This window comes from Arthrobacter sp. Leaf337 (assembly GCF_001423745.1).
In the GTDB taxonomy this organism is placed as follows: Bacteria; Actinomycetota; Actinomycetes; order Actinomycetales; family Micrococcaceae; genus Arthrobacter.
Genome location: NZ_LMPC01000002.1, coordinates 115,344 through 171,619 on the forward strand (window position 1 = coordinate 115,344; position 56,276 = coordinate 171,619).

58 protein-coding genes and 3 riboswitches (2 of these 61 cut by a window edge) are annotated in these 56,276 nt (G+C 65.5%); of the genes, 37 read left to right on the plus strand and 21 right to left on the minus strand.

Annotation, left to right across the window (positions count from 1 at the left end):
* From ASF98_RS03540 to ASF98_RS03560, 5 genes are all read right to left on the minus strand, one after another.
* Positions 1-279: the beginning of a LacI family DNA-binding transcriptional regulator gene (locus ASF98_RS03540; protein WP_055797528.1), read on the minus strand. It extends 762 nt beyond the left edge of the window; the window shows 279 of its 1,041 coding nt (coding positions 1-279); its start codon is at positions 277-279; its stop codon lies off the left edge, out of view.
* Positions 280-385: 106 nt separating this feature from the next.
* Complete coding sequence (locus ASF98_RS03545; RefSeq protein WP_055797531.1) at positions 386-1,753, minus strand: NosD domain-containing protein; 1,368 nt, start codon at positions 1,751-1,753, stop codon at positions 386-388.
* Between the two features lie 27 nt (positions 1,754-1,780).
* Complete coding sequence (locus ASF98_RS03550; RefSeq protein WP_442854025.1) at positions 1,781-2,785, minus strand: carbohydrate ABC transporter permease; 1,005 nt, start codon at positions 2,783-2,785, stop codon at positions 1,781-1,783.
* Positions 2,785-3,672 carry a carbohydrate ABC transporter permease gene (locus tag ASF98_RS03555; RefSeq protein ID WP_055797534.1) on the minus strand — a complete coding sequence of 296 codons (888 nt, stop codon included), beginning with the start codon at positions 3,670-3,672 and terminating at the stop codon, positions 2,785-2,787. Before ASF98_RS03555 ends, ASF98_RS03550 begins: the two co-directional genes overlap by 1 nt.
* Before the next feature lie 66 nt (positions 3,673-3,738).
* The gene (locus ASF98_RS03560) at positions 3,739-5,016 is read right to left on the minus strand and encodes an ABC transporter substrate-binding protein (protein WP_055797535.1); all 1,278 of its coding nucleotides are present in this window, start codon (positions 5,014-5,016) and stop codon (positions 3,739-3,741) included.
* 482 nt (positions 5,017-5,498) lie between these two features.
* Between ASF98_RS03560 and ASF98_RS03565 the strand changes: the two genes are divergently transcribed.
* On the plus strand, positions 5,499-6,314 hold the full coding sequence (locus tag ASF98_RS03565) for a hypothetical protein (protein WP_156372271.1): 816 nt from the start codon (positions 5,499-5,501) through the stop codon (positions 6,312-6,314).
* On the opposite strand, the gene ASF98_RS03570 is transcribed toward ASF98_RS03565, so the two are convergent.
* Complete coding sequence (locus tag ASF98_RS03570; RefSeq protein ID WP_326949178.1) at positions 6,283-6,954, minus strand: thymidylate kinase; 672 nt, start codon at positions 6,952-6,954, stop codon at positions 6,283-6,285. The genes ASF98_RS03565 and ASF98_RS03570 overlap by 32 nt on opposite strands.
* Before the next feature lie 145 nt (positions 6,955-7,099).
* On the opposite strand from ASF98_RS03570, the gene ASF98_RS24645 reads away from it, so the two are divergent.
* The gene (locus ASF98_RS24645) at positions 7,100-7,579 is read left to right on the plus strand and encodes a hypothetical protein (RefSeq protein ID WP_235505596.1); all 480 of its coding nucleotides are present in this window, start codon (positions 7,100-7,102) and stop codon (positions 7,577-7,579) included.
* 32 nt (positions 7,580-7,611) lie between these two features.
* On the opposite strand, the gene ASF98_RS03580 is transcribed toward ASF98_RS24645, so the two are convergent.
* Positions 7,612-8,016, minus strand: coding sequence for a DUF5997 family protein (locus ASF98_RS03580; protein WP_028272288.1), 405 nt, complete (start codon positions 8,014-8,016; stop codon positions 7,612-7,614).
* Positions 8,017-8,094: 78 nt separating this feature from the next.
* Between ASF98_RS03580 and ASF98_RS03585 the strand changes: the two genes are divergently transcribed.
* Both ASF98_RS03585 and ASF98_RS03590 read left to right on the plus strand, forming a co-directional pair.
* The gene (locus tag ASF98_RS03585) at positions 8,095-8,883 is read left to right on the plus strand and encodes a LysR family transcriptional regulator substrate-binding protein (RefSeq protein WP_235505597.1); all 789 of its coding nucleotides are present in this window, start codon (positions 8,095-8,097) and stop codon (positions 8,881-8,883) included.
* Positions 8,884-8,911: 28 nt separating this feature from the next.
* Positions 8,912-9,235 carry a hypothetical protein gene (locus ASF98_RS03590; RefSeq protein WP_235505598.1) on the plus strand — a complete coding sequence of 108 codons (324 nt, stop codon included), beginning with the start codon at positions 8,912-8,914 and terminating at the stop codon, positions 9,233-9,235.
* Positions 9,236-9,254: 19 nt separating this feature from the next.
* Here the strand turns inward: ASF98_RS03590 and ASF98_RS03595 are convergent, their stop codons facing one another.
* Both ASF98_RS03595 and ASF98_RS03600 read right to left on the minus strand, forming a co-directional pair.
* Complete coding sequence (locus ASF98_RS03595; protein WP_055797544.1) at positions 9,255-9,590, minus strand: hypothetical protein; 336 nt, start codon at positions 9,588-9,590, stop codon at positions 9,255-9,257.
* Between the two features lie 49 nt (positions 9,591-9,639).
* Positions 9,640-10,653 (minus strand): LacI family DNA-binding transcriptional regulator, encoded by a 1,014-nt coding sequence (locus ASF98_RS03600; protein ID WP_055797548.1) that lies wholly within the window; start codon positions 10,651-10,653, stop codon positions 9,640-9,642.
* Positions 10,654-10,806: 153 nt separating this feature from the next.
* Between ASF98_RS03600 and ASF98_RS03605 the strand changes: the two genes are divergently transcribed.
* From ASF98_RS03605 to ASF98_RS03645, 10 genes are all read left to right on the plus strand, one after another.
* The gene (locus ASF98_RS03605) at positions 10,807-11,985 is read left to right on the plus strand and encodes a Gfo/Idh/MocA family protein (RefSeq protein WP_156372272.1); all 1,179 of its coding nucleotides are present in this window, start codon (positions 10,807-10,809) and stop codon (positions 11,983-11,985) included.
* Positions 11,982-13,001 carry a sugar phosphate isomerase/epimerase family protein gene (locus tag ASF98_RS03610; protein ID WP_055797551.1) on the plus strand — a complete coding sequence of 340 codons (1,020 nt, stop codon included), beginning with the start codon at positions 11,982-11,984 and terminating at the stop codon, positions 12,999-13,001. Before ASF98_RS03605 ends, ASF98_RS03610 begins: the two co-directional genes overlap by 4 nt.
* A gap of 115 nt (positions 13,002-13,116) precedes the next feature.
* Complete coding sequence (locus ASF98_RS03615; protein ID WP_055797552.1) at positions 13,117-13,548, plus strand: DUF3592 domain-containing protein; 432 nt, start codon at positions 13,117-13,119, stop codon at positions 13,546-13,548.
* Positions 13,549-13,550: 2 nt separating this feature from the next.
* Entirely contained in the window at positions 13,551-13,982 is a 432-nt protein-coding gene (locus tag ASF98_RS03620; RefSeq protein ID WP_055797555.1) for a DUF3592 domain-containing protein, read from the plus strand.
* Between the two features lie 246 nt (positions 13,983-14,228).
* Positions 14,229-14,966 carry a DUF5058 family protein gene (locus ASF98_RS03625; protein WP_055797558.1) on the plus strand — a complete coding sequence of 246 codons (738 nt, stop codon included), beginning with the start codon at positions 14,229-14,231 and terminating at the stop codon, positions 14,964-14,966.
* Positions 14,967-14,988: 22 nt separating this feature from the next.
* A complete protein-coding gene (locus tag ASF98_RS03630; RefSeq protein ID WP_055797561.1) occupies positions 14,989-15,753 on the plus strand; it encodes a hypothetical protein in 765 nt (254 codons plus the stop codon).
* Between the two features lie 14 nt (positions 15,754-15,767).
* On the plus strand, positions 15,768-17,015 hold the full coding sequence (locus tag ASF98_RS03635) for an amidohydrolase (protein ID WP_055797564.1): 1,248 nt from the start codon (positions 15,768-15,770) through the stop codon (positions 17,013-17,015).
* Positions 17,016-17,115: 100 nt separating this feature from the next.
* Positions 17,116-18,114 (plus strand): Lrp/AsnC family transcriptional regulator, encoded by a 999-nt coding sequence (locus tag ASF98_RS03640; protein WP_162242322.1) that lies wholly within the window; start codon positions 17,116-17,118, stop codon positions 18,112-18,114.
* A gap of 82 nt (positions 18,115-18,196) precedes the next feature.
* Positions 18,197-18,294, plus strand: a riboswitch (glycine riboswitch).
* A 251-nt stretch (positions 18,295-18,545) separates the two neighbouring features.
* The coding region (locus ASF98_RS25120) for a serine dehydratase beta chain (RefSeq protein ID WP_331324925.1) at positions 18,546-18,634 on the plus strand (89 nt) is incomplete at its 3' end.
* 10 nt (positions 18,635-18,644) lie between these two features.
* A complete protein-coding gene (locus tag ASF98_RS03645; RefSeq protein ID WP_055797857.1) occupies positions 18,645-20,057 on the plus strand; it encodes an L-serine ammonia-lyase in 1,413 nt (470 codons plus the stop codon).
* 20 nt (positions 20,058-20,077) lie between these two features.
* On the opposite strand, the gene ASF98_RS03650 is transcribed toward ASF98_RS03645, so the two are convergent.
* Positions 20,078-20,635 carry a TspO/MBR family protein gene (locus ASF98_RS03650; RefSeq protein ID WP_055797568.1) on the minus strand — a complete coding sequence of 186 codons (558 nt, stop codon included), beginning with the start codon at positions 20,633-20,635 and terminating at the stop codon, positions 20,078-20,080.
* Between the two features lie 77 nt (positions 20,636-20,712).
* On the opposite strand from ASF98_RS03650, the gene ASF98_RS03655 reads away from it, so the two are divergent.
* From ASF98_RS03655 to ASF98_RS03665, 3 genes are all read left to right on the plus strand, one after another.
* The gene (locus tag ASF98_RS03655) at positions 20,713-21,534 is read left to right on the plus strand and encodes a DNA/RNA non-specific endonuclease (protein ID WP_055797571.1); all 822 of its coding nucleotides are present in this window, start codon (positions 20,713-20,715) and stop codon (positions 21,532-21,534) included.
* A 119-nt stretch (positions 21,535-21,653) separates the two neighbouring features.
* Positions 21,654-22,727 carry a lipid II:glycine glycyltransferase FemX gene (locus tag ASF98_RS03660; protein WP_055797574.1) on the plus strand — a complete coding sequence of 358 codons (1,074 nt, stop codon included), beginning with the start codon at positions 21,654-21,656 and terminating at the stop codon, positions 22,725-22,727.
* A 28-nt stretch (positions 22,728-22,755) separates the two neighbouring features.
* Positions 22,756-24,252, plus strand: a complete 1,497-nt coding sequence (locus ASF98_RS03665) for a threonine/serine ThrE exporter family protein (RefSeq protein WP_055797576.1) — start codon at positions 22,756-22,758, stop codon at positions 24,250-24,252.
* Positions 24,253-24,267: 15 nt separating this feature from the next.
* Here ASF98_RS03665 and ASF98_RS03670 read toward each other — a convergent pair whose 3' ends face one another.
* Both ASF98_RS03670 and ASF98_RS03675 read right to left on the minus strand, forming a co-directional pair.
* Complete coding sequence (locus ASF98_RS03670) at positions 24,268-25,107, minus strand: siderophore-interacting protein (RefSeq protein WP_055797580.1); 840 nt, start codon at positions 25,105-25,107, stop codon at positions 24,268-24,270.
* Between the two features lie 15 nt (positions 25,108-25,122).
* Entirely contained in the window at positions 25,123-25,890 is a 768-nt protein-coding gene (locus tag ASF98_RS03675) for a uracil-DNA glycosylase (RefSeq protein WP_055797859.1), read from the minus strand.
* A gap of 325 nt (positions 25,891-26,215) precedes the next feature.
* Between ASF98_RS03675 and ASF98_RS03680 the strand changes: the two genes are divergently transcribed.
* The 6 genes from ASF98_RS03680 (at position 26,216) to ASF98_RS03705 (ending at position 31,902) form a co-directional block, all read left to right on the plus strand.
* A complete protein-coding gene (locus ASF98_RS03680; RefSeq protein WP_055797862.1) occupies positions 26,216-26,488 on the plus strand; it encodes a DUF3263 domain-containing protein in 273 nt (90 codons plus the stop codon).
* 48 nt (positions 26,489-26,536) lie between these two features.
* Positions 26,537-27,187, plus strand: a complete 651-nt coding sequence (locus ASF98_RS03685; protein WP_055797581.1) for a LytR C-terminal domain-containing protein — start codon at positions 26,537-26,539, stop codon at positions 27,185-27,187.
* A 165-nt stretch (positions 27,188-27,352) separates the two neighbouring features.
* Positions 27,353-27,556, plus strand: coding sequence for a cold-shock protein (locus ASF98_RS03690; RefSeq protein ID WP_156037126.1), 204 nt, complete (start codon positions 27,353-27,355; stop codon positions 27,554-27,556).
* 62 nt (positions 27,557-27,618) lie between these two features.
* The gene (locus tag ASF98_RS03695; protein ID WP_442854026.1) at positions 27,619-28,851 is read left to right on the plus strand and encodes an ABC transporter substrate-binding protein; all 1,233 of its coding nucleotides are present in this window, start codon (positions 27,619-27,621) and stop codon (positions 28,849-28,851) included.
* A gap of 293 nt (positions 28,852-29,144) precedes the next feature.
* Positions 29,145-30,773, plus strand: a complete 1,629-nt coding sequence (gene groL, locus ASF98_RS03700) for a chaperonin GroEL (protein WP_028271321.1) — start codon at positions 29,145-29,147, stop codon at positions 30,771-30,773.
* A 154-nt stretch (positions 30,774-30,927) separates the two neighbouring features.
* Positions 30,928-31,902, plus strand: coding sequence for a ribonuclease HI family protein (locus ASF98_RS03705; RefSeq protein WP_055797587.1), 975 nt, complete (start codon positions 30,928-30,930; stop codon positions 31,900-31,902).
* A gap of 40 nt (positions 31,903-31,942) precedes the next feature.
* Here ASF98_RS03705 and ASF98_RS03710 read toward each other — a convergent pair whose 3' ends face one another.
* The 3 genes from ASF98_RS03710 to ASF98_RS03720 all read right to left on the minus strand — a co-directional run bounded on the left by ASF98_RS03710 (position 31,943) and on the right by ASF98_RS03720 (position 34,550).
* On the minus strand, positions 31,943-32,230 hold the full coding sequence (locus ASF98_RS03710; protein WP_028271319.1) for a WXG100 family type VII secretion target: 288 nt from the start codon (positions 32,228-32,230) through the stop codon (positions 31,943-31,945).
* Positions 32,231-32,346: 116 nt separating this feature from the next.
* Positions 32,347-33,837, minus strand: a complete 1,491-nt coding sequence (locus ASF98_RS03715; RefSeq protein ID WP_055797590.1) for a sensor histidine kinase — start codon at positions 33,835-33,837, stop codon at positions 32,347-32,349.
* Positions 33,838-33,839: 2 nt separating this feature from the next.
* Positions 33,840-34,550: a response regulator transcription factor gene (locus ASF98_RS03720; RefSeq protein WP_028271318.1), complete on the minus strand. Its 711-nt coding sequence runs from the start codon at positions 34,548-34,550 to the stop codon at positions 33,840-33,842.
* Between the two features lie 320 nt (positions 34,551-34,870).
* Between ASF98_RS03720 and ASF98_RS03725 the strand changes: the two genes are divergently transcribed.
* The gene (locus ASF98_RS03725) at positions 34,871-35,128 is read left to right on the plus strand and encodes a hypothetical protein (RefSeq protein ID WP_055797594.1); all 258 of its coding nucleotides are present in this window, start codon (positions 34,871-34,873) and stop codon (positions 35,126-35,128) included.
* A gap of 7 nt (positions 35,129-35,135) precedes the next feature.
* On the plus strand, positions 35,136-36,002 hold the full coding sequence (locus ASF98_RS03730; protein ID WP_082506692.1) for an FHA domain-containing protein: 867 nt from the start codon (positions 35,136-35,138) through the stop codon (positions 36,000-36,002).
* Between the two features lie 71 nt (positions 36,003-36,073).
* Here ASF98_RS03730 and ASF98_RS03735 read toward each other — a convergent pair whose 3' ends face one another.
* Genes ASF98_RS03735 through ASF98_RS03745 form a run of 3 tightly spaced genes read right to left on the minus strand, consistent with a single transcriptional unit; the run spans position 36,074 to position 40,518 of the window.
* Positions 36,074-37,729 carry a DNA repair helicase XPB gene (locus ASF98_RS03735; protein ID WP_055797867.1) on the minus strand — a complete coding sequence of 552 codons (1,656 nt, stop codon included), beginning with the start codon at positions 37,727-37,729 and terminating at the stop codon, positions 36,074-36,076.
* A gap of 40 nt (positions 37,730-37,769) precedes the next feature.
* Complete coding sequence (locus ASF98_RS03740; protein WP_055797597.1) at positions 37,770-40,274, minus strand: helicase-associated domain-containing protein; 2,505 nt, start codon at positions 40,272-40,274, stop codon at positions 37,770-37,772.
* Positions 40,275-40,284: 10 nt separating this feature from the next.
* On the minus strand, positions 40,285-40,518 hold the full coding sequence (locus tag ASF98_RS03745; protein WP_055797600.1) for a hypothetical protein: 234 nt from the start codon (positions 40,516-40,518) through the stop codon (positions 40,285-40,287).
* 184 nt (positions 40,519-40,702) lie between these two features.
* Here ASF98_RS03745 and ASF98_RS03750 point away from each other — a divergent pair, with 184 nt between their 5' ends.
* Positions 40,703-41,086 carry a cold-shock protein gene (locus ASF98_RS03750; RefSeq protein ID WP_055797603.1) on the plus strand — a complete coding sequence of 128 codons (384 nt, stop codon included), beginning with the start codon at positions 40,703-40,705 and terminating at the stop codon, positions 41,084-41,086.
* Positions 41,087-41,094: 8 nt separating this feature from the next.
* On the plus strand, positions 41,095-41,658 hold the full coding sequence (locus tag ASF98_RS03755) for a DUF3027 domain-containing protein (RefSeq protein WP_055797605.1): 564 nt from the start codon (positions 41,095-41,097) through the stop codon (positions 41,656-41,658).
* 209 nt (positions 41,659-41,867) lie between these two features.
* On the opposite strand, the gene serC is transcribed toward ASF98_RS03755, so the two are convergent.
* On the minus strand, positions 41,868-42,998 hold the full coding sequence (gene serC, locus ASF98_RS03760; RefSeq protein WP_055797607.1) for a phosphoserine transaminase: 1,131 nt from the start codon (positions 42,996-42,998) through the stop codon (positions 41,868-41,870).
* Positions 42,999-43,376: 378 nt separating this feature from the next.
* On the opposite strand from serC, the gene ASF98_RS03765 reads away from it, so the two are divergent.
* The 10 genes from ASF98_RS03765 (at position 43,377) to ASF98_RS03810 (ending at position 54,677) form a co-directional block, all read left to right on the plus strand.
* Entirely contained in the window at positions 43,377-44,072 is a 696-nt protein-coding gene (locus ASF98_RS03765) for a metal-dependent transcriptional regulator (RefSeq protein ID WP_055797870.1), read from the plus strand.
* 139 nt (positions 44,073-44,211) lie between these two features.
* A riboswitch (cyclic di-AMP (ydaO/yuaA leader) is annotated at positions 44,212-44,423 on the plus strand.
* 3 nt (positions 44,424-44,426) lie between these two features.
* Entirely contained in the window at positions 44,427-45,251 is an 825-nt protein-coding gene (locus ASF98_RS03770) for a M23 family metallopeptidase (protein ID WP_055797610.1), read from the plus strand.
* 148 nt (positions 45,252-45,399) lie between these two features.
* Positions 45,400-45,559: riboswitch (cyclic di-AMP (ydaO/yuaA leader) on the plus strand.
* Positions 45,560-45,629: 70 nt separating this feature from the next.
* Positions 45,630-46,304: a C40 family peptidase gene (locus tag ASF98_RS03775; RefSeq protein ID WP_055797613.1), complete on the plus strand. Its 675-nt coding sequence runs from the start codon at positions 45,630-45,632 to the stop codon at positions 46,302-46,304.
* Positions 46,305-46,464: 160 nt separating this feature from the next.
* Positions 46,465-47,226: an NlpC/P60 family protein gene (locus ASF98_RS03780; RefSeq protein ID WP_055797615.1), complete on the plus strand. Its 762-nt coding sequence runs from the start codon at positions 46,465-46,467 to the stop codon at positions 47,224-47,226.
* Between the two features lie 222 nt (positions 47,227-47,448).
* On the plus strand, positions 47,449-47,949 hold the full coding sequence (locus tag ASF98_RS03785; protein WP_028271305.1) for an HNH endonuclease: 501 nt from the start codon (positions 47,449-47,451) through the stop codon (positions 47,947-47,949).
* 80 nt (positions 47,950-48,029) lie between these two features.
* Positions 48,030-48,647: a molybdenum cofactor guanylyltransferase gene (gene mobA, locus ASF98_RS24650; RefSeq protein WP_055797618.1), complete on the plus strand. Its 618-nt coding sequence runs from the start codon at positions 48,030-48,032 to the stop codon at positions 48,645-48,647.
* A gap of 59 nt (positions 48,648-48,706) precedes the next feature.
* The gene (locus ASF98_RS24655) at positions 48,707-49,045 is read left to right on the plus strand and encodes a DUF6457 domain-containing protein (RefSeq protein ID WP_055797873.1); all 339 of its coding nucleotides are present in this window, start codon (positions 48,707-48,709) and stop codon (positions 49,043-49,045) included.
* Positions 49,042-50,532 (plus strand): molybdopterin molybdotransferase MoeA, encoded by a 1,491-nt coding sequence (locus ASF98_RS03800; RefSeq protein WP_082506694.1) that lies wholly within the window; start codon positions 49,042-49,044, stop codon positions 50,530-50,532. Before ASF98_RS24655 ends, ASF98_RS03800 begins: the two co-directional genes overlap by 4 nt.
* Before the next feature lie 71 nt (positions 50,533-50,603).
* Positions 50,604-51,476 (plus strand): formate dehydrogenase accessory sulfurtransferase FdhD, encoded by an 873-nt coding sequence (gene fdhD, locus ASF98_RS03805; RefSeq protein ID WP_055797621.1) that lies wholly within the window; start codon positions 50,604-50,606, stop codon positions 51,474-51,476.
* Between the two features lie 174 nt (positions 51,477-51,650).
* Positions 51,651-54,677: an alpha-mannosidase gene (locus ASF98_RS03810; RefSeq protein WP_055797632.1), complete on the plus strand. Its 3,027-nt coding sequence runs from the start codon at positions 51,651-51,653 to the stop codon at positions 54,675-54,677.
* Between the two features lie 217 nt (positions 54,678-54,894).
* Here the strand turns inward: ASF98_RS03810 and ASF98_RS03815 are convergent, their stop codons facing one another.
* Positions 54,895-55,629 (minus strand): hypothetical protein, encoded by a 735-nt coding sequence (locus ASF98_RS03815; protein WP_055797635.1) that lies wholly within the window; start codon positions 55,627-55,629, stop codon positions 54,895-54,897.
* A protein-coding gene (locus tag ASF98_RS03820; RefSeq protein ID WP_055797638.1) for a hypothetical protein crosses the window boundary here: on the minus strand, positions 55,626-56,276 show its 3' portion. The gene runs 96 nt beyond the window's last position; only the last 651 of its 747 coding nucleotides appear in the window; the start codon falls outside the window, past its right edge; the stop codon is at positions 55,626-55,628. Before ASF98_RS03820 ends, ASF98_RS03815 begins: the two co-directional genes overlap by 4 nt.

Sequence of the window (56,276 nt, forward strand, 5' to 3'; positions counted from 1 at the left end):
GGCCCGCGCTGTTTCCTCGGCACCGAGGATGATCCGGCCGGCGTGCGGAGTGGTGGCGATTTCCTCGCTGATGAACCCGATCATCCCGGAGCGCTGGGTGCGCAGCGCCTGGGCCAGCCGGTTAGGGCCGTACCCGAGCCGGTGGGCGGCTTCCTGGACACGCTCTCGGGTTTCAGCCCCCACCCGCGCGTAGGCAACGTCGTTGAGGACGTGGGAGACGGTGGTCACGGATACGCCTGCCGCGGCTGCTACGTCCTTGATTCCCACTGACTTGTTCATTGGTCTCCCACGTCCTTATGTTGTTGCTGATTCTACGTGCGGCTCACTCGTCCTGGAGTCCGTGTTCGGGCCCGCGATGCCCGGGGGTCTCGCGGGCCTGAGCGGGTTACCGGGCCACAAGTGCATGTGCCGCCTGGAAGCCGACCGCGGGTGTGGCCCTAAAGGCGTTGACAGCCCTATCGGCGATAACTTGGGCGTCACTTCCGGAATCAAGGATCGTATTCCGAGCTGATTCGGAATCGACCATGACGGCCGTAACGGCGAGTCCGTCCGAAGCCTCGGTCGTCAACAGTGCGTCCACCTGAGCCGAGAAGCAGGAGTCACTTGACTTGGTGTGAACGTCCATCGCCACCACGTGGTTGTTGGAGACGAAGTTGCCGACCCCCGCCATCAGCCGGATGATGACAGGCGTCGCACCCGTCGGCCGGATGCTCTCTGCGTCGATGACCTCGGAGAAGTGGTTGCCGATGACAGAGTTGTTGCTGCCGCTGACACAGAGCAGTCCGTTGAGGTCGTTCAGTCCGTTGTCGACTCCCAGGAAGGGAGTCCAGGGCTCATGGTCACGCAGGAAGTGATTCGTGGCCACGAGGTTCTCCGAACTATTCGCTGCGAGAACCACCATTCCGGGGTAGAACGAATGCAAACGGTTGTTGGTGACGCTTGAACGCGTGACGCCGTCGAGATGGACGCTGCTCGCACCACGGGGGAAGACGTTGTTCGCGGTTATCAGGAGCCCGCCATGGTTCTCGGCGTAGATCGAGTGGCCCTTGAAGCCTGCTCCAACCAGGTTGTCGGTGATCTTTGATGCCTGTCCCCAGCCGCGCAGTTCGATGCAGCTTCCGCATTCAGCGATGAAGTTGTCGTGAATGGACAGCGCGTCCGCGTTGTAGATGGTGAGCGCGTTCTCAAGGTAGACAAAGCCCATGCCGGTTACGCGGAATGAGTCATTTTCGTTCGCGACGTAGATACCGGTCTTGCCGTTGACGTAGGTGTTCTCCGGATGCATTCCCGAGCCATCCGGGTTGAAGTGCAACCCGTCGATGCAGAAGTTGGAGAACTCGACCGAGCTGATCCGCGGGCTCCCGCTTCGCTCAACGTAGAAGGCGGCTCCCTTGGATTCCTCTCCGTCTCCGCCGAGGGGAATGTCGACGAGAATGCGGCTCCCTCCGGGCCACAGCTCATGCAGGTCGGGCCATTCGTCTTCGGGAACGTTGAACCGGATGCTCGAGGACGTAAAGCCGTGTCCCGAGCCCTGGATCCTGAGGAAGCTGACGTCGATCACCACCTGCGTACGAAGGTGGTAGTCCCCGGGCGGAATGTAGATCACCGCGCCTGGCTTTCCTCCATCGTTCGCATCAGTGACCGTCTGCCGGTCCTTGATGTCAGCGATGATGCTGTTGATTACTTCACCGACGTCCTCGGACGGATTGCCGACGGGCCACGTAGTCACGTCGTAGTAGTTGTTGCTTGACATAGGTTCTTCCCTTTGTGTTGTGGTTGCTCAGCCCTTGACGGCGCCGAGCGTCATGCCGGCGACGATCTTGCGCTGCAAGAGAAGTGTGAGGAGGATGACCGGGATCGAGTAGACGGCGGCCAGTGCCGTCATGGATCCCCAGTCGAGGCCGAACTGGGTCTGGAAATTCGCGATGACCACGGGGGTTGTCTGGGAGCGGATCGCCGTCATCAGCAGTGCGAACAGGAACTCGTTCCAGGAGGCCAGGAAGGCGAAGATCGCGGTGACCGCGATGCCGCCGGAGACCACCGGGATGACCACCCGCCACAATGCACCCAGCCTGCTGCAGCCGTCCACCGTTGCCGCCTCCTCCAGGTCCTGAGGTACAGCTTCGAAGAAGCTGGACATCAGCCAGATGGACAGCGGCAGGGAGATGGTGGTGTGCGCGATCGACAGTGCGATCGGTGTGTCAGCAAGTCCCGCCGTCGCCATCATGGAGGCGAGCGGGATGCCGATGGCCACCGGCGGCACCATCCGGGTGACCAGGGCCGCCATGATGAAGACCCTGCCACTCGGTGTCTTGTACCGGGTGATGCCGTAGGCCGCCGGGACGGCAAGCACCAGCGACAGGAGTGTGCTGATGATGGCGGTCTGTGCGCTGTTGATGAACGACGCCAGCACCCCGCTCCGACCGAGGGCATTGGTGTAGTTCTCCAGCGTCCATTCCCGGGGCAGGATCGTTGGCGGGACCGCGATGGTGTCGATCGGGGTCTTGAAGGAGGTGAACAGCAGGTAGAGGAAAGGGAAGGCGTAGAGCACCATGGCTGCTGCCAGCAGGATCCAGAGCAGGGTCCGGGTGCTGCGCTTTCCGGCCTCGAGGCCTTCGGCGTGGTGCCGGCGGCGGCGGTTGTTGCCCGCCGTCGTCGGGGCCTCCTGGCCGTTGTTCGGGCCGGCAGGCACGACGCCGGTGTGCCGGGGACGATGGGGCAACTCACCGGCGGAGTTTCCGCCGGTGGTTCCTCCCCCGGTGGGGCGCGTTTCGGCGATGCTCATCAGTTGTCCTTTCCTGGCCGCCAGATGGTGGCCACCGCGAAGAACGCGACGCCGAGCATTGCCAGCAGGTAGATGGTGCCCATGGCGCTGGCCAGGCCGGGATCGCCGAAGCGGATCATGGTGCGGTAGATCAGCAGGCTCATGGTTTCGGAGGCGGACTGGGGGCCGCCGTTGGTCTGGATCAGGATGGTGTCGAAGGCCCTGGCGGCATCGATCCCGCGGACTACCAGCGCCACGGCGATGACCGGCCGCAGCAGGGGCAGGATGATCCGGAACAGCAGCGTGGGGGCCTTGGCGCCGTCCAGGCGGGCGGCCTCTATCAGGTCTCCCGGAATGTTCTGGAGACCGGCGAACAGCACCAGGCACATAAAGGACGTGGTGAGCCAGATGTCGGGAACGGCCACGGAGAACAGCACGATGTCCGGGTTGGAGAGCCAGCCGATCTGGTTGGGGTTCTGCAGGATGCCGGCCTGGTGCAGGAGCGTGCCGATCAGGCCGAAGTTGTCGATCATTAGGAATTTCCACAGGAGCCCTGCCACGATCGGGGCGATCATCAGCGGGTAGAGGAACACGGTCCGCCAGACCTCGGATTTGCGACCCAGGGTGGTGAACAGCAGGGCCATTCCCAGGCCGAGGGCGAATTCGAGGGTGACCACCACCAAGGTGTAGGCCAGCGTGCGCCAGCCTGCTCCCATGAATGCCTCGGAGGTGAATGCCCGGACGTAGTTGTCCAGGCCCACGAAGTCGCGGGGGCCGCCGGCCATGGGTGAGATCTTGAAGAAGCTGTCCGCGACGAGCCGGAACAGCGGGTAGGCCACGAATACTGCGAGGAACAGGCCCGCCGGAGCCATGAGGTACAGGGCGAAGCGGCGATCGGAGATACGCACGGTTTTCTCTTCTGTTGGTTGGGGCCGCGGCCGGCACCAATGGCATCAGGTGCCGGCCGCGGAGTCTTACTTGAGGAGTGCCTGGATCTGCTTCTTGGCATCAGCCAGGAGGGTTGCGGAGTCCCCGCCGGCCACTGCCTTTTGCAGCATGGGAACGAGGACGGTGTCCACGATCTGCTGCCACTTCTCGGTGGCGGGGCGGGTGGCCGTTGCGTTCCCGTTGAGGGTCTGGATGAGCGGCTTGAAGCTCTCGTAGCCAGCCTGGTCCTGGTACTTTTCGAAGGCCGAGATCCGGGAGGCGAGGCCCAGGCTGGACTCGATTCCCATGCTGTTGTGCTCGTACGCGCACTTCACGAACTTCTTGGCGTTGTCCGTGTTCTTGGTGGCCTTCGGGACGCTCAGGTACCAGGGGCCGGGGACGCCCGCCACGCCGGCGGAGCCGCTGATCATGGCCGCCGTGCCCACCTTGCCTGCAACGGGGGCATCCTTGGGGATCTGCCGGTAGGCGTGGGCCCAGAACCGGGTCATGGCGGTCTTGCCCTGGTTGAACAGGTTCTGGGCAGCGGCCCAGTCCACCTGTGCCGCGCCCGGGGGAGCCGACTTGGTCATGCTGACGTAGAAGTCGAGGGCTTCTTTGTGGGCGGCGTTGTCGATGATCACGTTGTTGTTTTCGTCCAGGACCGCGGCGGATCCCGCCTGCAGCACGTGGGCGAGCCATTCGGTTTCCACCGCGCCCTTGACGTCGGTGCCGTACATGCCGTCCTTGGTGAAGAACTCGGAAATGTCCTGGTACTGCTTCCACGTGGTGGGCGCGGCAAGGGCGTAGCCGTACTTGGCCTGGAAGTCCGACTTGTTCTTGGTGTCCTCGAAGAGGTCCTTGCGGTAGAGGATGATTTCGGCGTTGGTCCACGCCGGCATGCCGATGAAGTGTCCGTCCACCTCGGCTTCTTTCACCAGGGCGGGGAAGATGTCCTTCTTGGCTTCGTCGGTGAACATTTCGTCGATGGGCTGGACGGCATCCTTGAAACTGGGCAGCCAGACTGAGTCCAGGGCGGCGACATCGAACGACACGGTGCCGGAGGAGAATTCGCTGGAGAGCCTGTTGAACAGGCCGTCATACGGGAGCTCGACGAAGTTGACGTCGAGTCCGGTGTCCTTCTTGCATTGTTCGGCAACGCCGGCCAGCTCTGCGTGACCGCCGGCTTCAACCAGGACGTTGATGGAGCTGGCAGCGCTACCGGACGTGGCCGGTCCCCCGGCGCCGCAAGCGGTGGATGCCAGAAGCACCGCGATGGACAATCCGCCGACGGCGGCGAGCCTGGAGATCTTGATTCGAGAGGACATCGCTGTCGACTCCCTTTCTATTGGTCTGAAAGTGCGGTTGGGGTGGGACGGAACACTAAGTCTCTTGTGAAAAACCGTTTTGCCAAATCGACTTGGCATGACTTTAGAGGAGTTGTTTTGAAGGTGTCAAGGGTCACATTTTCCTGCTGTGCGGGTATTGACCCGGCTTGGCCCCGAGGCCTAGCATCAGGGGCAGCTGTGTGAGGAATCGATTTGGCGCCTCATTGCTGCACCACCGGTTGAGGGAGGTGGAAGCGGACCCGGGTTTTAGGGAAGCGGCTAGTAGTAATGGGCTGTGTCCATCCGTTCTCCATGGGAGCACAATGAATCCACCCTTATCTTGGTGGTGATGACCCGTGGCGCTGGCAATCGTGGTTGTTTGTACGTTCCTGCTGTTGGTTGCCTTGGCAATTGTCATCGTCTGGGGAGGACGCTCCATAAGTGGACCGCCGGCGCCGGCGGCTTTAACGGCGGATCTTCCGGTGCCTTCGTCAGCGCCCGTACGGGATGCTGTGGTGGACGCCCAGGTCTCGGCGCTGCGCAAGTACTGGTGGTGGGCCAACGTGGCCACGGTGGCCGGGGTCGCATCGGGGCTGCTGGTCGGGTGGGCCGGCGGAAGGCTGGTCATGCGGGTGCTGGCCGTCACTTCGCCCGCGTCAGCCCAGGGCCGCCTGACCGAGGCCCAGGCCAATGTGGGCTTTCCCACCATTGAGGGCAGTATTGCCCTGCTGTTTTTCGCGGGACTTCCGGCAGGCTTCGCCGCCGCCATCATTTACGTGCTCATACACCGGTGGCTCCCTGCCGGCCGGTGGGCAGGGCCGGTGCTGGGCGTTTTGATTCTTCTCGTTTTCGGCGCCTCGGTGGAACCGTTCCGCGCAGACAACATCGACTTTTCCATTGTGGGTCCGGGCTGGCTGTCCGCGGTGCTCTTCTCCGTAATGGCCATCCTGCACGGTGCCGTGGTGGCGGCTGTGGCGGGGGCATTCAGTCAAGGCCTTCCGCTTCCTTCCGGACAGAACTGGAAGTACTACCTGCCGCTGCTGGCGGCCGTGCTGTTCGTGCCTGCGGGCGTGTTGCTGGGCGCCGGTGCACTGGGGGTGATGGTGTGGGCGCAGGCGGCTGCAGTTATCCGGGCCCGGCGGCTGCGTGCGGGCCGCGAGGCGCGTGTGGCCAGGAAGCCAGGGACCGGCCGTCGCGGAGGGGCCGTTGACTGGGCGGGGCGCGCGGTCCTCGGCCTGGCAGCGGTGGCGGCCCTGCCTCCCTTCGTCAGCGCAGTGACGTCGATTGTTTCACGCTGATCCGTCCGGCTCCACCGGCCGGATTGCCCGCTGTGCCGCTGGCTGCGCCGTGGATGGCGTCGGTGAGCTCGGCAAGGACCTCGTCCTGGGTGGCGCCGGCGTCGATCAGGACAAACCGCGGAAAGTCCGGAAGGGCGCGGTAGCCCTCACTGAGCGCGGTCAGTTCCTCCAGTGTTTCGATGTCCGTACCCCGCCGGAGGATGCGCTCCAGTGCCCGCTGCGGAGCGACGTCGAAGTGGATCACCAGGTCCGGCGCAGGGAGGCGCCGCAGCAGCCAGGGGATGAACCGGCCGGGCCGGATCCCCCGGACGCTGCGCAGGGCAAGCTGGCAGTAGAGGTGGCGGTCCATGACCACCAGGCCGGAAAACCTGCGTGCCCGGGCGTGCGACACCAGCACGTTGGCCGTCCGGATCACTGTCTCCAGTGCGTCAGCCAGACGGGGGCTAAGCGGAACGCCGGAGCGTTCGGACCACTGGGTCATGTTGCGGCGGCCGGCGTGATTGCGCAGCAGCAGGGCGCGGCCGCCTGCCAGGCGGGCGGCGTCAACGGCTGCGCGTGCAGCGGTGGTCTTTCCGGCACCGTCAATTCCGGTGAGGACAATCAGCAGGGGTGGCTCGTTTCGTTGGGGCGGACTGTACAGCGCGTGGCGTCAATAGTTCAACGAGGCGGCGGACCGGATTGTCCCCGTAGAACTTGTTCGTTGTTCGCCGTCCGGATTTCATGCGCCGTTAATGGCGGGGTTCTAGCGTGGTCCTTCAGGCACCATTCGCTAGAAGGGATCCACCATGGCCGACATTGCTGCTGTGCTGGGACGGCTCACTCCGGAAGAGCTCGACGAGCTCCGGGAGATTGGTCCGCAGGGGCACCTCACCAGGCGCCTTGTTGACGCACTGGACAGGGCGGCCGGCGGGGTGGGTGCGGGCCGGGGCTACTATGTGCCCACGGGAAGCGTGAGTGCAACGGGCGGTCCCCACCTTGTGCTGCGAAGTGACGTGTCCGCCTGGCTGTTCGGCGCGGAACCGCAGGTTCCGCACGGACATCAGGCCGACAACGTGCCAGCCGGATCCGCACGGCCGGAAACCGACTGGTCGGAGCTGCGCCCCGGAGACAAGGTGGCGGTTGTGCGGGGCAACCGGGTCACGGCGTCGGGCATTGTTGACTCCATGACCGACGACGCCTCCACCGTGTGGGTGCTGTTCGAAGGCGTCGCGCCGCGGCGCATGTTCCACCGCGAGGACCCGGACGACCTTCGCCCCGTCCGCTAAACAAGCTTAGGAATTCAGGCGGGGCCAGGGGCCTACTCCGCCTTGGCGCGGGCTTTCTTGGCGTCCTTCTTGGCGGCCTCGTCCTTGACGCGCTGTGCTTCGGCGCGGACTGCGGCGTGCGTGGAGCGCTCGGTGACCAGCCAGGCCGGGGGAGCCTGGAGCAGCGCGGTGATTTCCGCCGTCGTGAGTGCTTCCTCGACGCCGCCGCGGGCCAGGCCGCTGATGGAAACGTTCAGCTTCTGTGCCACCACCGGGCGGGGGTGCGGGCCGTTGCGGCGGAGTTCAGCCAGCCACTCCGGCGGGTTGGCCTGGAGCTCGGCGAAATCGGCGCGGGTGATAACCGAATCCTGGAACTCCTGGGGTGTTGCGGGCAGGTAGATGCCAAGCTTCTTGGCAACGGTGGCCGGCTTCATGGACTGGGAGTTTGCAGAGGTCATGCTTCAAGGGTATCCGGCCGGAGCCTGAGTGGGCACCGGTACTGAACTCAGCACCGGCCCGGGCGGTACTGTGAACATGTGTCCGCAGCAGAAGAAGCACCCCAGACCCCCGACGAAACCGCCGCCATCCCGGCCGAAGATGCAGCGCGGGAGCTGCGCTTCGCCTACGTTGCCGGCGTGACGCCGGGGAAGTGGATCCGGCGGTGGGAAGAACGGATGCCGGACGTTCCGCTGCACTCCTTCATGTCCGACGACGGCACACAGCTTTCGGTCCTGCGTGACGGTTCCGCGGACCTCAGCTTCGTCCGGCTCCCGGTGGAGCGCGAAGGCTTGAACGTGATCCCCCTCTATGAGGAGCAGCCAGTGGTGGTTGCTCCCAAGGGGCACGAGATTTCGGTCTTTGAAGAAGTGGCCTTGGCGGACCTTGACGCGGAAACATTCCTGGACGTGGCGGAACTCGGCGGCCCGGAAGCGGCCCTGCAGGTGGTGGCATCCGGTGCGGGGCTTGCCATCCTTCCGATGTCCGTTGCCCGCCATTTCAACGTGAAGGACACGGTGGCGCGGAAACTCACCGGCGCACCCACCACCCAGATTGCGCTGGCCTGGCTCAACGAGGCGACCCGCGAGGCAGCGGCGGACGCTGCGGACCAGGCGACGGGTGAAGTGATCGAGGAGTTCATCGGCATTGTCCGGGGCCGGACCGCCCAGAGCTCCCGCCAGCCGTCGGCGAAGGTGGAGCCACCCAAGAAGGAGCCGAAGCCTGACCGTCGGGGGACCGTCGTCAAGAAGCCCAAAGTGGCCCAGCGCTACGCTCCTAATCCGGACAAGGGCCGGGGCAAAGGTTCACGGAAAAAAGGCAAGCGCTGAACGGCATTCCGGGCCTATGGTTGGGCGTGTGGAACCTTCGACGGGAGCAGCCTTCATGATCACCCTGCAGATTGAACACCAGGTCCGGGACTTCGCCATGTGGCGGAAGGCCTTCGACAGTGACCCGCTGGACCGCTTGGCGTCGGGGGTGCGGTCCTACCGGATTTCGCGTCCGCTCGACCAGGAGGACTACGTGATGCTGGAGTTGGACTTCGACACGCAGGAGGCGGCCGTGGACTTTCTGGCCCGGTTGCAGACCGACACCTGGAAGACCGGAGTGACTGCTCCTGTGCTGGTCGGTGAACCGTCCACGCGGATCATTGAGACGGTCGAGGTCCAGGCGGTGCAGTGATACGCACCTGCCGCTAAGGCTAGGCGGTGCAGGCATCCTTGAGGGCAGTGACGGATTCCGCCGGAACCTGATCGCCCGATGCCGCGATCTGGCGCAGCGGAGTGGTGATCTCGGAAGGCACGCCCGCCGTCTCAGCGCCAGCCACGAGGCCGCCCAGGAGTTCCTTGTCCTTGACGCTGACCAGACCGTCTTCCACGAGGGCGCACACCTGGCCCTTGACTTGGTCCGCGGCAGCGGTGGCTACCTGGGAGGCGCCGTCGCTCACGGCCTTTTCGGCTGCCTCCTGGACCTGGCCGCAACCGGTCAGTGCAACGATGAGGGCGGCAACGGACAGGGCGGCGAGGCGGGATTTCATGGTCCCAGCGTAGCAAGGGGTGCCGGGCGCAGGTCCGGCCCGGTGGTTGTCAGCCGGAAATGCGGGCCGTGGTGCCACGGACCACCAGGACGGGTTCGATCAGCTTGCGTTCGGGTTCCAGTGCGGGATCCTGGATCCTTGCCAGCAGCGTGCGGGCGGAGTCAGCCCCGACCACGTCGCTGCGGTTGTCCACGGTGGTGATGTCCAGATACCGCGATTTCGCCAGCGGCGAGTTGTCGTAGCCGATCACCGACAGGTCTTCCGGCACGGAAAGGCCCCTCGTTTTCGCTGCTGCCAGCGCGCCCAGTGCCATGGTGTCGTTGGCCGTGAAAATGGCCGTGGTGTCGGGGTGGTGGTCCAGCAGCCAGCAGGCCGCCGCGTAGCCGTCCTCTTCCGACGTTCCCCCGGATTCCCCGGCAATCCGAACCCCAAGGCCGGCCTCAACCATCCGGCTCCGGTAGCCCTCCCGCCGGTGTGCCGCCGCCCCGTCCGAGCCAGTGAGGTGGCCGATCCGGGTATGGCCGAGCTCCAACAGATGGCTGGCTGCCAGGCGGCCCCCGCCGTCGTCGTCGTTCGTGATGAGGTCGGCGCCGGCCGGGACACCTTTCCGCCAGCCCGCGACGACCGTGGGAACCCAGGTGCCGGAGAGCATTGACTCGCTGGGTTCCGCGGCGATCACGAGGCCTGCAACGTGCAGGGCCAGCAAGCCGTCGGTCGCCTCCTTGATCCGGTTCTGCCCGGGCTGTGAGTCCGCCACCGTGACCTGGTAGCCGTGCACCGAGAGCGCGGATTCCATGCCGCGCAACAGATCGACGAACCACGGGTTCCGGAAGTCGTCGATCACCAGCCCGATGCTCTTTGTCTGGCTGCTCGCGAGGGCTGTGGCGGCACGGCTGGGCCGGTACCCGAGCTGCGCAATCGCTGCCAGCACGGCCTCGCGGCGCTTGTCGCTGACCCGCGAAGGATTCTGCAGGACCAGGGACACCAGCGACGGCGACACGCCGGCGGTCTTGGCGACGTCGTAGATCGTGGGCCGGCGGGTCCGAGGGGCGTTCAGCGTCATGGCAGGGCCTTTCGTGTCTCGTTATCGAGGATAGCCGCACGATCATTGACAGGACATATAGACAAAGCTACGCTTTTTCCAGCGGACATTTTTGTAGCGCTACAATTTTCCCGGACAGGCGATCGTCCTGCCCACATTTCAAAGGAGAAATCAATGGCTGAAAGCCTCGGCGTAGCCGTTATTGGCGCAGGGATGGCCGGCAAGGCCCACGCCGCTGCCTACCGGACCGCCTCTACGTTGTACAGCCCCGTCCTTCCCCCGGTCCGGCTGGTCTCGATCGGCGACGTCAACGCCGAATTCGGCTCGCTGGCCGCCCGCCGCTTTGGCTACGAGCGCAACGACACCTCCTGGCAGGCAATCGCTGAAGCCGATGACATCGACGTCGTCAGCGTGGTCATCGCCAACTCCCTCCACCGCGAAGTGGTGGAAGGCCTGCTCGCCGCCGGAAAGCACGTACTGTGTGAAAAGCCGCTGAGCGACTCGCTGGAGGACGCACGCGCCATGGCCGATGCGGCCCGCAACGCGAGCTCGATTGCCCGTATTGGCTTCACCTTCCGCCGCACTCCCGGCATCGCCTACATCCGGGACCTCATCCGGACCGGTGTCCTGGGCAAGGTGCTGCACTTCAGTGGCCGCTACTGGACCGACTACGGATTCAGCCCCTCGGCTCCCATGAGCTGGCGTTACAAGGGCGGCCCCGGCTCCGGTGCGCTGGCCGACGTCGGCAGCCACCTGGCGTACGTCTCCGAGTTCCTCTGCGGCGACATCAAGTCCATCAGCGGAGGCCGCCTCAGCACCGTGATCGACAAGCGGCCCCTGCCGCTCGCGGCCGTTATGGGGCACGACCACGTTGCGGTCAGTGACACCTTCGAAGCGGTGGAGAACGACGACTACGCCGCTTTCTCCGCGGAGTTCGAAAACGGCGCAGGCAGCTTCGAGGTCTCCCGTGTGGCCGCCGGCCACGCCAACAGCCTCAACTTCGAAGTGTTCTGCGAGAACGGAGCCGCCAAGTTCGACCAGCGCCGGCCCGCCGAAATCCAGCTGTTCCTCAACGACGGATCAGGCAACGAGAACGGTTACCGCCAGGTGATCCTCGGCCCCGGCCACCCCTACATCGCCGGCGGGCTCGCCATGGACGCCCCCGAAGTCGGCTTCGGCCAGAACGACGCGTTCGGCTACCAGGCCCGTGCGTTCCTCGAGGAGGTGGCCGGCCTCAGTGAAGCCGAGTCGCTGCCCCGCTGCGCCACCTTCGATGAGGGCGTCCGCAACATGGAACTGCTCGGCGCCGTTGCCGAATCCGCGCTCAACAACGGACAGAAGGTCACGCTATGAAACTCGGCGTCTACAACGCGATCCTGCACGACCGGCCGCTTCCCGAGGCCCTGAAAGTCATTGCCGACCTCGGCCTGACGGGCATCGAGATCAACACGGGCGGGTTCCTTCCGGCCGTCCACGTTCCCTCCATGGACCAGATACTGGAAAGCGACGCGGCCCGCGACGACTACCTGGCGATCTTCGAGGGGACCGGCGTCTCGATTGCCGGGCTGAACTGCAACGGCAACCCGCTGCACCCCAAGCGGGAAATCGGGGAGAAGCACGCCGAGGACATCCGCCGCTCCATCCGGCTGGCAAGCCGGCTGGGACAGGACCGCGTGGTGACCATGTCCGGCCTGCCCGGCGGCGAGCCGGGAGCCACCACGGTCAACTGGGTGGTCAACGCCTGGAACTCGGCCGCCTTGGACGTGCTCGATTACCAGTGGGGCATCGCGGCCGATTTCTGGAAGGAAACCGACCGCCTCGCCGCCGACCACGGCGTCAAGGTGGCCCTTGAACTCCACCCGCAGAACATCGTGTTCAACACCGCTGACGTCCACAAGCTCATTGAACTCACCGGCGCGACCCACGTCGGCGTCGAACTGGATGCCTCGCACCTGTTCTGGCAGCAGATGGATCCGGTAGCCGTGGTCCGCGAACTCGGTCCGCTGGTCTTCCAGGCCGCCGCGAAGGATGTCCGCGTCAACACTGCAAACGCCGCGCTCTACGGCGTCCTGGACAACAGCTTCCGCCGGCTCTCGCCGGAGGAAAACCGCACCAACCTGGGCGGCGACGAGTGGGCCAACGAGTGGCCCAAGAACTCCGCCTGGGACTTCGTGGCACTCGGCCGCGGGCACGACACCGCGTACTGGACCGAGTTCCTGCGCGCACTGTATGAGGTGGACCCCAACATGCTGGTCAACATCGAGCACGAGGACACCTCCCTGGGCCGGATCGAGGGCCTCCAAGTGGCGGCCAAGGTCCTGCGGGACGCCGACGCAGCACTGACGTCGTCGCTCCACCTGACGTCCTAGTCCCACCTGCGGTGTGTGTAAGCCAGCACCGCGTATGCCATCGCCCGGCGGCCGCCTGAACGACAGGCCGCCGGGCGATGGCATACTTCTTGGTGACTGGAACCTGGGGGGACACGTGAAGATCGCGCTGTACATCATTTGGGCGCTGTTTGTTGCCGGCGTGATTTTTTCGATTGTCCGCGTTTGGCGCAAGACCAAGCGCCGCGAACAACTCACGGCCAGCTGGCCGCGGGTCCAGGCTGTCGTCACCGGAAGCGTGGCCGGTTGGACCAATGGGGGAGGCGGCGGCAGCCGCAGCCGGCGCTTCTACCCCACCTACCAGTTTGCGGATCCTTACGGGACACTGTTTGCCGGCGAATCCGAGGTCTCCTACGCCAGCCCGCCCGCCCCGGGTTCGCCGGTGGAAGTGATGTATAACCCCATCAACCCCAACCAGTCGTTCCAGGTTTCATCTCAGGACAGCACGGTGATCGGCTGCATGATCCCGTCCTTCGCCGCGATTGCCGCGGGAGCGCTCCTCTTCATCAGCATCCTCCCGGTGGGCTGAGCATGGACTCCATAGTGGCGCTGTTCCTGGCCGTGCCCGCGCTGTTCCTGGTGGCGGGCCTGATAGTCATCGCGGTTTCCCTGGCGGGGTCATTCCGGCGGCGGTACGCGCTTCGCGGCTGGGTGCCGGCGCAGGCACTGGTGACCGGGAACATGCGCGGCGTAGACGGCCCCGCGAGCAACGGCCGGAACCGCTTTGCCCCGTCCTACGAGTTCCAGGATTCCCATGGCCTGAGGTGGCTTGGCCAGTCAGACGTCTACGGCCCTGACCAGGAAATCATCGGCACCCGCATTCCGGTGCTCTACAACCCGGCGAACCCGGCCGAATCGACGCGGCCCGTCTTTGTCATCTCCCGGGGCAGCCTCTCGGTAGGCCTCATCCTCGCCATCTTCGGCGCCGGCGGAACGGCAATGTTCGCAGCGGTGTTTCTCTAGCCTTCCGGCGTACTCCCTTATCCCCTTAATTCGCCGAGGCGGCTCCCTTCCGGCCCGCCAGCCTTCCCCCATGACGGGGAAATTTACACCAATGCTTCATTTTCGTGATCTGTCGGAAATCTGAAAACTGTGTACTTATGGACAACTCGTGCTGTAAAAATGAAACAAACAGGCACAAGGAGTTCATGAAGTATTAATTTCGGACACCCGACAAGGAGTGTCCCCTCAGTTTCCAGAGGAGTAAACGTGGTTGTCGCAGCTGTCGATCCTGGTTCCACAGACATCACCCCTTTGATCCACCACCCCGTCCTGTGGGCGTCCGCGGTAGGCGTTTTCGCCGTCGTCATCCTCCAGTCGGTGATCTACTTCAAGGCCATCCGGAAAGCGGCACCGGCCGCTGACCTCACGCCGGCACAGGTCAGCAGCTCTGTCCGCTCCGGTGCCGTGGCGGCCATCGGCCCATCCCTTGCCGTTGCCCTCATCGCCATATCCCTCCTCCCGCTGTTCGGAACCCCCGCGGTCCTGACACGCATCGGCCTGGTGGGCTCGGCTGCCTTCGACGTTGCGGCAGCCGGCATTTCGGCAGGCACGCAGGGCGCGCAACTGGGCGGACCAACGTACACCCAGAAGATCTTCGCCCTCGCCTTCGCCGCCATGACCATCGGCGGGCTCGCGTGGATGCTGACTGCGCTGATCCTGACACCCATCCTCAGCAAAGGCGACGCCAAGCTCCGCAAGGTGAACCCCGCGGTGATGGCCATTGTCCCGACGGCGGCGCTGCTGGGCGCTTTTTTCACCCTCGCCTTCCAGGAAGTACTCAAGTCTCCCGTCCACCTCGTCACCATGCTCGCCTCCGCGGCAGCAATGGGAGTGTGCCTCCTGCTTGCCCATAAGCTCCGGCTTCCGTGGCTGCGCGAATGGGGACTGGGAATGTCCATCATCGTGGCACTCTCAGCCGCCTTCCTCATGACCGCAGCAGCCTGAAACCCCGACAGGAGCCATACTGATGTCCACCACGACTTCCACCGAAACATCCGCACGGTTTTCAGCCTTTGACCGCACCACGTCGATTTGGGGCCCCATCACCCTGGGGCTCGGGCTGCTGATCTCCCTTGCCGCGGCCCTGTACGCCGCCTTCGGCGCAGGCATGGGGGTGACGCCCCTGGAGCTGGTCACCGCCGTCGGGGCAGTCCTGGCCACCTTCGGCATCATCGCAGTGATCGAGCCGGTGTCCTACTTCCCCATCCTGGGACGGTCAGCCATGTACCAGGCCTTCCTGATCGGCAACATTGCCAACAAACTGTTGCCGGCGGCCATCGTGGCGCAGGCCAATCTGGGGGAGAAGCCGGGCACCCGCCGGGCGGAACTCATCGCCGGCAGCGCCATCATCGGCGCGGTACTGGTCCACATCACCACGCTCATCCTCTTTGTTGGCGTGCTGGGCACCTGGCTCGTGGGAATGCTCCCCGCGCCGCTCATCGCCACGGCCCGCAGCTACATCCTGCCCGCGATTTTCGGTGCCGTGGTGCTGCAGAGCGTGCTGGCAATGAAGAGCCGCCGCACCACGATTGTGGCTGTCATTGTGGCCGCCGTCATCGTTTTCGTGGTGGTGCCGCTGGCTCCGGGGCTGACGTACTTTGCCACCGCCCTGGCTGTCATCATCACCATCGCAGCCTCTTGGTTTGCACGCTCCAAGGCCCCGCAGGCTCCGGTAGAACCGGCCGCCGGCGAAAGCGCGCAGGCCACCCGAATTTCCGAACCCACCCACTGAAAGGGAAGCCAGCAATGACTACCACCACAGGCGTACGCCTGACCCCCGCCGTCGAAGTTCCCGAAGACTTTGTGGAGGAGTACGTCGGCGTCTACAAGCACCTGCATGCCCACCCGGAACTCTCGGCGCAGGAATTCGAGACCGCGGAGTACATTGAACAGCACCTTGCCGGCCTGGGCATCGAATCCTTCCGCTGCGGCGGGTCCGGCGTGGTTGGCATCCTGAAGAACGGCGACGGGCCGGTCATCGGTTTCCGAGCCGACACCGACGGCCTGCCCATCGCTGAACAGACGGGCCTTGACTACGCCAGCGAGGCCACCGGCACCCTGCCGGACGGGGCCGTCGCTCCAGTGATGCACGGCTGCGGGCACGACACGCACATTGCCGCCGCGCTGGCGCTGGCGTCGCTGCTCACGGACCGCAGCGAGCTGTGGGCCGGAACCCTGGTGCTCATCTTCCAGCCGGGCGAAGAGACGGCTTATGGCGCCAAAGCGATGATCGACGACGGCCTGTGGGACCGGGCACCCAAGCCCGACGTGGTGCTGGCCCAGCACGTCATGCCGGTCAGCCAGGGAAAACTCATGATCCGGGGCGGGCACATGGCCAGCCTGGCAGATTCGTGGAAGATCACCGTGCACGGCAAGCAGGCCCACGGCTCGCAGCCCGAGAAGTCAATCGACCCGATCGTGGCCGCCGCCGCCATGGTGCTTCGCCTGCAGACCATCGTCTCCCGCGAGCTGGCGCCCTCGACGCCGGCGGTAGTCACCGTGGGAACTTTCCATGCTGGCCTGAAGGAGAACATCATTCCTGACTCCGCCGAGTTCTCGGTCAACGTCCGGACGCCTGATGAGGACACACGCGCCACCGTGCTCGCCGCCATCCGGCGGATCATCTCGGCCGAAGCCGAGGCCTCGGCGGCGCCGGAACCCACCATCGTCGAACTGAACAGCTTCCCCCGCTGCTACAACGATCCTGCGTCCGCCGACCGCGTGACGGCAGCGTTCACGGCGGACTTCGGCGCTGATGCGCTGATCGACTCACCGCTCGGCATGGGGTCCGAGGACGCCGGATGGCTCAGCGACGCGATCGGCGTACCGGGCGTGTTCTGGGCGTTTGGCGCCTTCGATCCCGAGCTCTTCGAGGACGGCGCAACACCCGCCGGGAACCACTCGCCGCAGTTCGCGCCGGACGCCCGCGCCGCCGTCGTCGGGGGAACAGGTGCCGCGCTCTCCGGAGTGCTAGCCTATCTGGGCCGGAACTGACATGACCGGGGGCGGCGGCGGGTCCGCCGTCCCGGTTCCGTTCAGCGGAAGCAGCCCGCCGGCATCGTACTTTCGCAGCCGCACTGAAAGGAGCCGGGACGTGGAGCAGCTTGACGCCCTGGACCGGCAGATCGTGGCCGCGCTGGTCCGGAACGGGCGTGCTCCCTGGCGCCTGATCGCCGACGTCCTGGGGCAGCAGGAACGCACCGTGGCACGCCGCGGAAACAAGCTCCTCGAGTCCGGGGTGGTGCGCACAAACTCGTTTATCAACCCGTCGTCGGTCAGTTCGCGGTCGGCCTTCCTGCTGCGCGTGACGGCGGCACCGCGCAATCTTCGCGGGGTCTGCACGTGGCTGGCGGAGCAGGAAGAGTCGTCGTGGGTCACGGCACTGTCCGGCACGAACGAGGCCGTGGCGGAGCTGTTCCTTTCCCCGGATGAACTTGGCGGGCTTCTCTACCGGCGCCTGTCCGGGGTGGACGGTGTGCAGTCCTTCTCCATGACACCCCTCCTGGAGTATTTCCGGACCCCCAGCGGCTGGACCCCGGACGTACTGGACAAGAAACAGTACGCCGCGCTCCACCGCGACGAGGACGGCCGGCTGGCCGGAATCCGCACCGGCCAACCCGGTGAGGCACTTGATGAAACGAACCAGGCGCTGGCCGAGCTCCTCCATCTCAACGGCCGGGCCACCGTGGATGAGCTGGCCACCGAATTGTCGGTCTCGAAGGCAACCGTCAGCCGCCGCCTTGAAGCCATGACCAATTCCGGTGCCCTGTTCATCAGGGCTGTGGTGGATCCCGCAGTGCTCGGATTCCCTGTGGAGTCCCTCATCACCCTGACCCGTTCCGGTAAGGCGGCGGAGTCGCCGGGGAAGCACCTGGCCGGCCTTCCGGTGACCCGCTGGGCCGCCGCCTCCGGCGAGGACGTGCTGGCCCAGGTGGCTCTGCCCGGCCTGGACGAACTGCGGCTGCTGCTCGACGATCTCCGGCAGATGGAGACGGTGACGTCCGTCCGGTCCTCCGTCTATGCCGAGATCTTCAAACGCAGCACCGTGATGTACCGGGACGGGATTCCGGAGCGGCCGGCACGGGAAGTGTGACCGTGTGAAGTGGCTCTGTTGCGTGGCGTCGCGGCAACGGAGTAAAGTGTGAGCCGTGTCACCGACAAGTGACACATGCTTTTGATCTGCGGCGGGAGAGTCCTGCCGGTACGTTCAGCAGGCGCCGTAGGAGCAAATCCTCCCCAGGAATCTCTCAGGCCCACGTACCGCCGCGGCGAGGCAACTCTGGAAAGTAGTCCGGTCTCCGGGCTCACCGACGGTGCAAGCGGCACGCTGTAACAGCAGGGTCCGCGGAAACTCTCAGGTCAAATACAGAGCGGGGAGGAACCCGAATCATCGTGGCGCCCTGCGCCACCTGAATTATGGAGTTCCTCGTGACGATTCAGCCGTCCTCATCCACATTTGCAGGCCGCCAGCCTGGTCCGCGCCGCCGTGCCCTGCCGCGCGTGAGCAACTAAGGTACCCCGGCCATGGCTGTTGGTGTCTTTGATCTTTTTTCCATCGGGATTGGGCCGTCGAGTTCGCATACGGTGGGTCCGATGCGTGCTGCGGCGGTGTTNACCCCGGCCATGGCTGTTGGTGTCTTTGATCTTTTTTCCATCGGGATTGGGCCGTCGAGTTCGCATACGGTGGGTCCGATGCGTGCTGCGGCGGTGTTCGCGGAGGAGTTGCGGGCGTCCGGTGACCTTGAGAGGGTGGCGGGGTTGCGGGTGGATCTGTATGGGTCGCTCGCGGCGACTGGTCACGGTCATGGGACGATGACGGCGATCCTGCTGGGGTTGGAGGGTYTTCATCCGGAGAAGATCCTGCCGGCGGAGGTGGAGGAGCGGCTGGCGGCGATCGYGGAGTCCGGGAAGCTGCAGCTGGCCGGGTCRGTGCAGCTCCCGTATGGGGTGAAGGACATGGTGTTGCGGCCGTTGACGGTCCTGCCGCGGCACACGAACGGGATGACGTTTACGGTTTCGGACGGCGCCGGTGAGGTGCTGCATGCGGCGACGTTTTTCTCGGTGGGCGGCGGTTTCATTGTCCGTGAGGGCGGGGAGGACGCGGCGCAGCAGGAGCTGGAGGAGTCCAGGAAGGAACTGCCGTTGCCGTTCCGTACCGCGGCGGAGCTGCTGGGCCGGTGCCAGTCCAAGGGCCTGTCGATCGGGGAGATCATGTTCGTGAACGAACGCGCGTCCCGGTCGGAGGAGGAGATCCGGGCGGGCCTGCTGCACATCTATGCGGTGATGGAGGAGTGCGTTGCGGTGTCCTTGAAGCGTGAGGGTTTGTTGCCGGGCGGGTTGAAGGTCCGCCGCCGGGCCCCGGACTGGCATGAGCGGTTGCTGAAGGAGACCCGGGATCATGATCCGGAGTACCGGGATCCGAAGTACTGGCAGGAGTGGGTGAACCTGATCGCGCTGGCSGTGAACGAGGAGAACGCCTCSGGCGGGAGGGTGGTGACGGCGCCGACGAACGGGGCGGCCGGGATCATCCCGGCGGTGCTGTATTACGCGCTGCATTTCGCGCCGGGCATGGATCAGGCCACGCAGGCGGACCGGGACGATGTGGTGGTGAAGTTCCTGCTGGCCGCGGCCGCGGTCGGGGTGCTGTAYAAGGAGCAGGCCTCGATTTCCGGCGCGGAGGTCGGCTGCCAGGGCGAGGTGGGTTCGGCGTCCTCGATGGCCGCTGCGGGCCTGGCGGAGGTGATGGGCGGCACCCCGGCGCAGGTGGAGAACGCGGCGGAGATCGCGATGGAGCACAACCTGGGGCTGACGTGTGATCCGATCGGCGGTTTGGTGCAGATCCCGTGCATTGAGCGGAACGCGATCGCGGCCGCGAAGGCGATCAACGCCGCGAARATGGCGCTCTGGGGCGACGGGACGCACCGGGTGTCCCTGGACGAGGTCATCGTGACCATGCGCGAGACCGGCCGGGACATGTCCTCCAAATACAAGGAAACCGCGATGGGCGGCCTCGCCGTCAACGTCGTCGAATGCTGAAGGGGCAAACCTGTCGAGAGCTAGTTGTGCAGGGCCGCCCACCAGTTAAGGCTCGTGGCGAAAACCAGCCAGGAGATATAAGGCAACAGCAGTAAGCCTGCGGTCCTGCTGATGGGGCCGAAGTACAGGACCGTCACTGTTACAGCGATGACCAGGGCGATGATGATGGCGAGCCCCAGCCAGAGCGCCGCTGTACCCACCACCGGATAGAGGCCGAAGAACACCGGCGTCCACGACAGATTGAGCCCCAGCTGGATTCCGTAAGCCGCCAGGGCGGGTCCGGTGCGCTGACCGTGGCGCCGCCAGACAAGCCATGCGGCAACGGCCATGGCGGTGTAGAGCAGCGTCCAGACGGGGCCGAACACCCAGTTGGGCGGTGACCACGGGGCCTTGTCAGCTGTGGCATACCAGCCCTCCACGTTGTTCAGGGTGGCAAAGGCGCCCAACCAGGCGACCAGGGCGGAAGCCCCAAGGAAGACGGCCAGCCCCAGCAGTTGCGCACGGTTACTGGGGCGCCCGGCTCCGGCAGCCGGGCCGCCGCCGGGCCTTGGTGTGGGCTGTTCGTAAGGTGCCTGCATGCTCCAACCCTTGCCAGTACGGCATTCCTAGTCAAGCTGGTCTGTTCACCCGTAGGGAGCAGTGCCACTATGGAGCTATGACTGGGGGATATGACCGGGACTTTTTGCGGGCACGCCTTGAGCTGCCCAGTCCGCCGGCAGCAACGGTCTTGCTTGACTACATTCACTTTTCCGTCCGGCTGCGCCCGTCACGGAAGCTGGCCGCCGTCGTCGGCGTGAACATCCACGGACGCGAGCTGGTCCCGCTGGCCCGCGAAGGAACCTGGCATTTCGATCCCAGGGTCCCGAAGGAACAGCAGGCGGGCCCGGACGTCTACAAGAACAACGCCTTCGACCGGGGGCATCTGGTCCGGCGGCTGGATCCGGTGTGGGGCGATCCGGCAACGGCCAAGGCCGCCAACCAGGACACTTTCGCCTTCACCAATGCCGCGCCCCAGGTTGACGACTTCAACCAGGGCAAGGAACTCTGGGTGGGGTTGGAGAACCACGTCCTTAACCACGCGGACCTCAACGACGCCAAGCTCAGCGTGTTCACCGGGCCTGTCCTGGCAGACGACGACCTGCCGTACAGGGGCGTCCAGATACCGCGGAAGTTCTGGAAGGTCGCAGCCTGGACCACGGACGGAAAGCTCGCGGCGGCGGGATTCGTGCTGGACCAGTCCCCGCTGCTGGGGAAGGTGGACCTCAAGAAGGCCATCCGTGAACGTCTCCTTGCCGATGAACCGCCGCCGCTGGGCCCTTTCCGAACCTTCCAGGTCCCGATTGCCCAAATCGCTGAATTGACCGGACTGAGCCTGTCCCGGCTGGAAAATGCGGACCGACTGGTCAAAAGCCAACGCTCCCTGGGCAAGGAACCCCTGGCCGTGCGTCTCGAGTCCCTGGAACAGATCCGGCTCTGAGCGCGGATGCCGCGACGCGGTGACCGGTCAGCGTCCCCCTAGGGAGGGCCGATAGACTTGTGGCTTGCATGCCCGGCATGCGACCGAAGCACAGACCGCAAAGATTGGACACCGCGCACTTGCGAGAATTTACTGCCCGCTTTGCCTCCGCCGAGGAGGTCGCCAACTGGGACAACCACGTCACTGCGAACCCGAACGGCGGAAACCTGCTTCAGTCCGAGGCTTTCGCCGAGGTCAAACAACACTTTGGCTGGAAGCCCCTCCACCTCGTCTACGAAACCGCGGACTACACGAGCTACAACCTGGTGCTGGAGAAATCCTTCCCGGTCCTGGGCAAGCTCTGGTACCTCATCAAGGGACCGGACGTCGCAGCAGTCGAGGATATCCCGGGCATCGCCGCCGCAAACGCCGAATTCGTGAAACGCGCAAAGCTGGGCGTCTTTGCCATCAAGATCGAGCCGGACATCATCCTTTCCGAGGACGCAAAGCGGGTGATTGAGGGCGCAGGACTGGTCAAGACGCACAACCTGCAGCCCAACGACTCCACCGCTCTGCTGGACATCGCACCGGAGGAAAACCAACTGCTGCGGAACCTGCACTCCAGGGGACGCAACGCTGTCCGCAGGGCGATCCGCGAGGGAGTGGAAGTCCGCAACGTGGAGCCCACGGAGGAGAACTTCCGGGCCATGTACGCGCTGATGACCACCACGGTGGAAGCGAAGTCGCAGGTCAGGGTCCGCGAGTATGAGTATTACCGGCAGTTCTGGACCAACTTCATCAGCCGCGGCCAGGGCCGGCTCCTGTTCGTCTACGAGGACGGGGTGCCCTCGGTGGGCGCCTTTGTGATCAACTACGGACGCAAAGGGACGTACAAGGACGGCGGCTCACTCCAGAAGCGCAGCCAGTACGGCGACTCCCACCTGGTGCAATGGACCGCCATCAACCAGGTCAAGGAACTCGGCTGCACCGAGTACGACTTCTGCGGCACCCCGCCGAGCGACAAACTCAAGGACACCTCCAACCCGTTCCACGGCTTGGGGCTGTTCAAGACCAGTTTCAGCAAAACGGTCACCGACTTCGTGGGCTGCTATGACCAGGTTCTCAGCCCGCTGAAGTACAAGGCCTGGATGGCCGCCGGCGAACGCGTGGCGCGCCAGCTTTACACCAGGCGAACCGGCCAGCAATTCTACTAAGCCTTGTGAAGCCCTAGAGGAGGCCGCAATGACCAAAGCACCCGACGGTCGCCGCAGGCCGCCCACGGCGGCGCTGCCCCCGACCCAACCACTCACCGCATCCCAGGTGCGGCAGAACGCTGCCGCCAAGCGCATGCTGCGCAGGCTCGTGCAGGGCGAAAATCCGCCCACCGCGCCCATGAGCATCGTGGACAGGCTCGCGGGAAGTCCCTATGCCAACCCCATGATCCAGGTGGGGGGAGTGGACACCTCCGCCCGCAAGACCATTGACTTCGCGCTCCACCTGGCCGAGTCAATGTTCCGGTACGGCGCCGGCGCCCTGGAAGTGGAAACCAGCATCATCGCCATCACTGCTGCCCTGGGCCTGAAACATATCGAAGTGGACATCACTAACCAGTCGGTGGCCATCAACTACGCACCCAAGGACCAGACCCCCATTTCGTTGCTCCGGGTGGTGCGGTCGTGGACCAACAACTACGCGGGCCTGGCCCAGGTGCACCAGCTGGTCACGGACATCGTGGCCGGCGGCGTCGGCCGTGATGAGGCGGTCCGCCGGCTGGATGAAATCATCCGAAGCTCCAAGCCGTTTCCGCGCTGGATGGTCACCGTTGCCTTCGCGGTGTTCGCCGCGGTTTTCGTCGGTGTGCTGGGCGGCGGCCCGGGCGCTTCGGCCGTGGCGTTCGGCTCGAACATCCTGGTGAGCCTGCTCGCCCGGCAGTTGGGCCGCTGGCGGGTTCCGGACTTCTTCACCACGGCGTCATGCGCTTTCCTGGTCACGTTCATCGCCCTGCTGCTGTGGCGGTTCGGCAGTCCCGTGGGAATCCAGATCGCGCCCGCGATCGTGGTGGTAGGCGGAATCCTGCTGCTCCTGCCCACCGGCCGCCTCGTTTCGTCCGTACAGGACGCCATCAACGGCTTCCCGGTGACGGCGGCGGGCCGGTTCCTGTCCACCATGCTGACCTTCGGCGCGCTGGTGTCCGGCATCTCCGTCGCTTTCGTGCTGGGCACGAAGATGGGTATGGAGGAAATCGACGTCACGGAAACATTCCCGCCGGCGTATCCGTTGTGGGCGCTCATCATCCTGGTGGCAGTAGCTGTTGTCGCCATTGGCATCACGGAACAGACCGCCTGGAAGCTGCTGCTGCCCACCGCGGCGGTGGGCGTTGTTGGCCATCTCGTGCTGCTCGGCGCCGACCTGATCGGCATGGGGGCCAGGTTTTCTCCGGCCGTGGCCGCGGTGGTCATCGGCCTCCTGGCCAGGGTTGTCGCCTTGAAGATGGGTGCGCCACAGCTGGTGGTGGCCGTCCCAGCGGCCCTCATCCTTTTGCCTGGCCTGACTATATTCCGGTCCATGTATGTTTTGACCATTGAAGAGTCGCAGATTCTGATGGGCGCAGGGGGCATGCTGAACGCCGGGGCGATCGTGCTGGGAGTGGCCGCCGGAATCGTCCTCGGCGACACTTTGGCCCGCCCGCTCACGCGGAGCCTGGCCAGTAACGAACGCCGCCGAGCCCGGCGCCGCTAACCGGGGAAGGCTTCCCTAGATCTGGCCGATCGGGAGCTTTTTCTCGGCCTGGAAGTCGTCCTCCACGCGTCCCGTGGCCCAGTAGCCCGAAAGCGATACCTGCGCCCGTTCAAGGCCGCGCTCACGGAAGAAGACTTCACGAAGGGACTTCATGTTGCCCCGCTCACCGTGGGCGAAGACCTGCACCCTGCCCTCCGGCCACTCGGCATCGCGCACAGCGCTGACCAGGAGCCCGCTGCCGCCGGCAGGCGTGCCGTTGCGCGGCAGCCACTGGATCTGCAGGCCGGCCGGGGCGGTGATGGGCTGCATCTCTGCGTCGCTGTCCACTTCCAGGAACGCGAGTCCGCGCGCCTCAGGCGGAAGCGACTCAATCGCGGCGGCGATGGCCGGAAGGGCCGCCTCATCACCGGCGAAAAGGTGCCAGTCGGCGGCCGGGTCCGGGTTGTAGCCGCCCCCCGGCCCGGTGAGTACCAGGCTGTCGCCGGGCCGGGCATTGGCCGCCCAGGGGCCGGCCAGGCCTTCGTCACCGTGAATCACGAAGTCGATGGCCAGTTCACGGGCTGCCACGTCCACCCAGCGGACAGTGTAGGTCCGCGTGTGCGGCCATTGTTCGCGGGGCATCGACTCACGGATGGCCCACAGGTCAAGGGGGATCGGGTACTCAACGCCAGGCTGCGGGAAGGCGATCTTCACGTAACGGTCTACGTAATCGTTGTTCACATAGCTGGAAAAGCCTTCGCCGCCGGCCACGATCCGCACCATGTGCGGCGAGAGTTCCTCGCGCCGGAGGACCGTAAGGTTCGTCTGGGGGCGCGATTTTCGGCTGGCTGACGTGGCGGCAGGGAGGGAAGTCATGGAAGTAAGCCTAGGCTAAGAGACCGGCGGGAGCTCCCAGTTGACGGGCTCCGATCCCTGCGTACGGAGCAGCTCGTTGGCCTTGCTGAACGGGCGGGACCCAAAGAATCCGCGCGGGGCCGACAACGGGCTGGGATGGGCGCTGGCAAGCACCGGAGCGTCCCCCAGCAAGGGGCGGACGCCCTCGGCATCCTTGCCCCACAGCACAGCCACGAGGGGCGCCCGGCTGCCATCAGCAGCGCGGCGCCCGGCGACGGCGGCGATTGCCGCCGTCGTAATCGGTTCCCAGCCTTTACCCCGGTGGGACCCGGCCGCTCCGGCACGGACTGTCAGGACACGGTTCAGGAGGAGGACGCCCTGATCCGCCCAGCGCGTGAGGTCCCCGTGGACGCGGGCGGGAAGGCCGAGGTCGGATTCCATTTCCTTATAGATGTTCGCAAGACTCCGCGGAATGGGCCGGGTGTGCCCCTCCACTGCGAAGGACAAGCCGATGGGGTGGCCGGGGGTCGGGTACGGATCCTGGCCCACAATGAGGACCTTGACGCCGGCCAGCGGCTGTTGGAAGGCGCGCAGCACGTTCGACGGCGACGGCAGCACCTGGTGCCCGTCGGCCACTTCAGTAGCGAGGTACTCCAGGACGCTGCGCAACCCGGCCTCGACCGGCGCCAGCGCTGCCGCCCAGTCCGCGGCCATCAGGCGGTCCAGCGGCAAGTGCGCCATCTCGGCAAATCCCAAAGCCTCCACGGCAGGCTCCAGCTCAAACAAAGCTTCAGAATCAAACACGAGTCCATTCTCGCAGTGCTGGCCGAAGCAGAGGCGGCGGGCGACACTCACCTAGGATCCCGGCGGCAGATTTTCTGTAGGCCCCTGTTGCGTGAGGAACGAGCGCAGGAGCCGGGAAAATCCGTCGCCGGGAGCCAGCACCAGTCAAAGGCCCCGCCTCCGCGCCGCCACGTCACACTGCGTAAATGACAGGCGTGTTATTCGCCCGTACCATGGAAAGAGACTTTGACCGGATCAAGTGAAGGAGTTTGCCGTGGCCGAACCCGTGCACGACGACGTCTCACTTGCGGCCGCCGGCAGCCCAAGCGCGGCGGCGAACGGCTTCGTGCCCGCTCCGCAGCAGGGCTCACGGCTGAGCGAGCGGGACCAGCAGATGCTGGCCCTCGAGCGGCAGTGGTGGAAGTACGCAGGGGCCAAGGAGCAGGCCATTCGTGAGCTGTTCGACCTCTCGGCCACGCACTACTACCAGATCCTCAACACGCTGATTGATACCGAAGACGCCCTGGCCCACGACCCCATGCTCGTGAAGAGATTGCGTAGACTACGTACGTCACGCCAACGGGCACGCACGGCCCGCCGTTTGGGCTCTGACGTATAACAGTCGGGGCTGGGCAATCAGCAAAACCACCAAGGACATCGTTTTACCATGACCAAATACGCTCGGGATGAATTCGACAGGGTCCCGGAGGCCTCTTCACGACAGGGTGTCCACCGCGTCGCCTCCGATGCTCCCCGGCGCCGTCTGGGACCCATCCTGGCCGTCGGCGTTGTGGCGCTCGCCATCGGCCTGGTTGCCTTCCTGTTCCTGCCCAAGCTGGGATTCGTTCCTACCGGCACCCCGCTGCTGGCGGCAGGGTCCGCCCTGGAGAGCCCCTCGGCTTCCCCTTCCACCGAAGCGTCGCAAACCACCGCATCCCCGAGCGCCGAGCCCAGCGCGGAGCCAAGTGCGACCCCCTCTGCCAGTGAGTCGCTCGCGAACAGCGGCACTTCCTCCGCAGTGCCCTCCGCCGACGCACAGGCTGTTGACAAGACCCAGGCCGTGGCCGTCTACAACGGGACCACCACAGCCGGTCTGGCCGGCCGCGTCAGCGCCACCGTGGCCGGGGACGGGTGGGCTTTGGGACCGGTCGGGAACTGGGGCGGAATGCCGCAGCAGTCGTCGGTGATCTACTACAGCGGGGCTGAGCAAAAAGCGAACGCCGAGGCGCTCGGCGAGCTTCTGAACATCACCACACTGGTGGACTCCGCCGAGTTCCAGATGCCGGTGGTCGTGGTCCTCGGGCCCGGTTTCCAGTAAGGAATTTCGGTTACGCCTGAATAACTATTAGGGGCTCGCAGGACGGGGTCCTGCCCCCAGCAAACGGCTATGGCTAAAGTGATTCCGGACGCCGCGTTTGGATGCGGACCGTACCGATGGCGCACAGTGACGTGGGCCGAACAGAAGCAACCGAAAGTGGGCACCATGGCATTGGGAACCGTCAAATGGTTCAACGCCGAAAAAGGCTACGGCTTCATCACCGTTGACGACTCCGGAGACGATGTCTTCGTCCACTGGTCGGCCATCGAGGGTGAGGGCTACCGCGCCCTGGATGAAGGGCAGCGGGTGCAGTTCGAAGTCGGCGAAGGCGAGAAGGGTCCCCAGGCAGAGAACGTCCGGCCGGCCTGATGCTGCCCGCGGCAGTGCATGGCCCAGGCATTCCTGCCCGCTCCGGTCGGGCGCGGCCACGGTTGGTTTCGGCGGCGGTCCTTGCCGCAGCAACGGCGCTCGCCCTGGCCGGCTGCTCCGGCCAGAGCGGCAACGTACGGGTTGATACGGTCGACGCCAATGGCGACGGCACACTGCGCATAGGCCTGATCCTGGACAACACCGGAAAACAGTCCTTCCTGAACTCCTCCCAGCTGGCCGCCGCAAAACTTGCGGTCCAGGAGATTAACGCCGCAGGGGGCCACAAGGGGCGGCCGGTGGAACTGCTTCCCGAAAAAATCAGCGAGGACACCACCTCGCAGGCCAAGGAACTCGTGGCGGCCAAGGCGGACGTGGTCATCGGGCCCACTGACTCGAGCCGCGCCCCGGGGGCAATCGATGTCCTGTCGCGGGCCAAAGTGGCCATTATCTCGCCGGCGAACGCCGCGCACGGGCTCACGCGGTACAGGAGCGGCGGATACTACTTCCGCACTTCGGCAGCCGACGTGGCCCAGGCGCCGGTGCTGGTCAAACTGGCCAAGGACAGCGGCGCCCGGACAATAGCGGTCCTTCACGAGGACGGCCTTTACGGCAAGGACGTCTCCGTGGCCGTCGCCGCCGCAGCGAAGGCAGCAGGCATCGGCACGGTGGCGGAGGCGGGATTCACGGCCGGCCAGGCACAGCAGGCGGCCGCAGCCGCCAAGGCTGCCGGCCCGGACGCCGTCATCCTCGTGGCCCGCGCCGGCGCCCAGGGCGCAATAGCGGAACTCAACAACGCGGGTCTCGCGGGCAACAAACTGATCCTCAGTGACGGCGCCATCAACCAGTACGGCTCCGCCCTGGGGTCAGAGGCTCTTGATGGTGCCCGCGGAATTCTGCCGGGAGTCTTCCCCTCGGCGCACTTCCAGGGGGAACTGGTGGCGGTTGATCCCGGCCTCAAGGACATGACGTTCGCCGCGGAAACCTACGACGCCGTCAACCTGGCCGCCATCGCGGCTGCCGCGGCGCAGGACGACGCCGGCTCCTCCATCGCTGCCAAGCTGATTGCGGTCTCCGGGCAGCAGGGCGCGGGCACGGTTGAACCGTGCAGGAGCTACAAAGAATGTGCCGACGCCCTGAAGGCCGGTAAGCCCGCGGATTACGACGGCGAATCCGGGCGGATCGGCTTCGATGCCACCGGGGACGTGACCAGCGCCAACTACATGGTGTTCACCTACGCCGCAGATAACAGGGCCCGGATGAGCGGAAGCGAAACCGCCGCCCGTGCCGGCAGCTGATCGCTCCTAGCGTAGCGGGGGCTGCAGCAGGGCCTTTCTGCGCAATACCTGCTTGCACTCTCCCCGGGGGAGTGCTAATTATTGACTTAGCACTCCCACGGACTGACTGCTAATTCGACGCCCGGTTCCGGCCGGCCGCGGACAGCGGGAAGGACAAGGAGCGAAAGAAATACCTTGCTGGGGTGAGATCCCATCCGCGCGGCATACAGAGGCCGCCGGTGAAGGGTCGTCCGTCGCGGGCACCGCAGTGAAGGTTCATTCTTAACGACTGTCCCGAAAGGACTACTGCCGTTATGGCCAAGATCATTGCATTTGATGAAGAGGCACGCCGCGGTCTTGAGCGGGGCCTGAACATCCTCGCCGACGCCGTCAAGGTCACCCTCGGCCCGCGTGGACGCAACGTCGTCCTCGAAAAGAAGTGGGGCGCCCCCACGATCACCAACGATGGTGTTTCCATCGCCAAGGAGATCGAGCTGGACGATCCTTACGAAAAGATCGGCGCCGAGCTGGTCAAGGAAGTTGCCAAGAAGACGGATGACGTCGCTGGCGACGGCACCACCACGGCCACCGTGCTCGCACAGGCCCTGGTCAAGGAAGGCCTGCGCAACGTCGCGGCCGGCGCTGACCCGCTGTCCCTGAAGCGCGGCATCGAGAAGGCTGTTGAAGCCGTCACCACCGAGCTGCTCGCTTCCGCCAAGGAAATCGAAACCAAGGAAGAGATCGCCGCCACGGCGTCCATCTCTGCAGGTGACGACGAAATCGGCGCGCTGATCGCTGAAGCACTGGACAAGGTCGGCAAGGAAGGTGTTATCACCGTCGAGGAGTCCAACACCTTCGGCCTCGAGCTTGAGCTCACCGAAGGCATGCGCTTCGACAAGGGCTACATCTCCGCTTACTTCGTCACCGACGCTGAGCGCCAGGAAACGGTCCTCGAGGATCCGTACATCCTGATCGTCAACTCCAAGATCTCCAACGTCAAGGAACTGGTTGCTGTCCTCGAAAAGGTCATGCAGTCGTCCAAGCCGCTGCTGATCATTGCCGAAGACATCGAGGGCGAGGCCCTGGCCACCCTGATCGTCAACAAGATCCGTGGCACCTTCAAGTCCGTTGCCGTCAAGGCTCCGGGCTTCGGCGACCGCCGCAAGGCGCAGCTCGCGGACATCGCCATCCTCACCGGTGGCCAGGTCATCTCCGAGGAAGTCGGCCTCAAGCTTGAGACCGCCGGCCTCGAACTCCTGGGCAAGGCACGCAAGGTTGTTGTCACCAAGGACGAGACCACCATCGTCGAAGGTGCCGGCGACGCCGACCAGATCGCCGGCCGCGTTTCCCAGATCCGCGCCGAGATCGAGAACTCCGATTCGGACTACGACCGCGAGAAGCTGCAGGAACGCCTGGCCAAGCTGGCCGGCGGCGTTGCAGTCATCAAGGCCGGTGCCGCTACCGAAGTTGAGCTCAAGGAACGCAAGCACCGCATTGAGGACGCTGTCCGCAACGCGAAGGCTGCCGTTGAAGAAGGCATCGTTGCCGGTGGTGGCGTTGCCCTCATCCAGGCCGGCGCCAAGGCATTCGCCAACCTGCAGCTCGAAGGCGACGAAGCAACGGGCGCCAACATCGTCCGCGTTGCCATCGACGCACCGTTGAAGCAGATCGCCTTCAACGCCGGCCTGGAGCCGGGCGTTGTTGTCGACAAGGTCCGCGGCCTGCCCGCCGGTCACGGTCTGAACGCCGCAACCGGACAGTACGTTGACCTGCTGGCTGCCGGCATCAACGACCCCGTCAAGGTAACGCGCTCTGCCCTGCAGAACGCTGCTTCCATCGCGGGCCTCTTCCTCACCACCGAGGCCGTTGTGGCCGACAAGCCGGAGAAGAACGCTCCGGCCATGGGTGGCGGCGACGAGATGGGCGGCATGGGCGGTTTCTAACCTGCCCAACCGCGCCTAGCGCACCTGAGTGCGGCCCCCTCATGTCGAGGGGGCCGCACTTTTGCGTTCGGAGGAATACTGGCGAAGGCCCCGCCCGCCGCGGCCGTGAATCGCCGGAAACCACAATGTCGGGCGGGTCTGGCAGGATAGTGCGGTGACGATTACTGCAGCAGCCGACGGTTCGGCTTTAGGAAACCCCGGTCCGGCCGGATGGGCCTGGTACGTGAACGATGACTGCTGGCGGGCCGGCGGCTGGCCGCACGGCACGAATAACCAGGGCGAGCTGATGGCCGTGCTGGATCTTTTCCGTTGCACCGCGCACCTCCCCGAGGAGGAGCTGCATATTCTTTGCGACAGCCAGTACGTCATCAACTCGGTCACCAAGTGGATGCCCGGCTGGAAGCGCAAGGGCTGGCGGAAGGCTGACGGCAAGCCGGTCCTGAACGTGGAGATCCTGCGGGAAATCGACCAGGCACTGAACGGACGCAAGTACCGCTTTGAATGGGTCCGCGGCCACGCCGGGCACGATCTCAACGAGGCCGCCGACGACCGCGCGCGGGCTGCGGCAACCTCCTATCAGCAGGGCATCGCAGTGCGGTCGGGGCCGGGGTTTGTCCGCGCCGGGCTTGTCCACGAAGGAGGCGCCTCCAAACAGGCCGCTCCCGAGGTGCCGCAGCGCCAGGAGTCCCTCACCCTGGCCGGAAGCCGCAATCAGCCGGACCTTTTCACCGAACCTGACCTATTCAGTGAGCTGGAGACGGATCCGTTCGCGCAGCCCGGGCCGGAAGCAGCTCCCGAAGCCGTCGTCGAGGCACTGGAGCGGGAACTGCTCAGCCCCGACACGCGTGCCGACATCGGGCGGACCGGGGTGCTGCTGCATCCGGACTTTACGGAAATCGGCAGCTCAGGCCGGTTCTGGACACGGGATGCCATGATGATGGCTCTCGAGGAGAGCCCTGGCGCTGCTGCTGAACTGGAGATCATCGGCGCTGACCGGGTAGGACCCCAAGCGGTCCTTCTGACCTACCGAAGCAAGGACCGGGCGGGATCGTCGCTCCGCAGTTCGCTCTGGGTCCTGGACGGCACCCAGTGGCGCCTGCGCTTCCACCAGGGAACCCCGGAGGCCTAACCCGGATCAGCTGAACGGCTGCTCAAGCTGAACGGCTACTTCAGCTGAAGCGTTGCGTATTGCCCTGCTCCGCCTGGGCGTACGTGGCGGCCGCTGAAGTCAGGGCCATGTTGATCGAGGCGAGCGAGGCCTCCACCTTGCCCTGCGTGATGGTCCACTCGGTGATCAGCGCCTGGAAGTTGGTGGCAGCCGATCCGCGCCAGGTGCCCTGCAGCTCATCCAGCCCCCGCTTCATGGCCTGGACGTCCGCGCTGATGCGGTCAACCGTGGCCTTCACGTTGGCTGATTTGAGCTGGAGCAGTTCGGTATCTACAGAAATGATGCTCATGGTCATTGCCCTTCGACGCTGTTCGCAAGCTTGGTCAAGCTTGCGGACGGCCCTGGGTGTTAGGACCGCTACGTCGAGCCTAGGAAGCGGGCGGAAAGCCGCGCCACATCCGCAGCCTATATGTGGACAACTTCGCCGGCTTCGCCGCCGTCGTTCTTAATGCCTGGATAGTCTGCGGCCTCGTCCCGGAACGGAAGACTGACCACCATGGTGGCGCCCCCGCCGTCTGTGGGGATCATGCGGACAGACCCCGAGTGCGAGCCCACGATGGCAGCAACGATGGCCAGGCCGAGGCCGCTGCCGCCCGTTTCCCGGGTCCGCGAGGTGTCCGCCCGGTAGAAGCGCTCAAAAATCCGGGACGCCTCGTCCTCCGGGATCCCGGCGCCGTGGTCGCGCACCTCGATGACGGAAAACCGTTGGCCCGCCTCGCCGGTGCGTACTCCTACGGCGAGCTCGATGGGCGTCCCGGGCGGGGTGTAGCGCAGGGCGTTTCCCATCAGGTTGCCCACCACTTGGCGCAGCTTTGCCTCGTCGCCCAGCATCGGCGCGGGGGACGGCGGTCCGCCGTCGAGGCCTGTCAGTGAAATCGTCCGGTCCCGGTCGCTGGCCTGGGTGTCCACGACGGCGTCGTTGGCGAGAAGTAGCAGATCCACAGGCTTCTGCTGCAGGGGGCGCTGCTCGTCCAGCCGGGCGAGCAGCAGAAGGTCCTCCACCATGGAGCCCATCCGCTTAGCCTCGCTCTCAATCCGACCCATGGCCGTGGCCACGTCCTCCTCCTTGGTGAGGGCGCCCTGGCGGTAGAGCTCGGAGAACCCCCGGATCGTCACCAGCGGGGTGCGGAGTTCGTGGGAAGCGTCAGCGGCAAAGCGGCGCATCCGCTCTTCCGAAGCCAGCCTGGCCGCGAAGGCGGATTCAATATGGCTGAGCATCGCGTTCAGGGAGCCTCCCAGCCGCCCCACTTCCGTGGCCGGGTTCTCCACATCGACGCGGCGGGAAAGATCACCGGCCGCGATGGCCGCCGCGGTCCTTTCCACACGGGCCAGGGGACGGAAGGACCTGGACACTGTCCAGGTGGCAATGAAGAAGGCCAATACCAGGGTCAGGAAGCCTACTCCGATGACCACAAGTGACGCGTGTTCCACGACCGAGTCCACCGGGGCCAGCGGCAGGCCGATGATGACGACGGCGTTGCGCTGGTTGCCGTCAACTACAGGCAGTGCCACGACGCGCCAGTTCCGCCCGTCAGTGCCGCGCACTTGGAACGGGGCGAGGTCGAGCCTGTTGGCTTCGGCCGGGGAGAGGCTTTCGATGTCCGGGTGCGAGTCTTTGTTGCCGCCGAACGGGAACGGTTCCTGGTCCTGCCGCAGGAGCATGAGGGAGTAGTCGGTGGGGATGTTCGGGTTCTGTTGCAGCAGCTGGTTGAAGGACTGCTGCTGCTTTACCGAATTGACGGCGACTTTGAGCTTGTCGTCCACCTGGCCCTGCAGGTAGCTGTGCAGGAGTGTCAGTGTTCCGGAACCGGTCACGGCGAGTGCCACCAGCATGAGCGCCATCATGATGGCCACCAGCTGGGAACGCAGCGAAGCCGACTTCCAACGGTGCAGCAAGGTCAGCGCTTTTCGGCTGTCCGAAGTACGTAGCCCACTCCGCGCTTGGTCTGGATGAGCGCCGGGGCGTCGGGGTCGATGTCCACTTTGCGCCGCAGGTAGGAGATATAGGACTCCACGATGGACGCGTCTCCGTTGAAGTCGTATTCCCAGACGTGGTCCAGGATCTGGGACTTGGACAGGACCCGGTTAGGATTCAGCATCAGGTAGCGCAGGAGCTTGAACTCCGTGGGGGAGAGCTCAATGACCGTGCCGCCGCGGCGCACCTCGTGGGCGTCGTCGTCGAGCTCGAGGTCGTCCACCCGGATGACGGCGTCGTCGTCAAGCAGCGGCTGGGTGCGCCGGAGCACGGCGCGGATCCGGGCCACTACCTCGTCCAGGCTAAAGGGCTTGGTGACGTAGTCGTCGCCGCCGACGGTGAGCCCGGTGACCTTGTCCTCGGTGTCGTCCTTGGCCGTGAGGAACAGGACGGGGAAGTGCTTGCCTGAGGCGCGCAGCCTGCGGGTCACTGTGAAGCCGTCCATGTCCGGGAGCATGACGTCGAGCACCGCGAGGTCGGGGGCGTGGAGCTCGGCGGCGGCGAGGGCGTCGCGTCCGTTGCCGGCCGAGACGACCTCGAAGCCTGCGAACCTCAAGGAGGTGGAGAGCAGCTCGCGGATGTTTGGTTCATCATCGACGACGAGCAACTTGGCTTCGGGACCGTTCTTTTTCATACCTCTCATGATGCTCCCAGAATCTGGGAGTTTTCTGAATGAATGTTGAGTGTCCCATGTGTGGCACCCGGCACTAGGCTGCCAGCGGCGGTGCAACGTACCGCGCCGGCCAGGCCGATGCCGGGCTGTCGCCGACGAGGCATTCGTCAGGCGGGGCCACGCTGGCGCCCGCGGACTACGGGGAACCCTTTTTGCGGGTAATTCGTTCGGGCCGCGGAGGGTTTCCCCTGCTACCGGCCAGTACTAGAGTGGGCCCACTGAGTCCATGAGGATTCGGGACCAATCGTTCATGCGGCACCCAATGAAGGGGAACTACCACCATGACGGAAATACATGCGCCCGAGAGTACCCGTACGGCTGACCGCAGTATCCGCGACTGGGCTGACCTGGCTGAGGAAATGTGGTCCTACTTGACCGGCAAGGGCGCCGCGATCAACTACAACTTCATCGACATGACGGTCGAGGTTCCGCGCGACATCGGCCCGGACGCCCCGCGTGCCACCTGGAAGCTCAACGGCAGCCTCCGGGTGACCACCAGCGACAACGACGCCTCGGGGTCAGACGAGAACCGGAGCTGATCCGGACGTGAACGGATTCCGCCTCGACATGGATCTGGACTTCTCCTATACCGATGAGTCCGGAACCATAACGCGGGGAACAGCAGAGGCCGGCGGCAGCCAAGTGCGAATTGCCGTGGACAGCCTTGAGTCGTTCAGTTCCGGCGGCATGCCGTCGCTCGATGACATCCGGCCACTGGCCAAGACCCTCGCGGACCGGGGGCTTTCAGTGGTGGTTGACGGCCCGGACGGTCACATCGTGAGCCTCGGAGCCGTCGCAAGCCCGGCGTCGCAGCGGCTCATTACCCGCTCACCCCACATCAAGTTGGGGAAGCTCGGCGCGCTGGCGCCACTCATGAAACGCGGGCGGCGCCCGCCGAGATTCTCGCTGCTGCCCCCGCAGACTCCGCTGCCGCTGATGCCGACAGTCAGGCGGAGCATCGTCCGCCGTGCCACCACCACCCACCACAGCCGGGGGAGCGGCCGGCCCAGGCTCATCTTCGTCCAGGACTCGGCCACATGGAACGGACAGGTGCCGCGCGAATACACCCTGAGCAGGGAAATAGTCAGGATCGGCAGTGACGGGTCCTCGGACGTCCAGCTGGACGGACTGGACGGCCTCCATGCGGAAATAGTCCACAACGCTGACGACGAGTACGTACTCGTGCCGCACGGGAAGGTGACAGGCAGTGTCGCATCCACGGGTGAGTCCGTGCTTCGAACGGGCGCCCGCATCCAGATGGGACAGTGGTGCCTGGCCTATTTCCGGGAGGAGTTCGCGGACCACGGACGTCCGTTCGGCGGCCGCAGCGGCGGCGAACTCGCCTATCAGGCACCGCAGCTTGACCCGCGGACAGGAACCACGGAACGGGACGGATCGTGGGGGATCAGCTGACTACCGGCGGCGGCGGACGTTTGGCCTGGGATTCAGCGGGAACGGGATCCTGCGGGGAGCCGGCCGCCGAATCAGGTGGCCGAAGGATTCCGTCCCACGTCCTTGGCGTCCATGATCCGGTAGGCATAGCCCTGCTCTGCCAGGAACCGCTGGCGCTTCGCCGCGAAGTCCTGGTCGAGCGTGTCCCGCGCCACCAGTGAGTAGAACCGCGCTGCGCGGCCGTCCTGCTTGGGGCGCAGCAGCCGGCCCAGTCGCTGGGCTTCCTCCTGCCGGGAACCGAACGAGCCGGACACCTGGATGGCTACCGAAGCTTCCGGAAGGTCAATGGAGAAGTTCGCAACCTTGGAAACCACCAAGGTCTGCACTTCGCCCGCCCGGAAGGCTTCGAACAGCTTCTGGCGCTCCTTTACGGACGTGTCGCCCTTGATCACGGGGGCCTGGAGCCGTTCACCCAGCTCGTCCAGCTGGTCGATGTACTGGCCGATGACCAGCAGTTGCTCACCCCGGTGCTGTTCCACCAGTTGCTCCACCACCATGGTCTTCGTTTCGGACGTGGCACAAAGCCGGTACTTGTCGGCGTCCTCGGCCATGGCGTACGCAACACGTTCGTCATGGGGAAGATCCACCCTGACTTCCACGCAGTCCGCCGGGGCGATGTAGCCCTGGGCCTCGATGTCCTTCCACGGCGCGTCGTAGCGTTTCGGGCCGATCAGGCTGAAGACTTCGCCTTCGCGGCCGTCCTCGCGTACCAGGGTTGCGGTCAATCCGAGCCTGCGCCGGGCCTGCAGGTCCGCCGTCATCCGGAAGATGGGTGCCGGCAACAGGTGGACCTCGTCGTAGATGATCAGGCCCCAGTCGTGGCCGTCCACCAGTTCCAGGTGGGGGTAGAGCCCGCCACGCTTCGTGGTCAGGACCTGGTAGGTCGCTATGGTGACCGGGCGGACTTCCTTGACCGAGCCGGAGTACTCACCGATCTCGTCCGCCGTCAGCGAGGTCCGCTTGACGAGCTCGTCCTTCCACTGCCGGGCGGACACGGTGTTGGTCACCAGGATCAGCGTTGTGGTGGAGCTTGTGGCCATGGCCGCCGCACCCACAAGCGTTTTGCCGGCGCCGCAGGGGAGCACGACGACGCCGCTGCCGCCGGCCCAGAAGTTCTCCGTGGCCAGTTTCTGGTAGGGCCGGAGCTTCCAGCCGGACTCGTTGAGCATAATGGGGTGCGGCGTGCCGTCCACGTAGCCGGCCAGGTCTTCGGCGGGCCAGCCGATCTTGAGGAGCAGCTGCTTCAGCTGCCCGCGCTGCGAGGAATGGACCACCACGGTCTCGCCGTCGATGCGCGGGCCCAGCAGGGGCTGGATCTTCTTGGCACGGCAGACTTCCTCGAGCACGGGGTAATCGCTGGTCCGCATCACCAGCCCGTGCTGCGGGTCCTTTTCCAGCCGCAGCCGGCCATAGCGGGACATCGTTTCTTCGATATCGATCAGCAGGGAATGCGGCACCGGGAAGCGCGAGTACTTCAATAGGGTGTCCAGGACGCGTTCGGCGTCCAGCCCGGCAGCGCGGGCGTTCCACAGCCCTAACGGAGTCAGGCGGTAGCTGTGCACGTGTTCCGGTGCGCGCTCCAGCTCGGCGAAGGCGGCGATGGCGTGCCTGGCTTCCGTGGCCTGCTCATGGTCCACTTCGAGCAGGATGGTTTTGTCGCTCTGGACGATCAGGGGCCCGTCGTTCACGGTGCCCAAGCCCTGATGCCGCTGGTTCGTGGGGTGCTGGTCACTGCTGGGATCCCTCTTCCGCCTCAATGTCGATGATCCGGTGGATCGAGAGCACGCGTTCGGTTTCGCGTGCGGGGTCGAAGACCCTCACCCGTCCGCCGTTCACAGACACCGGAACAACCGTTTCCCTGCTGGAATTCCCTTGGCTGTCCACCACGTTCATCACCACTGCCTGCCGGAGCCGGATGGCCTTCTGCAGGGTTTCGAGCCCGAGCTGCGTTGCTTCCTCGCCCGTTGCCCCTGGCGCCGTGCGGCGGCTTCCGTTGCCGTTCGGTCCATGAGCGGCTCCGTGGCTGCGGAGAATCGCCAACTGGGCGTCGACGTCGGCCTCCGCCGGTGCCGTCCGCGGCGCACTGTACACGGGACGCCCGCTGCCCGGAACGGCAGTGGTCCGGCGCAGCCGGATCAGCGCCGACTCAGCCTCCTCGACGGCCGGTGACAAACCCAGCGCACGCAGTACCTGGGCGGTTTCCTTCGGGCCCGCGCGGGAGATCAGGACTGTGGGCGCAATGCGGACCAGCCCCAGCCCTGCCGCGCTGGATTCCTTGACGAGTTCGAGCAGGGCGTCTTCGTCGTCGCTTTGGATGAAGCTGGACGCCACGCCCACGCGCAGCCTGCCGTGCCTGGCCGCGGTGTCCTCCACGAGGTATTCGAGTGGCTGCGGTACCGCGGTGGCCGAGTGGTCGCGCAGGAAACGCAACAGGCTGCCGGCGTCGTGGCCGGCGTCGAGGGCGCGGCGGACGGACGCCACGGAGAACCGGTAGATCGTAGCGGGACCCTGGCCCTCGGCGTCGGCCATCACCAGGAGCTTTTCGCTCAACTCGGGCGCCAGGTACCCAGGCGCCACGGCAGTGAGGTCAGCCTGCAGCAAAACGTGGTTGAGGGCGGCCGGCAGATGCTCTCCCAGGATATCCAGCGCTTCATCAGGACGTTCCGCGGCGATCGCGGAGCCCAACTGGCTAAGCGCGCCCGAACCGATGAGGCCGAGCATCTCCGCTTCCGCCAGGACGCCGCGGATCAGCGAACTAAAGCGCCGGGCCATCCGGGGCTGGGTCCATTCTGCCCGTTGCAGCACCGCGGCCGCGTCCAGCACCGGCGCCTTGCCGTCGGCCTCGGCGGCCTCGTCCGTAAGTTCGTTGAGGATCTCCAGGATCCTCTTCCGGATGACAGGCGCGTCCGGCCGCTGGGCCTCAGCCGACAGGGCGTTGATGGTGGTGCCGGCAGCCGCACGGTGCGGGGCAGAGCCGGCGCCCGGACCGGTGACTGGCTGGCCCACTAGCGACGGGGCGCGTTCGCTGGCCAGCCAGGCATTCACGAGCCAGAGCCACTGTTCCTGGCGCGGCAGCGTAAGCCACTCAAGCTGTTCCGGCTGGACCCAGGCGGAGCTGTCAACGTCCAGCCGGAGAAGTCCGGCCAGGGCACAGAGCTCAACCAGCAGGCCGGCGGGGTGGAGGTCGATCCGGAGTGCGTCCGCCAGGCGCTTCATCTCGCGTACGCCGACGCCCCCGCTCCGCAACGTGACGAGGGGCTGCTCGCGCACGTTGTACAGGAGCTCTCCTGCCAGACGGAGGGTTTCGGCAATGGCGCCCAAAGCTGCATTTCGCCGGAGCGCCGCCGTGGTCTGTCCTAGCCTGGGTACCGGGGGAGTCAGCGTGAAGTCCTCGATCACGGCCCCGCCGCGGAGGGCAATCCCGACGCTGTGCGGCAGCTCCACGTGGGCGGCGTCCAGCGGTACCAGCAGGCCCCTCGCCAGGAGCCAGTCAACCGGCCCGACGTCGGGGCCTTCGTTAACGACGGAGGCCCGCCGCTGGGCCTGGGGCACGGCGCCCATGGCCCAGTTCCCGAAACGGGCCAGGAGCGCCGTAGTGCGGTCCGGGGCCGTGGCGAGGAGCCGTTCCAGGGCATCGGGCGTGGCTGTCCAATGCTGCAGTGACAGGGCGGCTTCCATGGGCGTTGTGGCGGGATGGATTGAGGCGCCGCTGTGGTGTAGTTCGCCCACCAGTTGCACCACGCGCTGGGCGAAGGCCGGCTGCAGCCGGACAAGTTCCGTGTAGCTCCTGCCCAGTCCTGCCGGATATATCCCTACGACGTCACGGAGGCTTCCGACCGGAAGGTAGAAGCGCTGGCGGGCACCTGCCGGCAGCGCGGCACCGTGCGGGGGCTCGGCGCGGTGCACGAGGGCCAGTTCTTCAAGGGAGTGCAGGATCCGTTCGATGGCGGACAGCGAGGCGCCGCGGATGAGTTTCTTGAGTCCCGCGGCCGAGGCGCTGTGGGCGGTGTCCGTGTTGGTGCAGAGGTGGAGAGTCTCCAGAACCTGCATCTGCGGCCGGTTCAGCCGCTCCAGTGCCCGCTGCACGCTGACCCTGGCGCTGGCCCGCGCCGCGAGGGCCGCAAAGTCCGGAACGTTGGGTGAGACCAGGTCCGGCCGCGCGGAGAACAGGGCCCGCAACGAGTCGTCGCTGCGTGCCTCCAGTTCCTTGCTGAGCGCGCGAATAAAGGACATCAGTCCAACGTTACCGCCCGCCGGACTTTCCTGCCCGGCGGCGGGCGGCGACGCCGTCGATCACCAGGAATATCATCAGGAGGAACGCCAGCGGCAGGCCGTAGAGGGCCAGGGATGTTACCCACACCGGAGCGGCACTGCCGCCAAAGGCGATGGCCATTACGGCGCCCACGGCAGCCAGCGAAAGGACAGCAATAACCGCCGCAACTATCATCAGTGGCCGCCGGTAGCGGGAGGGTGTCATGGAAGTAACGCTAACAGCCCGGCTGTGCCCGTGCCGCAAAGCGGGAATCCGGGTCCCGGCAGGATAACCTTGAAGATACAGACCAACATGGTCCGGGCAGCCATACCCTGAACCCGCATATCAATGCGGATGCGGTGGCCGCCGGCCGTGTCACAGGAAGTCCAGAACGAAGAAGGTTGATTACGTGCCTACCGGCAAGGTCAAGTGGTATGACAAGGAAAAAGGCTTCGGATTCCTCGCAGGTGAGGACGGCCAGGAAGTATTCCTGCCCAAATCCGCCCTGCCCGAGGGCGTAACGGACCTCAAGGCCGGCACGCGCGTGGAGTTCGGTGTGGCTGACGGCCGCAAGGGAGCCCAGGCCCTCGGGCTGCGCGTGCTGGACAAGACCCCGTCCATCGCGAAGGCTAAGCGTCCCAGCGCCAAGGACCTGGCACCCCTCGTCCAGGACCTGGTAAGCGTTCTGGACAACCTGTCCGGAACGCTGTCCGCCGGAAAGTACCCGGAAGGCAACAAGGCCAAGGCGATTGCAGCTGCCCTCCGTAAGGTCGCCGACGAGCTGGACGCCTAGGCATCCGCATGACTTCCCAACCTGACCAGGGCACCCCCAAACCGGCGTCAAAGCCCCGCGCCGGCGTCCCCGTGTGGCGCGTCGGCAAACCGGATGCGGTGCTTGCTGCAGCCGTGGACTTTGCCCGAGCTGCAGTGGAGGGCATCGCCCCGGCCGAGCAGATCGGACAGCACCTCGGTGCCAAGAGCGAAGGGGACCGCGTTGTCACGCATCTCTTCGAGTCCCGGCTGGCCGGGTACCAGGGATGGCAGTGGTACGCGGTGCTCACCCGCAATTCCCGTTCCAAGGTCATCACGGTGAACGAACTTGGCCTGCTGCCTTCGGAGGATTCCATCCTCGCACCGGAGTGGGTGCCCTGGGCTGAACGGGTGCGCCCGGAGGACGCCCAGGAAAATGAACAGGACGCGGAGGCGCCCGTTGTGGACGCCGACGCCCAGGACACTGCCCTGGCCGGTTTCGACGACGGCGCCGCCGTTTCGGACGACGGCGACGCTTCCGACGACGATGAAGACTCCGACGACGACAGTGACGCACCGGAGAAACCATCCGGCTCCGCCCGCGAGGTCAACTAGCCTGCCCTTCCCCCGCGCTGCCCCCGGAAAGGTGAGGCTCCGTGAGGGGCTGCGCCACTTCGCGTGCTGTGCGGGGGAGCCAGCCGCTCCAGCAAGGCTGACGCGCTCCAGCAAGGCTGGCAGCGGAGCACTTAACGAAGAAGGCGCCGTCCGGGACCAAAACCCGGACGACGCCGTCGGACGCTAAAGCGTCAGCAGCAGCTGATTCCCTACTTCCGCAGTTCTCCCACGACGTAGTCGATGCTGGACAGGAGAGCCGAGACATCGTCCGGGTCGATCGCCACGAACGTGGCGATGCGCAGCTGGTTGCGGCCCAGCTTGCGGTACGGTTCGGTGTCCACAATGCCGTTGGCGCGAAGGACCTTGGCGATTGCCGCCGCATCAATCGAGTCGTCGAAGTCGATGGTGGCGATCACGTTGGAACGGTCTTCGGCCCTGGCAACGAACGGCGTGGCGTACTCGGAGGCCTCTGCCCAGTCATAGATGCGTCCGGCCGAATCGGCGGTGCGTGCAGCGGCAAAATCAAGGCCGCCGCTGGCGTTCAGCCACTGCACCTGCGCGTCCAGGGTTACCAGTGTGGCCAGCGCAGGGGTGTTATACGTCTGGTTGAGCCGTGAGTTGTCGATGGCGGTCTTCAGGTCAAGGAAATCGGGGATCCACCGGCCGCTCGCCTTGATCCGGGCGGCGCGCTCCAGCGCGGCCGGAGAGAAGAGCCCCAGCCACAGGCCGCCGTCGGACGCGAAGTTCTTCTGCGGGGCGAAGTAGTACACATCGGCTTCCGAAACGTCGACGTCCAGGCCGCCGGCAGCCGAGGTGGCGTCCACCAGGACAAGCGAGCCTTCATCCGCGCCGGCAACCCGCTTGACCGGAGCTGCCACGCCCGTGGACGTTTCGTTCTGCGGCCAGGCGTAGACGTCCACGCCCGCTTCCGCGGTGGCTTCAGGCCGTGTGCCGGGCTCGGCTTTGATGATGGAGGAGGCATCCAGGAACGGAGCCTTGTTGGTAGCGGAGGCGAATTTGGAGCCGAATTCGCCGAACGAGAGGTGCTGGGCCTTGCTGTCCACAAGTCCGAACGCCGCGATGTCCCAGAATGCCGTTGACCCGCCCACGCCGAGGATGACTTCGTATCCTTCGGGGGCGCGGAAAAATTCACTGAGGCCGCTGCGGACAGACCCGACCAGGTTCTTCACCGGGGCCTGGCGGTGCGACGTGCCCAGAAGCGTGGCAGAGGCGGCGGACAGCGCCTCGATCTGCTCGGGGCGGACCTTTGATGGCCCGGCGCCGAACCGTCCGTCCTTGGGCAGGAGGTTGGCGGGGATAGTGATGCTGGTGTCGCTCACAATGGCTCCAATTTATCGGCGTGGACGTGTTTCCGGTGTGGACGGTGGCCCGGCAGTGCACGGGTTCCTGCAGGGGGAATCCCCTATATTCTGCCTGACGTGCCTGCAGGGGAGGGAACGGCATCCGTCATAGTCCAGTCACTGAGACATCCCGGCCGCAGGTCAGCGCAGTGCGCGGAAGATTATCCGGAGTAATTCAAAATAGGCTAAACTGGTTGCTGTCGTACAGCGGGCCGCGTAGCCGGTCTGGCTGATCCCGTGGGGCTTTTCCCAGCGGCCGGTCGGTGGATGCAGGTCCACCCCGCCGAGGCCAACGTGGAGGCCTTTGCGCGGTACGGTGGGACTGACGCAAGGACTGTGCTCGAGGAGCTGAGCTGGATGACCGATCTGATCGACACCACGGAGATGTATCTTCGGACAATCTTGGAGCTTGAGGAAGAGAACATCGTGGCTCTCCGCGCCCGGATTGCCGAACGGCTGCGCCACTCCGGGCCCACCGTTTCGCAGACCATCGGGCGCATGGAGCGTGACGGACTGGTGGTTGTTTCGGGGGACCGGCACCTTGAGCTCACCGAAACCGGCCGGAAACGCGCCACCGAAGTCATGCGCAAACACCGCCTCGCGGAACGGCTGCTGGCCGATGTCATCGGACTCGACTGGGCGTACGTCCACGACGAAGCGTGCCGCTGGGAACACGTCATGAGCGAGCGGGTGGAGCGTCGCATCTTCGAACTCCTGAACCACCCCACGGTTTCCCCCTATGGCAATCCCATTCCAGGCCTGGCGGCGCTCGGTGGGCAGCCCACTCCCGCGTTCACCGACGGTGTGGTGAACCTCCTTGAGGCCATGACCGGGTACGGAGCCGACTCGCGCATTACGGTGAGCAGGCTGGCCGAGCCCATCCAGGTTGAGCCGGAGTTGCTGGTGCAGCTGGATGAAGGCGGAATCCGGCCGGGGGCGTCCCTCGCCCTGGAGCGTGTGGGGGAGTACATCTCCGTGCGTGTGCCCGAGATCGAAGGCGCCCTGGAGTTGCCGCCCGAGGTTGCGGCCCACGTGTTTGTTACGGTCAGCTAACCGCGCCCTTGTAGGACCACCTACAACGTACTGAGACCCAGATAACGGAATTATTACCGCGCTGATTAATCGCCTATAGTTGAGCACTAGCGCCGATACAAAAGCGTTACCTGATCCGAAGCCGAGCTCTGCCAGCGGATCAGTGTGCGAACCACCTCCTGGCAGAGGCGGAGGAACCACAACCGGCCGTTGAAAAACGGCCTTGGGGTGAAGTCCGTCAGCAGCAAGCCACTTCCGACGAAGGATTCCCTAGGGAGACCTGTGTCGGATGCCTTGCAGTGGCGGACCGGGTCTTTGCACTCTCTGACCCGAATCCGACAGCTAACTTCGCAGGCTCTCCAGAGAGGATATTTCTTGACCACGCAGACCGTCAGGGGCCGCCGCAGGGCGACCGGTCCCGCTTCGGAGTACCCTGTGGCCGAAGCCGTAATGACGGTCAGGCCGCGCGATGCACACCGTGATGCACGCCGGCGCCGCAGCCTGTTCAGCCAGGTAACGGACTTCGCCTCGGCGAGCGGCGTGGGTCAGAAGGCCGGCATTGCCCTTGCCGCCACCGGACTTGTCCTCACCGTGACCGTCCCGTCGACCGGTCCCATGATGTCCACTGCGGACACCGGGAATGCCGGTGTCGCCGCTTCAGTTGCAGCGCAGCCGGAGATTTCCGCTGCCGCCGGCGCCAAAATTGACTTCAACCGCACTTATGTCGCCACCAAGGGCGATCCCGACGGCAAGCTCAAGCAGCTCCTGAGCGCGCAGTCCGCGGGCACCATCACCCGCGCTGCTTCCGCCGGGAGCCTTGGGGCGCCGCTCGAACACCTGGTTTCCGCTTCGCCCTTCGGTTTCCGGGTCAGCCCGATAACCGGCGGTGCCGGTGAGTTCCACCGGGGCCAGGACTACGCGGCACAGTGCGGCACCAGCGTCCTGGCTGCCGCCAGCGGAACGGTCACGTTCTCCGGCTGGCACCCCTACGGCGGCGGAAACCGGGTGGTGATTGACCACGGCAACGGCCTCGAAACCACGTATAACCACCTTTCGTCTTCAAGCGTCCAGGTCGGCCAGAAGGTCAGCCGCGGCGACGTTGTGGCCCTCAGCGGGACCACCGGCGCTTCCACCGGCTGCCACCTCCATTTCGAAGTGATGGTCAACGGCGAAGTCGTTGACCCCACCGGCTGGCTCTGACCCAAGCGATGGGTCACTCTCGCATTCCTGTGACATGCCGTGACCTGAATGTGACATTCGTTCGGAATTCCTGTACCGTTTAGAGCACGCCAACTTTTCCGAAGTTGGCGCTCTTGAGTGGATTGCCTAACTCTGCCACCGCTCAAGGTCCGTTCGCATGACATCGTCTGGCAGAGGCGGGGGAACCAATTTTGGTCTTCGCAAGAAGACCTTGGGGTTAAGTCGCAAAAGCTTCCCAGGAAGCCGAGCGGCCGGGTGACTCCCATCCGAATCCGACAGCTCACCTCGTAGGCATTGGGAGAGGCTACCTTCGTGTCTACACGCAACACTTCTGCGCGCCACCGTGCGCAAACGGTTCGTACGAACCCGTTGAACTCCGTGTCCAGGGCTGTTACTGCCAACGCCGGGACCGTAGGTCGCCAGGCGGCTGTGATCGCAGCTGCGTCCGGACTGATCCTCAGCGTTGGAATGCCGGCAAATGCCGCCGATACCAACCTGGGTGTTTCCGCTTCGACGGAGTCCGGCTCTCAGTCAGCCCAGCTGGCCGTAACCGCTGAACCGACAGCGACTGTTTCCTTCGAGCGTCCGTCAGTCACCACGACGGCAGCGCCCAAGATTGAAACCGTCCGGGCACAGTCCACCGGTACCGACGCCAGCGAGACCTCCACTGGTGCTGACGGGGAAGCCAAGGCCGGCAAGCTTGCCGACGCCGCCTCCTCTGCAGCAGCATCGGGCCTCGCCGCCATCGCGTACACCGGTATTGGCAGCGCCTACGTCTGGGGCGGCACCACTCCCAGCGGCTGGGACTGCTCAGGCTTCACCCAGTGGGTCTACGCCCAGGCTGGCATCAGCATCCCCCGCACCAATGCATGGACCGCCATGACACCCACCGCCACCCCGGCGCCGGGCGACCTGGTCATGCAAAACGGCGGTGCGCACGTTGGCATCTACGTCGGCAACGGCATGATGATCAGCGCGTTGAACCCGTCGCAGGGCACGATCCTGCACGCTGTGTCCGCCACGGGCACTTCTGCGTTCTACACGCTTCGCTAGAACACGCGGCGCTTCGCTACATCCCGGGTTTCCCGTCGCTGAAGCGCGCGTTCTTCGCTAAATAAACCTGTTCGGGCCGTTCCGGCTTACCCCCAAGATGCCGGAGCGTCCAAAAACCGCGGCCTGCCACGCAGTCTGAGGAAAACGAAAGAGAGAAATAATGACTACTCGTGCGATCGCACGGCACCGCGCCGAGGTTACCAAAACCAACTCGCTTGCTGTCATTGCCAAGGCTGTCGGCGACAACGCCGGCGGCATGGGCCGTCAGGCTGCGGTTATCGCTGCAGCTTCCGGCCTGGTCCTGACCAGCGGTATCGCAGCCAACGCTGCCGACACCAATGTTCAGCGCGAAGCAACCTCTGCTTCCACCCTGGAAGTGCAGTCTTCTGCTCCGGCCAACATCTCGGCCGCTTCCAGCATCGCCATCTCCTTCGAGAAGCCGGCGGTCTCCACCTCCCCGGCTCCGGTCGTCGAGGCTCCCAAGCCTGTCGTCGAGGTGCAGGAAGCTGCTCCCGAGGCCGCTCCGGTTGCCGCTGCCGCGACCGTGTCGGCCCCGGCCGTCCCTGCAGCTGCAGCCCCCGCCGCCGCCAGCGGAAACGGCGCAGCGATTGCTGCCGCCGCCTACGCCCAGCTGGGTGTCGCGCAGGACTGCACTGCCCTCGCCACCAACGCGCTTGCAGCAGTCGGCGTCAACTACCACGGCTGGCCGGCAGGTTACCTGTCCCTGGGCCGCACCGTGAGCGCCGCTGAGGCACAGCCGGGCGACCTCGCGTACTACGAGAACGGCGGCATGGGCATGGCCCACATCGCTGTCTACGTCGGCAACGGCCAGGCCGTTCACGGCGGCTGGAACGGCGGAACCACCTCGCTGTTCAGCGTCAACGTTGGTTCCGGTCCGGTCTTCATCCGCGTCGGCGGCTAATACCCCGGTTCACGCGTAACAGAAGGACCCCTGCCCTCGGGCAGGGGTCCTTCTGCGTTTCCGGCAGGTGAATTTTTGCCGACACGGAGTCTATGGTAAAGAGCCGATTCGGCGATAGGGCACTTGAGTGTTTACTCTTGTGTTGTCGATCCATAGCCCGGACAAGCAGAGGGCAGCCGGCCCTCGAGCCCCTGACGGGTGCGGCCGTGAAGAGGTATGTGCATGCGCACACTCGTTCTTAATGCTGGATATGAACCGCTGGCGGTTGTGACCTTCCGCCGGGCGCTGGTTCTTGTGCTGACCGGAAAAGCTAGCGTGGTGGCCGAAGGCGACGATCCTGTCGTCGGGCCGCAGGAGATCCTGGGCCGTCCGTCCGTGATACTCCTAAACCGCTACATCCGGCCCCGGTACAACACCATCACGGCTGTGAGCCGCCGGGGCGTGCTGCGCCGTGACGGCCACCGCTGCGCCTATTGCGGTAAGGCAGCACACACCATTGACCACGTCCACCCGAAATCGAGGGGCGGTGCCGATTCCTGGGAGAACCTGGTGGCCGCCTGCCTTCGATGCAACAACGTGAAGGGCGACCACACGCCTGCCGAGATGGGCTGGAAACTCAGGTTCGTGCCCGCGCCTCCGCACGGCACGATCTGGCAGATCAAGGAACTGGAAAAGCCCACTCCCGCGTGGGACCCTTTCCTCCTGCCCGAATCAGCCGCTTAAGGCTTCACGGTTACTAAGGCTTCACGGTTACTAAGGCTCCACGGTTCCATGGTGCCGGCCCGCATCGCTAGGCTGGCACTGTGGAGTTTGATGCCTTGATCCTGGCCGGCGGGCGGTCATCCCGCCTGGGCGGCGTGCCCAAGTCCCAGTTGGTGTTCGACGGCGCCACCCTCCTTTCGCGGTCGCTAGCGGCAGCCACGGGGGCGGGAGCGGTGGTGGTGGTGGGACCTGATCCCGGCGGACTGCCCGCCGGTGTCCTGTCGTGCCGGGAGGAGCCCGCGTTTGCCGGCCCGGCGGCAGCCATAGGCGCTGGCATGGCCGCCTTGGAGCGCGCACGCGGTCCGTTGCGCGCAGCGATGACCCTGGTCCTGGCTTGCGACATGCCCAAAGCCGACCAGGCCGTTGCCGCGCTTCAGCTCGCCTTGGCCGAAGACGCTAGCGGCGCGGCCGGCTCCGAGGGAGTCATGTCCGCCTCGCCTGATGGCCGCAAACAGCCGCTTGCGGGCTTTTATGGCACAGCTGCGCTACAACGCGCCGTGAGCGAACTGGGGCAGAGCGGAAGCCTTACGGGGGCATCAGTCTTCGCCCTCCTTGCTAGGCTTGACGTGCGGACAGTTACCGTCCCCTCCGGTGCCACCGATGACGTGGATACCTGGGACGATGCCACCGCGCTAGGGGTGTCCCGCCAGGGGTCATAAGCCACCGTGGGTGGGACCGGGCGGTGGCACCGCAACTGAATTTGAGTTTGGAGGCAACGGTGAAAAGCCAGGACGAAACGCTGGAGGACTGGTGCCGGGCGCTGCTGCAAGCCTTCGAGCTGGAGGACGTCGAGGTGGACGTCGATGAAGTATTGGCTCTGGCCGGGGTCGCGGCCCACTCTGTGGTGCGGCCGGCGGCGCCGCTGACCACGTTCATCGCCGGCTTCGCAGCGGGTATGGCGTCGGGTTCGGGGCAGGCTCCGGACTCGGTTTCCATGCAGGCTGCCATGGGGGTGGCGCGGGCGCTGGCAATGGACTATGCAGCAGCGGATTCCGCCGCGGCCGCGCAGCAGCCGGATTCCGGACCGGCCGTCAGCAGCGGGAACCCCGGCGCATGACGGCTGCGCCGCCGGGCGGCGGTGACGCCGCCAGCGACGTGCCTGAACGCGGGGAACCCTCCGATGGTCCCGGCGCTGCCGATGCCGCAGGCACTGACGATGCCGGCTCCGCTGATGTGAGCACTCCCGGGACGGTTGCTGCCGAGTCGGGCACTGCCGAAACGGGTACCGTCGACGCAGGCCACACCCATTTGGCGCACACCTGGCAGGAAGCCCGGCAGGCGTCATTCGACTGCGCAACACCCATCCCGCCGGGGCCGGTGCCGCTCAGGACTGCGCTCGGCCGGACGCTCGCGGCTGACGTCACCGCGCTCCAGGACATGCCGCACTACGCTTCATCCGCCATGGACGGCTGGGCGGTCAACGGAAGCGGCCCGTGGATACTGGCAGAGCCCGGCCACCGGCTGGCACCCCACCAAGCCAGTCCCATCGTCACCGGCGGCCTGATTCCCCCTGGCGCCAAGGCTGTGCTCCGCAGCGAAAGCGGCACCATGTCCACTGATGAGGAGGGGCTCCCCGTGCTGGTCCTTGGCGGCGCGGCACGGCCCGGTGAACCGAGGAACGGCCAGCACATCCGGAAGGCCGGCGAGGAAGCAGTAGCCGGAGACATCCTCATCGCAAGCGGAACTCTTCTCAATCCGGCCCACCTGGCCCTCGCGGCGCTTGCCGGCCACGACTCCCTCCACGTGCAGGGAAAACCTGTGGTGAGGATTCTGCTCACGGGCTCCGAAGTGGTCACCTCAGGCCTGCCGGCGCCGGGTAAGGTGCGCGACACTTTCGGGCCGCAGCTTGGCGCCGTCGTCGAGATGCTGGGCGGCATCAGCGGCGGGCAAGACAAAATCGGCGACGGCTACGACGAATGGCTCACCGCCCTGGAAGACGACGCCGCGGAGGAGGCGCCTGCCGACGTCGTCATCACCACCGGCGGCACCGGCCGGTCCGGAACAGACCACCTCCGCCGTGCAGTCGCGGAACTCGGCGGCCGCCTGTTGATCGACGGCATCGCCATGCGGCCGGGGCACCCGGCCGTCCTCGCCGAACTGCCGGACGGCCGCTTCATCCTTGGACTGCCCGGCAATCCCCTTGCCGCGATGATGGCGCTCTGCACGGTGGGGGCTCCGCTGCTGGCCGCGCTGGGCCACGGGCAGCTGCCACCGGTCAGCGAGGTTCCCTGCGGAACGATGATCGACGCTGAACCGGGAAGGACCCGGCTGATGCCTTTCAGGCTCCTCTACGGCATGGCATCACCCGCGCAGCACGCGGGATCCGGGATGATGCGCGGCCTTGCGGCAGCCGACGGCGTCCTGGTCGTGCCGCCGCACGGTATCCAGCTGGGGGAGCCCGTGCCCGCCTTCGCCTTGCCGTGGGGTGCCCCGATCCACGCGGCGGAGCCGGCCGCAGCGAAGGCCAAGGCGGCTCCCCGCAAGACCCAGCGAAAGCCGGCCGCATCAGACGGTCCGGTGGACTGGAGTGCTTTGCTCGGCTAAAACGGTCCCGGCTGGTGAAGGCCGTCCGGGCTTGCAATGATGATCATATCCGCACTAAAGAGGAGCGCATCGTGGCCCGCATGACGCAACGCCGCAAAATTCACAAGTTCGTCCTGGACGGTTCGCCGCAGTCCCTCGCATTTCCTGTGCGGCACCGGGAAGACGTACTGGCCGTGGAGGAACCGCTGGAAGTACGGCTGGGATCCCTCCCGTTTACCGTCACCATGCGGACACCCGGCGACGATTTTGACCTCGTGGCCGGGTTCCTGGTGTCCGAGGGCATCATCTGGGACCCCGATCAGCTCATCTCGCTGCGGTTTTGCGCGGGTGAGGACGAGGACGGCGTTCAGACCTTCAATGTTGTTGAAGCGCAGCTCCGGCCGGACGTTATCCTGCCTGAGAGGGGCCGCAATATCTTCACTTCCAGTTCATGCGGCATCTGCGGCACCGATTCCATCGACGCCGTCCGCAAGTCCTCGCATTTCAGCCCTGCCGGGGATCCGCTGACCGTCCCGGTCGAGACGCTGGCCGGGCTCCCGGACGAGCTTCGTAAAGCGCAGGCCGTTTTCGACGCCACCGGAGGGGTCCACGCGGCCGGCCTCTTCCGGATCACTGACGACGGCGGCACTGAGCTGCTGTGCCTGCGCGAGGATGTGGGACGCCACAACGCCGTGGACAAGGTGGTGGGCTGGGCGTTGCGCGAACGGCTGCTGCCGCTGGCGGGCACAGTCCTGCAGGTGTCCGGCCGAGCCTCCTTCGAACTGGTTCAGAAGGCGGCGCTCGCGGGGATTCCGGTGCTTGCTGCCGTCAGCGCGCCGTCCAGCCTGGCCGTTGAACTTGCTCACGCCAGCGGCATGACGCTGGCTGGCTTCAGCAGGGGCGCCACGCTCAACGTTTACGCCGGGCAGCACCGGATCAAGTCACCCGCTCCGGTCCCCGGATAAGGCAAAATGCTTGGCTTATCGGGCCCGGCACAGTAGATTTTATCCATCGATTGGACGCGCCGATCCGCTCCTTCGGCAGTGTTCAAGGGCTTGCGCATAAGCTGAAGCCAACGCCAAGGCGAATACCGCGAACCAGCCGTCAGCTTCCAGACCACAGGTATAAAGAGGACCACATTGCACGACGACCGCCGCATCACGGAAGTCCGTCTTGACCGCTTCATGCGTGAACGGGTGGACCCCGCCGTGTACACCCGCAGCGTCCCGCTGAGCCTGACCGGCTGGGACGTTCCGGACGAGCCTGTTTCCGTCATGGAAGCCCTCCGCCACGACTTCGCCCCGCTGGACCACGGAACTGCCTGGGGGAGGCCCTGGAGCACCAAGTGGCTGAGGCTGCAGGGCGAAGTGCCCGATTCCTGGGGTACTGCTCCGGATACCGCGGTGGAGATCGTGGTGGACCTCGGCTTCACCCGCGAACTGCCGGGATTCCAGTGCGAGGGAATTGCGTGGCGGCCGGACGGCACCATCATCAAGGCCATCTCGCCGCGGAACCAGTACATCCCCCTGAAGCTCCTCGGAAGCGGGATGGCAGTGGACTTCTACGTGGAAGCAGCCGCCAACCCCGACGTCGCGCAGGGATGGACGTTCGCGGCGATGCCCTACGGCGACAAGGAAACAGCGGGAAGCGAACCCAAGTACCGGCTGGGCACCATCGCCATCGCCGAACTCAACCAGACCGTCTGGGAACTTCAGCAGGATGTCTGGACGCTCAGCGGGCTCATGCACGAGCTGCCGATGGAACTGCCGCGCCGCCACGAGATCCTGCGTGCCCTTGAGCGGATGCTGGACGTCATGGACCCGGACGACGTCAGCGGCACCGCGTCAGCGGGCCGTGCTGCCTTGGCTGAGGTGCTCTCGCGCCCGGCGTACGCCTCGGCCCATCAGCTGGTGGCCACGGGCCATGCGCACATCGACTCGGCCTGGCTGTGGCCCGTCCGTGAAACCATCCGCAAATGTGCACGCACTTTTTCCAACGTCGTGGCACTGATGGACGAGTCTCCTGACTTCGTGTTCTCCTGTTCGTCCGCGCAGCAGCTCGCCTGGATGAAGGAGTTCTACCCGGAGCTGTTCGGCCGCATCCGCGAGAAGGTCAAAGCCGGCCAATTCGTTCCGGTCGGCGGCATGTGGGTGGAATCGGACACGAACATGCCCGGCGGAGAGGCCATGGCCCGGCAGTTCATCGAAGGCAAGCAGTTCTTCCTGGATGAGTTTGGGGTGGAGTGCCGGGAAGCCTGGCTGCCTGATTCCTTCGGCTACTCCGCCGCGCTGCCGCAGATCGTCAAGGCCGCCGGCAGCAAGTGGTTCCTGACCCAGAAGATCTCCTGGAACCAGGTCAACAGGATGCCGCACCACACGTTCAACTGGGAAGGCATCGACGGCACACGGCTGTTCACGCACTTCCCGCCGGTGGACACCTACAACTCCGAGCTGAGCGGGCGGGAACTGGCGCATGCGGAACGGAACTACCGGGACCACGGCCGCGGCACTGTTTCCCTGGTCCCGTTCGGCTACGGCGACGGCGGCGGAGGCCCCACCCGGGAGATGATCGCCGCGGCCCACCGCACGGCCGACCTCGAAGGGTCCCCGAAAGTGCGGATCGGAACCGCCGCGAAATTCTTCAGCCAGGCGCAGGCCGAATATTCGTCCCTGCCCGTGTGGGTGGGGGAGATGTACCTGGAGTTGCACCGCGGAACGTATACCAGCCAGGCCAAGACGAAACGGGGCAACCGGCGAAGCGAGCACTTGCTCCGGGAGGCCGAACTATGGTGCGCCACGGCATCGGTCCGCACTGCCGGCAGCTTCACCTATCCGGCGGCGGAGCTGAAGCGCCTTTGGCGGCTGGTCCTGCTGCAACAGTTCCACGACATCCTGCCGGGCAGTTCGATTGCCTGGGTCCACCAGGACGCGGAGCGGAACTACGCGGCCATCTCGGATTCCCTGGAGTCCATCATTGCCGGCGCTGCCCGTGCCGTGCTCGGCGAGGGCAGCCGCGAGTTCCTGCTTAACTCCGCCCCGCACGAACGCAGCGGCGTGCCTGCACTGGCTGCTTCCGAGCCGGTCCGCAGTGACCACCCGGTGACGGTCACCGAATCCGGCGGGGGATACATCCTGGATAACGGCGTGATCCGGGCCGTACTGGACTCCAACGGACTCCTGACGTCGTTGATCGACCACGCCAGCGGCCGCGAAGCGATTGCCCCCGGGCAGTTCGGGAACCACCTGGAACTCCACCGCGACACACCCAACGAATGGGACGCGTGGGACATTGACGAGTTCTACCGCCGCAACGTCACCTCACTGACCGACGCGCGTTCGGTGACGCTGGAGCGGGGCGGCTGGGACGCCGTCGTGGTCGTGGAACGGCTGGCCGGATCGTCGGCGATCACCCAGCGGATTTCGCTGGAGGCCGGTTCCGGCTCACTGGGCATCCTGACCTCCGTTGACTGGCAGGAGCGCGAAAAGCTGCTCAAGATCGGCTTCCCCTTGGACGTCCGCGCGGACCGATCAGCGTCGGAGACGCAGTTCGGGCATGTCTTCCGGGCAACCCACACCAACACGTCCTGGGAAGCGGCCAAGTTCGAAATCTGCGCGCACCGGTGGATCCACGTGGCCGAGCCGGGCTACGGCGTAGCGGTCTCCAACGCCTCCAGTTACGGGCACGACGTCACGCGCAGCGTAAGGGACGACGGCGGCACCACCACGACCGTTCGCACCTCCCTGCTGCGCGCACCCAAGTATCCGGACCCCGGCGCCGACCGCGGGCGGCACGAGCTCCTGGTGACCATCAGGCCCGGGGCGGCCATCGCCGACGCCGTGGAAGAGGGCTACCGGACCAACCTCGCCCCTCGCATCATGAAGGGCGCCAACGCCGTCAGCCCGCTGTTTACGGTGTTCAACCAGGGAATCGTAGTGGAGGCGGTGAAGCTGGCGGAGGACGGCTCCGGCGACGTCATTGTGCGTCTTTATGAGTCGCTGGGCGAGCGGTCCGAGGGGTTGGTGACAGCCAACTTTGAGACGAGGGAAGTGCAGGCAGTGGATCTGCTGGAGCGTCCGGTTAAGGACCCGGCCGTTGCCGCGGGCAGGGACTCCGCAAAGCTGGCGCTGCGGCCGTTCCAGCTGGTCACCCTGCGTTTTGCCCGCTAAGGCACGAGCCCGCTGGGGTACTGGGCCGCTGCCATCCAGCCGTTAAACAGGCTGAGTGGGGGCGGTCCCCAACGGCCCGCCACCACTCATCCCCCCAATAGCGCTCAGTGGCCGACCGGCGCCGAACGGATTATCCCCATTCACGACCCCGGCCCGCACCCACTTTCACACTTTCATGATTCTCTCACGTTCTAATGATTTTGTGAAAGCACTAAGTCTACTTTGCAGTAGATGACCTTCGGGGGTTCGATTGGGTTGCCCGGACCCGTGCGGCCCAGAACGCGGCAAGGCCGAGGACAAAGCACAGCGCGGCCCCGTAATTGATGATGAATCTGAGGGATTGCAGCTGCGCCGGAATGAACGGGAACAGCAGGCTCACGGCCAGGCAGACGCCGCCGACCGCCAGCAGAAGCGCCCCTGCCCGGACCAGCACCGGCAGCCGGCTGGCAACGGCCTTCGCCATAGCGGGGAGCAGGACCAGGGAGACATAGGCAGGATAGGCGCGCCCGGCGGCGCCGTAATATTCGACGAGCTGGGCGTTCCTCTCGCTGCGCTGGGACACGGCGACAAGCCCCGCCGACGATCCGTTCGAATCCATCATGATGAAGAAGACGACCATGACGGCAGCAATGACGCCAAACACCAGCAGACCGGGCAGTCCCAGGAGCCAGCGCCGCGCCTCATGGGCGCCAAAGCCCCTGATGAAACGCAGCCCGATGAAAAAGATGACGGCGAAGATGACGAACCGGAGAATGAGGTTGGCAACGTTGGTGCCGCCGAGCAGCCGGTCGATGGCGATGTACGGGCCATCAATGCTCAGGAGGATCGCCAGGGTGGCCAGTACGAAAATATAGAAGAGCGACCTGTTCTCACCCCTGACGGCACTTGGAATTCGGGCAACCGCGGCGGCACAACAAATTGCCAGCGTGGACCATTGCAGGATCTCGATCATCCGAGGTTCTCCCAGATCGTCTTGGTTTGTTCGTGGTCTTGTTCCTGGCGCTTGAGGGTCTTCCCCAGCGACTGCAGCCGGTCACCTGCCAGGGCGGCGAGCTCGCCATCAGACAAAGCGTCCAGGGCAGCCTGCCGCGCGCCGCGCGGCCACCCGGCCTCCGCCTCGGTAATCATGCCGCTGGCTACCAGACCGCCGGTCAGGCCGGTGCCGGCAGCCTTGGCCGTGGCGATGGCCAGTTCGGGCGTCAGCCGGTTGGCGGTCAGCTGCGCGGAGTAGTTTTGCGGGGCGATTCCCGTGGCCGCCGACACCCGGTGCCGCAGCTCGCCGTCGTCGATGGCGTCCACCCAGTTCTTCACCGATGTCGCATGCGGAACGGGAGTCAGCGGCGGAGCCGGCTGTGGCTGGTCCGCGTCGCCCGCACGCGACGACTCGGCGGAGCGGGCAATGACTGCCTTCAGCAAATCCATGGTGGCGATTTGGCTGACCAGCTCCGCAGCGGTGGGAAGCATCGGGCTTCCACCGAGCTCACCGTAGTTTTCAAAGGCGGCCAGTGCCGCCACGGGGTTGATGTTGAAGGCCCGGCTGATGCTGACAACCGTGCTTTCCGCCACCTTTCCGCGGACCAGCTGCTGCGCCAACGTGGT

Bases quoted from the DNA above. Each gene is read 5' to 3' on its own strand.
- ASF98_RS03710 (WP_028271319.1), bottom strand. From the start codon at position 32,230: ATGAGCATCATTTCTGTAGATACCGAACTGCTCCAGCTCAAATCAGCC.
- ASF98_RS03765 (WP_055797870.1), top strand. From the start codon at position 43,377: ATGACCGATCTGATCGACACCACGGAGATGTATCTTCGGACAATCTTG.
- ASF98_RS03815 (WP_055797635.1), bottom strand. From the start codon at position 55,629: ATGATCGAGATCCTGCAATGGTCCACGCTGGCAATTTGTTGTGCCGCC.
- ASF98_RS03545 (WP_055797531.1), bottom strand. From the start codon at position 1,753: ATGTCAAGCAACAACTACTACGACGTGACTACGTGGCCCGTCGGCAAT.
- ASF98_RS03605 (WP_156372272.1), top strand. From the start codon at position 10,807: ATGGCTGAAAGCCTCGGCGTAGCCGTTATTGGCGCAGGGATGGCCGGC.
- groL (WP_028271321.1), top strand. From the start codon at position 29,145: ATGGCCAAGATCATTGCATTTGATGAAGAGGCACGCCGCGGTCTTGAG.
- ASF98_RS03630 (WP_055797561.1), top strand. From the start codon at position 14,989: ATGTCCACCACGACTTCCACCGAAACATCCGCACGGTTTTCAGCCTTT.
- ASF98_RS03755 (WP_055797605.1), top strand. From the start codon at position 41,095: ATGACTTCCCAACCTGACCAGGGCACCCCCAAACCGGCGTCAAAGCCC.
- ASF98_RS03550 (WP_442854025.1), bottom strand. From the start codon at position 2,785: ATGAGCATCGCCGAAACGCGCCCCACCGGGGGAGGAACCACCGGCGGA.
- ASF98_RS03720 (WP_028271318.1), bottom strand. From the start codon at position 34,550: ATGAAAAAGAACGGTCCCGAAGCCAAGTTGCTCGTCGTCGATGATGAA.
- ASF98_RS03745 (WP_055797600.1), bottom strand. From the start codon at position 40,518: ATGACACCCTCCCGCTACCGGCGGCCACTGATGATAGTTGCGGCGGTT.
- ASF98_RS03595 (WP_055797544.1), bottom strand. From the start codon at position 9,590: ATGAAATCCCGCCTCGCCGCCCTGTCCGTTGCCGCCCTCATCGTTGCA.
- ASF98_RS03655 (WP_055797571.1), top strand. From the start codon at position 20,713: ATGACTGGGGGATATGACCGGGACTTTTTGCGGGCACGCCTTGAGCTG.
- ASF98_RS03600 (WP_055797548.1), bottom strand. From the start codon at position 10,653: ATGACGCTGAACGCCCCTCGGACCCGCCGGCCCACGATCTACGACGTC.
- ASF98_RS03725 (WP_055797594.1), top strand. From the start codon at position 34,871: ATGACGGAAATACATGCGCCCGAGAGTACCCGTACGGCTGACCGCAGT.
- ASF98_RS03635 (WP_055797564.1), top strand. From the start codon at position 15,768: ATGACTACCACCACAGGCGTACGCCTGACCCCCGCCGTCGAAGTTCCC.
- ASF98_RS03610 (WP_055797551.1), top strand. From the start codon at position 11,982: ATGAAACTCGGCGTCTACAACGCGATCCTGCACGACCGGCCGCTTCCC.
- ASF98_RS03580 (WP_028272288.1), bottom strand. From the start codon at position 8,016: ATGACCTCTGCAAACTCCCAGTCCATGAAGCCGGCCACCGTTGCCAAG.
- ASF98_RS03650 (WP_055797568.1), bottom strand. From the start codon at position 20,635: ATGCAGGCACCTTACGAACAGCCCACACCAAGGCCCGGCGGCGGCCCG.
- ASF98_RS03740 (WP_055797597.1), bottom strand. From the start codon at position 40,274: ATGTCCTTTATTCGCGCGCTCAGCAAGGAACTGGAGGCACGCAGCGAC.
- ASF98_RS03670 (WP_055797580.1), bottom strand. From the start codon at position 25,107: ATGACTTCCCTCCCTGCCGCCACGTCAGCCAGCCGAAAATCGCGCCCC.
- ASF98_RS03785 (WP_028271305.1), top strand. From the start codon at position 47,449: ATGCGCACACTCGTTCTTAATGCTGGATATGAACCGCTGGCGGTTGTG.
- ASF98_RS03690 (WP_156037126.1), top strand. From the start codon at position 27,353: ATGGCATTGGGAACCGTCAAATGGTTCAACGCCGAAAAAGGCTACGGC.
- ASF98_RS03780 (WP_055797615.1), top strand. From the start codon at position 46,465: ATGACTACTCGTGCGATCGCACGGCACCGCGCCGAGGTTACCAAAACC.
- ASF98_RS03685 (WP_055797581.1), top strand. From the start codon at position 26,537: ATGACCAAATACGCTCGGGATGAATTCGACAGGGTCCCGGAGGCCTCT.
- ASF98_RS03665 (WP_055797576.1), top strand. From the start codon at position 22,756: ATGACCAAAGCACCCGACGGTCGCCGCAGGCCGCCCACGGCGGCGCTG.
- ASF98_RS03620 (WP_055797555.1), top strand. From the start codon at position 13,551: ATGGACTCCATAGTGGCGCTGTTCCTGGCCGTGCCCGCGCTGTTCCTG.
- ASF98_RS24645 (WP_235505596.1), top strand. From the start codon at position 7,100: ATGGCCGACATTGCTGCTGTGCTGGGACGGCTCACTCCGGAAGAGCTC.
- ASF98_RS03560 (WP_055797535.1), bottom strand. From the start codon at position 5,016: ATGTCCTCTCGAATCAAGATCTCCAGGCTCGCCGCCGTCGGCGGATTG.
- ASF98_RS03800 (WP_082506694.1), top strand. From the start codon at position 49,042: ATGACGGCTGCGCCGCCGGGCGGCGGTGACGCCGCCAGCGACGTGCCT.